This is a genomic window from Pseudomonas sp. P5_A12 (assembly GCF_056400685.1).
On sequence record NZ_JBFUKU010000017.1, the window covers coordinates 1 to 44,394 of the forward strand.

42 protein-coding genes and 2 pseudogenes are annotated in these 44,394 nt (G+C 59.5%); 18 read left to right on the forward strand and 26 right to left on the reverse strand.

All coding sequences use genetic code 11. The annotated features are described in order from the left end of the window. Positions 1-101: 101 nt before the first annotated feature. The 3 genes from phaZ to AC1DSG_RS04455 all read left to right on the forward strand — a co-directional run bounded on the left by phaZ (position 102) and on the right by AC1DSG_RS04455 (position 3,447). Positions 102-962, forward strand: coding sequence for a poly(3-hydroxyalkanoate) depolymerase (gene phaZ / locus AC1DSG_RS04445; RefSeq protein ID WP_477789768.1), 861 nt, complete (start codon positions 102-104; stop codon positions 960-962). Between the two features lie 122 nt (positions 963-1,084). Beyond that, a complete protein-coding gene (gene phaC, locus AC1DSG_RS04450) occupies positions 1,085-2,767 on the forward strand; it encodes a class II poly(R)-hydroxyalkanoic acid synthase (protein ID WP_477789769.1) in 1,683 nt (560 codons plus the stop codon). 59 nt (positions 2,768-2,826) lie between these two features. After that, positions 2,827-3,447, forward strand: coding sequence for a TetR/AcrR family transcriptional regulator (locus AC1DSG_RS04455; protein WP_007948962.1), 621 nt, complete (start codon positions 2,827-2,829; stop codon positions 3,445-3,447). A gap of 178 nt (positions 3,448-3,625) precedes the next feature. On the opposite strand, the gene AC1DSG_RS04460 is transcribed toward AC1DSG_RS04455, so the two are convergent. From AC1DSG_RS04460 to AC1DSG_RS04470, 3 genes are all read right to left on the reverse strand, one after another. Beyond that, entirely contained in the window at positions 3,626-4,411 is a 786-nt protein-coding gene (locus AC1DSG_RS04460; RefSeq protein WP_477789770.1) for a phasin family protein, read from the reverse strand. Between the two features lie 10 nt (positions 4,412-4,421). Next, positions 4,422-4,844 (reverse strand): phasin family protein, encoded by a 423-nt coding sequence (locus AC1DSG_RS04465; protein WP_477789771.1) that lies wholly within the window; start codon positions 4,842-4,844, stop codon positions 4,422-4,424. A gap of 249 nt (positions 4,845-5,093) precedes the next feature. Then, positions 5,094-5,369, reverse strand: a complete 276-nt coding sequence (locus AC1DSG_RS04470; RefSeq protein ID WP_477789772.1) for a polyhydroxyalkanoic acid system family protein — start codon at positions 5,367-5,369, stop codon at positions 5,094-5,096. Between the two features lie 155 nt (positions 5,370-5,524). On the opposite strand from AC1DSG_RS04470, the gene ubiE reads away from it, so the two are divergent. From ubiE to AC1DSG_RS04525, 11 genes and pseudogenes are all read left to right on the forward strand, one after another. Continuing rightward, positions 5,525-6,295: a bifunctional demethylmenaquinone methyltransferase/2-methoxy-6-polyprenyl-1,4-benzoquinol methylase UbiE gene (ubiE, locus tag AC1DSG_RS04475; protein WP_007989286.1), complete on the forward strand. Its 771-nt coding sequence runs from the start codon at positions 5,525-5,527 to the stop codon at positions 6,293-6,295. Next, the gene (locus AC1DSG_RS04480) at positions 6,295-6,918 is read left to right on the forward strand and encodes a ubiquinone biosynthesis accessory factor UbiJ (RefSeq protein ID WP_452624610.1); all 624 of its coding nucleotides are present in this window, start codon (positions 6,295-6,297) and stop codon (positions 6,916-6,918) included. Before ubiE ends, AC1DSG_RS04480 begins: the two co-directional genes overlap by 1 nt. After that, positions 6,915-8,519 carry a ubiquinone biosynthesis regulatory protein kinase UbiB gene (gene ubiB, locus AC1DSG_RS04485; protein WP_477789773.1) on the forward strand — a complete coding sequence of 535 codons (1,605 nt, stop codon included), beginning with the start codon at positions 6,915-6,917 and terminating at the stop codon, positions 8,517-8,519. Before AC1DSG_RS04480 ends, ubiB begins: the two co-directional genes overlap by 4 nt. Before the next feature lie 171 nt (positions 8,520-8,690). Next, complete coding sequence (gene hisI, locus AC1DSG_RS04490; RefSeq protein ID WP_477789774.1) at positions 8,691-9,092, forward strand: phosphoribosyl-AMP cyclohydrolase; 402 nt, start codon at positions 8,691-8,693, stop codon at positions 9,090-9,092. Then, the gene (locus tag AC1DSG_RS04495) at positions 9,085-9,417 is read left to right on the forward strand and encodes a phosphoribosyl-ATP diphosphatase (RefSeq protein ID WP_007899279.1); all 333 of its coding nucleotides are present in this window, start codon (positions 9,085-9,087) and stop codon (positions 9,415-9,417) included. Before hisI ends, AC1DSG_RS04495 begins: the two co-directional genes overlap by 8 nt. Positions 9,418-9,442: 25 nt before the next feature. After that, positions 9,443-9,715: a twin-arginine translocase TatA/TatE family subunit gene (locus tag AC1DSG_RS04500; protein ID WP_477789775.1), complete on the forward strand. Its 273-nt coding sequence runs from the start codon at positions 9,443-9,445 to the stop codon at positions 9,713-9,715. 10 nt (positions 9,716-9,725) lie between these two features. Then, complete coding sequence (gene tatB, locus AC1DSG_RS04505; protein WP_477789776.1) at positions 9,726-10,184, forward strand: Sec-independent protein translocase protein TatB; 459 nt, start codon at positions 9,726-9,728, stop codon at positions 10,182-10,184. Between the two features lie 256 nt (positions 10,185-10,440). After that, positions 10,441-11,241, forward strand: a complete 801-nt coding sequence (gene tatC / locus AC1DSG_RS04510; protein WP_477789777.1) for a twin-arginine translocase subunit TatC — start codon at positions 10,441-10,443, stop codon at positions 11,239-11,241. Continuing rightward, positions 11,238-11,945 (forward strand): 16S rRNA (uracil(1498)-N(3))-methyltransferase, encoded by a 708-nt coding sequence (locus AC1DSG_RS04515; RefSeq protein ID WP_477789778.1) that lies wholly within the window; start codon positions 11,238-11,240, stop codon positions 11,943-11,945. Before tatC ends, AC1DSG_RS04515 begins: the two co-directional genes overlap by 4 nt. A 252-nt stretch (positions 11,946-12,197) precedes the next feature. Further along, positions 12,198-13,256: pseudogene (locus tag AC1DSG_RS04520) on the forward strand (methyl-accepting chemotaxis protein); the annotation flags it as partial. A 144-nt stretch (positions 13,257-13,400) separates the two neighbouring features. Beyond that, positions 13,401-14,114 carry a methyl-accepting chemotaxis protein gene (locus AC1DSG_RS04525; RefSeq protein WP_477789801.1) on the forward strand — a complete coding sequence of 238 codons (714 nt, stop codon included), beginning with the start codon at positions 13,401-13,403 and terminating at the stop codon, positions 14,112-14,114. A 142-nt stretch (positions 14,115-14,256) separates the two neighbouring features. On the opposite strand, the gene AC1DSG_RS04530 is transcribed toward AC1DSG_RS04525, so the two are convergent. From AC1DSG_RS04530 to hutC, 17 genes are all read right to left on the reverse strand, one after another. Continuing rightward, positions 14,257-14,991: an amino acid ABC transporter ATP-binding protein gene (locus AC1DSG_RS04530; protein ID WP_477789779.1), complete on the reverse strand. Its 735-nt coding sequence runs from the start codon at positions 14,989-14,991 to the stop codon at positions 14,257-14,259. Further along, a complete protein-coding gene (locus AC1DSG_RS04535; protein WP_477789780.1) occupies positions 14,984-15,943 on the reverse strand; it encodes an amino acid ABC transporter permease in 960 nt (319 codons plus the stop codon). Before AC1DSG_RS04535 ends, AC1DSG_RS04530 begins: the two co-directional genes overlap by 8 nt. 154 nt (positions 15,944-16,097) lie before the next feature. Continuing rightward, positions 16,098-16,895, reverse strand: coding sequence for a transporter substrate-binding domain-containing protein (locus AC1DSG_RS04540; RefSeq protein WP_477789802.1), 798 nt, complete (start codon positions 16,893-16,895; stop codon positions 16,098-16,100). 195 nt (positions 16,896-17,090) lie between these two features. Continuing rightward, on the reverse strand, positions 17,091-19,661 hold the full coding sequence (gene mdoH / locus AC1DSG_RS04545; RefSeq protein ID WP_477789781.1) for a glucans biosynthesis glucosyltransferase MdoH: 2,571 nt from the start codon (positions 19,659-19,661) through the stop codon (positions 17,091-17,093). Then, entirely contained in the window at positions 19,654-21,468 is a 1,815-nt protein-coding gene (locus AC1DSG_RS04550; RefSeq protein WP_477789803.1) for a glucan biosynthesis protein G, read from the reverse strand. The genes mdoH and AC1DSG_RS04550 overlap by 8 nt, the downstream gene beginning before the upstream one ends. 321 nt (positions 21,469-21,789) lie before the next feature. Next, on the reverse strand, positions 21,790-22,227 hold the full coding sequence (gene dtd, locus AC1DSG_RS04555; RefSeq protein ID WP_477789782.1) for a D-aminoacyl-tRNA deacylase: 438 nt from the start codon (positions 22,225-22,227) through the stop codon (positions 21,790-21,792). After that, a complete protein-coding gene (gene pip, locus AC1DSG_RS04560) occupies positions 22,224-23,195 on the reverse strand; it encodes a prolyl aminopeptidase (RefSeq protein WP_477789783.1) in 972 nt (323 codons plus the stop codon). Before pip ends, dtd begins: the two co-directional genes overlap by 4 nt. Before the next feature lie 271 nt (positions 23,196-23,466). Beyond that, a complete protein-coding gene (gene hutG / locus AC1DSG_RS04565; RefSeq protein ID WP_477789784.1) occupies positions 23,467-24,270 on the reverse strand; it encodes an N-formylglutamate deformylase in 804 nt (267 codons plus the stop codon). 10 nt (positions 24,271-24,280) lie between these two features. After that, a complete protein-coding gene (gene hutI / locus AC1DSG_RS04570; protein ID WP_477789785.1) occupies positions 24,281-25,486 on the reverse strand; it encodes an imidazolonepropionase in 1,206 nt (401 codons plus the stop codon). 109 nt (positions 25,487-25,595) lie between these two features. Beyond that, positions 25,596-27,128: a histidine ammonia-lyase gene (gene hutH / locus AC1DSG_RS04575; RefSeq protein ID WP_477789786.1), complete on the reverse strand. Its 1,533-nt coding sequence runs from the start codon at positions 27,126-27,128 to the stop codon at positions 25,596-25,598. A 132-nt stretch (positions 27,129-27,260) separates the two neighbouring features. Continuing rightward, entirely contained in the window at positions 27,261-28,784 is a 1,524-nt protein-coding gene (gene hutH, locus AC1DSG_RS04580; RefSeq protein WP_477789787.1) for a histidine ammonia-lyase, read from the reverse strand. 141 nt (positions 28,785-28,925) lie between these two features. Beyond that, the gene (locus AC1DSG_RS04585) at positions 28,926-29,756 is read right to left on the reverse strand and encodes a quaternary amine ABC transporter ATP-binding protein (protein WP_477789788.1); all 831 of its coding nucleotides are present in this window, start codon (positions 29,754-29,756) and stop codon (positions 28,926-28,928) included. Continuing rightward, positions 29,753-30,604, reverse strand: coding sequence for an ABC transporter permease (locus AC1DSG_RS04590; protein ID WP_477789789.1), 852 nt, complete (start codon positions 30,602-30,604; stop codon positions 29,753-29,755). Before AC1DSG_RS04590 ends, AC1DSG_RS04585 begins: the two co-directional genes overlap by 4 nt. 70 nt (positions 30,605-30,674) lie before the next feature. Continuing rightward, the gene (locus AC1DSG_RS04595; RefSeq protein WP_477789790.1) at positions 30,675-31,643 is read right to left on the reverse strand and encodes an ABC transporter substrate-binding protein; all 969 of its coding nucleotides are present in this window, start codon (positions 31,641-31,643) and stop codon (positions 30,675-30,677) included. Positions 31,644-31,882: 239 nt separating this feature from the next. Continuing rightward, complete coding sequence (gene hutU, locus AC1DSG_RS04600) at positions 31,883-33,571, reverse strand: urocanate hydratase (protein WP_477789791.1); 1,689 nt, start codon at positions 33,569-33,571, stop codon at positions 31,883-31,885. 498 nt (positions 33,572-34,069) lie between these two features. Further along, on the reverse strand, positions 34,070-34,645 hold the full coding sequence (locus AC1DSG_RS04605) for a HutD/Ves family protein (protein ID WP_477789792.1): 576 nt from the start codon (positions 34,643-34,645) through the stop codon (positions 34,070-34,072). After that, positions 34,642-35,352, reverse strand: coding sequence for a histidine utilization repressor (gene hutC, locus AC1DSG_RS04610; protein ID WP_154505298.1), 711 nt, complete (start codon positions 35,350-35,352; stop codon positions 34,642-34,644). The genes AC1DSG_RS04605 and hutC overlap by 4 nt, the downstream gene beginning before the upstream one ends. A 146-nt stretch (positions 35,353-35,498) precedes the next feature. Between hutC and AC1DSG_RS04615 the strand changes: the two genes are divergently transcribed. Then, positions 35,499-36,863 (forward strand): formimidoylglutamate deiminase, encoded by a 1,365-nt coding sequence (locus tag AC1DSG_RS04615; RefSeq protein ID WP_477789793.1) that lies wholly within the window; start codon positions 35,499-35,501, stop codon positions 36,861-36,863. A gap of 124 nt (positions 36,864-36,987) precedes the next feature. Here the strand turns inward: AC1DSG_RS04615 and AC1DSG_RS04620 are convergent, their stop codons facing one another. Both AC1DSG_RS04620 and AC1DSG_RS04625 read right to left on the reverse strand, forming a co-directional pair. Beyond that, entirely contained in the window at positions 36,988-37,557 is a 570-nt protein-coding gene (locus AC1DSG_RS04620) for a lipocalin family protein (RefSeq protein ID WP_477789794.1), read from the reverse strand. 31 nt (positions 37,558-37,588) lie between these two features. Beyond that, complete coding sequence (locus tag AC1DSG_RS04625) at positions 37,589-37,843, reverse strand: hypothetical protein (protein WP_477789795.1); 255 nt, start codon at positions 37,841-37,843, stop codon at positions 37,589-37,591. Between the two features lie 29 nt (positions 37,844-37,872). Here AC1DSG_RS04625 and AC1DSG_RS04630 point away from each other — a divergent pair, with 29 nt between their 5' ends. The 3 genes and pseudogenes from AC1DSG_RS04630 (at position 37,873) to AC1DSG_RS04640 (ending at position 38,791) form a co-directional block, all read left to right on the forward strand. After that, the gene (locus AC1DSG_RS04630) at positions 37,873-38,112 is read left to right on the forward strand and encodes a hypothetical protein (RefSeq protein WP_477789796.1); all 240 of its coding nucleotides are present in this window, start codon (positions 37,873-37,875) and stop codon (positions 38,110-38,112) included. Positions 38,113-38,189: 77 nt separating this feature from the next. Next, a complete protein-coding gene (locus tag AC1DSG_RS04635) occupies positions 38,190-38,462 on the forward strand; it encodes a type II toxin-antitoxin system Phd/YefM family antitoxin (RefSeq protein WP_305424106.1) in 273 nt (90 codons plus the stop codon). Beyond that, positions 38,459-38,791: pseudogene (locus tag AC1DSG_RS04640) on the forward strand (type II toxin-antitoxin system RelE/ParE family toxin). The gene AC1DSG_RS04635 and the pseudogene AC1DSG_RS04640 overlap by 4 nt, the downstream one beginning before the upstream one ends. 18 nt (positions 38,792-38,809) lie before the next feature. Here the strand turns inward: AC1DSG_RS04640 and AC1DSG_RS04645 are convergent. The 4 genes from AC1DSG_RS04645 to AC1DSG_RS04660 form a co-directional block, all read right to left on the reverse strand. Beyond that, positions 38,810-39,412, reverse strand: a complete 603-nt coding sequence (locus AC1DSG_RS04645) for a DUF924 family protein (protein ID WP_477789797.1) — start codon at positions 39,410-39,412, stop codon at positions 38,810-38,812. A 3-nt stretch (positions 39,413-39,415) separates the two neighbouring features. After that, the gene (locus AC1DSG_RS04650; RefSeq protein ID WP_477789798.1) at positions 39,416-40,426 is read right to left on the reverse strand and encodes a class 1 fructose-bisphosphatase; all 1,011 of its coding nucleotides are present in this window, start codon (positions 40,424-40,426) and stop codon (positions 39,416-39,418) included. A gap of 237 nt (positions 40,427-40,663) precedes the next feature. Next, on the reverse strand, positions 40,664-42,034 hold the full coding sequence (locus AC1DSG_RS04655) for a DUF3999 domain-containing protein (protein WP_477789799.1): 1,371 nt from the start codon (positions 42,032-42,034) through the stop codon (positions 40,664-40,666). After that, positions 42,031-44,394 (reverse strand): DUF2339 domain-containing protein (locus AC1DSG_RS04660; RefSeq protein WP_477789800.1); only part of this gene is annotated, 2,364 nt, incomplete at its 5' end. The genes AC1DSG_RS04660 and AC1DSG_RS04655, both read right to left, overlap by 4 nt.

Genomic DNA, 44,394 nt, shown 5'->3' on the forward strand with positions numbered 1-44,394 from the left:
GGCGATCTATCAGTCACACCATTGTTGGATGTGCTACCGCCATCGCGAGCAGGCTCGCTCCCACAGGGATCAGGGATGAATTAACCCACAGGGCCTGAAGCATGCCGCAACCGTTTATTTTTCGTACCGTCGAACTGGATGGCCAGACCCTCCGCACGGCGGTACGCCCCGGCAAGCCTCATTTGACGCCCTTGCTGATATTCAACGGCATCGGCGCCAACCTGGAGCTGGTGTTTCCGTTCGTCGCGGCGTTGGACCCGGACCTGGAAGTGATTGCTTTCGACGTACCCGGTGTCGGCGGCTCGTCGACACCGCGTCGGCCTTATCGCTTTCCGGGCCTGGCGAAACTCACGGCGAGGATGCTCGACTACCTCGACTACGGACAAGTCAACGTGGTTGGCGTGTCCTGGGGCGGCGCCCTTGCGCAGCAGTTTGCGTATTCCTATCCCGAGCGTTGCAAAAAACTCGTGTTGGCGGCCACGGCGGCCGGTGCTGTGATGGTGCCGGGCAAACCGAAAGTGCTATGGATGATGGCCAGTCCACGGCGCTACATCCAGCCATCTCACGTGATACGCATTGCGCCGATGATCTATGGTGGCGCGTTTCGGCGCGATCCTACCCTGGCGGCCAACCACGCGGCGAAAGTCCGTTCGGCGGGCAAGCTCGGTTATTACTGGCAGCTGTTTGCCGGCTTTGGCTGGACCAGCATTCACTGGCTGCACAAAATCAATCAGCCAACCCTGGTACTGGCTGGCGACGACGATCCGCTGATCCCGCTGATCAACATGCGCCTACTGGCCTGGCGAATTCCCAACGCCCAGTTGCACATCATCGATGACGGGCATCTGTTCCTGATTACACGCGCCGAAGCGGTCGCACCGATCATCATGAAATTCCTCGAAGAAGAACGTCAGCGTGCCGTGATGCATCCGCATCCGCATCCATCGCCGTCACGCGGTTAGAGGACACAGGCTTTTGCCTGGAGGCCGGCAGGACGCCGCGCCGCGCAACAACCCACAACAGCGTCTATGGTGAACGGGTTCAGTGTGTTTGTTTTTGGCTTGAAACGAAGGAGTGTTGAGACATGCGCGACAAACCAGCGAGAGACCATTTACCCACTCCCGCCGCGTTCATCAACGCACAGAGTGCGATTACCGGCCTGCGTGGCCGGGATCTGTTTTCGACCCTGCGCAGTGTGGCGGCCCACGGCTTGCGCAATCCGGTGCACAGCGCCCGACACGCCTTGAAACTGGGCGGTCAGTTGGGCCGCGTTCTGTTGGGTGAAACCTTGCACCCGACCAATCCGCAGGACAGTCGTTTCAACGACCCCGCGTGGAGCCTCAACCCTTTTTATCGCCGCAGCCTGCAGGCTTACCTGAGCTGGCAAAAACAAATCAGAAGCTGGATCGACGACAGCGCGATGTCCCCCGATGATCGCGCTCGCGCTCACTTTGTGTTTGCCTTGCTCAATGACGCCGTAGCGCCGTCCAACACCCTGCTCAATCCACTGGCGATCAAGGAGATCTTCAATTCCGGCGGCAGCAGCGTGGTGCGGGGGATCAGCCACCTGCTCGACGACTTCTTGCACAACGATGGCCTGCCCCGGCAAGTCACCAAGCAAGCGTTCGAAGTGGGTAGAACCGTTGCCACCACGGCCGGTTCAGTGGTGTTTCGCAACGAACTGCTGGAACTGATCCAGTACAAGTCGATGAGCGAAAAACAGTATTCCAAACCGCTGCTGGTGGTGCCGCCGCAGATCAACAAGTACTACATTTTCGACCTGAGCCCGCATAACAGCTTCGTGCAGTACGCCCTGAAGAACGGCCTGCAAACCTTCATGATCAGTTGGCGCAATCCGGATGTGCGCCATCGCGAATGGGGACTTTCCACGTATGTTGAAGCCGTGGAAGAAGCGATGAACGTCTGCCGGGCGATCACTGGTGCGCGCGAGGTCAACCTGATGGGCGCGTGCGCCGGCGGACTGACCATCGCCGCGCTGCAAGGCCACTTGCAGGCCAAACGGCAACTGCGGCGAGTGTCCAGCGCGACCTACCTGGTGAGCTTGCTCGACAGTCAAATGGACTCGCCGGCGACGCTTTTCGCCGACGAACAAACCCTTGAGGCAGCCAAGCGCAAGTCCTATCAGAAAGGCGTGCTGGAAGGTCGCGACATGGCCAAGGTCTTCGCCTGGATGCGTCCCAACGACTTGATCTGGAGCTATTTCGTCAACAACTACCTGCTGGGCAAAGAACCCCCAGCGTTCGACATCCTCTACTGGAACAATGACAACACACGACTACCGGCAGCCTTTCATGGCGATCTGCTGGATTTCTTCAAACACAACCCGCTGAGCCATCCGGGCGGCCTTGAAGTGTGCGGTACGCCCATCGACTTGCAGAAAGTCACCGTCGACAGCTTCAGCGTCGCGGGCATCAACGACCACATCACGCCGTGGGATGCGGTGTACCGCTCGACGCTGCTGCTGGGCGGCGAGCGACGCTTCGTGCTGTCCAACAGCGGCCACGTGCAGAGCATTCTCAACCCGCCGGGCAACCCGAAAGCCAACTACGTCGAAGGCCCGAAATTGAGCAGCGATCCGCGGGCCTGGTACTACGACGCCAAGCAAGTCGACGGCAGTTGGTGGACGCAATGGCTGGAGTGGATTCAACAACGTTCGGGCGCGCTAAAAGAAACCCACACGACCCTTGGCAATCAGAACTATCCACCGCAGGAGGCAGCACCCGGTACTTACGTGCGTGTGCGCTGATGATCAACCCACCACGGCCGGCGCTGGCCGTGGCCTGACTCGAACCATAAGAAGACTGGATGAAAACCCGCGACCGGATTCTCGAATGTGCTTTGCAGTTGTTCAATGAGAAAGGCGAACCGAACGTCTCCACCATGGAAGTTGCCAATGAGATGGGCATCAGCCCTGGCAATCTCTACTACCACTTTCATGGCAAGGAGCCGCTGATTCTCGGGTTGTTCGAACGCTTCCAGTCTGAACTGGCACCGTTGCTCGACCCACCTTCCGATGTCGAACTGGCTCCGGACGATTACTGGCTGTTCCTGCACCTGATCGTCGAACGTCTGGCGCATTACCGGTTTCTGTTCCAGGACTTGTCGAACCTCGCCGGGCGCCTGCCAAAACTGGCCAAGGGCATACGCAACCTGCTCAATGCGCTGAAGCGCACACTGGCGTCGTTGCTGGCGCGGTTGAAGGCTCAGGGGCAGTTGGTCAGCGACACCCAGGCGTTGGGACAACTGGTGGAGCAGATCACCATGACGCTGCTGTTCTCGCTGGACTATCAGCGGATTCTGGATCGCGAGGGTGAAGTACGGCTGGTGGTGTATCAGATCATGATGCTGGTGGCGCCGCACTTGTTGCCGCCGATCAAGGTCGCTACCGAACAGATGGCACTTGAATACCTGGAAGCACACGAGTAACCACTGTAGGAGCCGAGCTTGCTCGCGATGACGCCGAGTCAGTCAATATTAGTGGCGGCTGACATGGCGCCATCGCGAGCAAGCTCGGCTCCTACAGAGGGCTGCGTCGTTCATTGAACCGTGCACAAACAAAAACGCCCGACCTTTGCAGGCCGGGCGTTTTTTTTGAGCCCTGAAATCAGGACTGACTGGTTGGCGTCGTTGCTGGCGCTACAGTCGGGGTTACAGCAGGGGTCGGCGCGGCAGCAGAGTTCGATGCGCTGACCGGGGCGGCCGGAGTTGCCGGTTTGGCAGCAGCCACTGCTGGTTTTGGTGCGGCGGCTTTCGGCGCTGCCGGTTTTTTCACCGCAGGCTTCTTCGCTGCAGCAGGTTTTGCTGCTGGCTTGGCTGCCGGTTTGGCGGCTGCGGTTTTGGCAGCAGGTTTAGCGGCAACTGGCTTGGCTGCTGGCTTCGCTGCTGCAGGTTTTGCTGCGGCAGTTTTGGCTGCTGGCTTGGCAGCGGTTTTAGCCGCTGGTTTTGCCGCTGCGGTTTTCGCCGCAACAGGCGCAACCTTGGCACCGGTGAGTTTTTCGATTTGCTTGGTCAGGGTGTCGACCTTGCTGTGCAGAGCTTTCACTTCGTTGCGGCTCGGTACACCGAGGCGCGAAATGGCGCTGTTCAGACGCTTGTCGAAAGCACCTTCCAGCTCATCCCACTTGCCCAGCGCACGATCTTTAACGCCAGTGATGCGCGACTTGGCCGAAGTAGCAGAATCCTTGGCAGCGTCGACTTTCTTGCCGACAACGCTCTTGGTGAGCTTCTCGGCTTTCTCGCCGTCTTTGACCAATGTATCGAAGAGCTTGCTGCCGTCAGTGTCGATCTTCGAGTACACGCCTAAACCAGCCAGCCAGATTTTGCGGGAGTAGTCTTCGACTTTCCCGATCCACGAGCTGCCTTCTTTTTCGGTGTTCTTTTTACCAGCCATCCCGTTCTCCTTAAGATTTACGCGCGACGCGTTCGAGCAATGCCGTCAGCTCATCGAGCTTAGCAGAGAGTGTCTCAACGTCATGTTTAGACGGAATGCCGATACGATTCAAGGCACTTGCGACACGCGAGTCAAAAGCCTTCTCGACCTTGTCGAGTTGAACTTCGACCTTGCCTTTGAAAGTACTCACTTCGCTCTTGACTTCAACGATCTCGGCATTGGCGGCTTCAAGTTTTTCGGCCACTACTTTTTTGCCTTTCTTTTCAACAGTTTGACCAGCCTTGATCAACTCTTGAAAGTACTCGCCACCCTCTTGACCGACCTTGGTGTAGGCACCCAGGCCTGCCAGCCAGATCTTGCGGGCATAGGATTTAACGTCGCCCAGAGCAGTGGTCGATGCGTCGATTTTTTTCTTCAAAATTACTTTGGCCATGGTGCACCTCACGCTCAGAAGGTTTGAGGAACTGCCCACACAAATGTCGGGCTCAGGCACAAAGTAGGGAGAAAAATTAGAAACGGCACCCTAACAACTGACATAAACCTTCGGACGCACCGCAATACAAAAGTGGGAGCGGGCTTGCTCGCGAATGCAGTCTGTCAGTTGACTGAGATGGTGACTGACATGACGCCTTCGCGAGCAAGCCCGCTCCCACATTGAACGCATTTCAAATACAAGAACGGATCAGACCAACGCTTTATCGAGGGCCTTTTCGATTTCCGCTTTGATCATGCCGCTCATGGCCGACATCATCAGCCCCAACTCCACATCGACGCGAATCGAATCTTCGCTGACATGCACCGCGCCTTTCACACCAGAGCGCTTGAGGTTCAATGTGTCGCCGGACCACTGCGGCTCCAGGCCATATTGATCGGACAGTTTCTGCGCCAGCATGTCGGCCTTCTCGCGAGCCGCTTCCTTGCCCAGGCCGTGGGCACGTTCAACACTAATACGGGCCATCGAATGACTCCTGCTTTATGAATACTTTCCTGAAGCATCTTGACCATTACTGCGTCAAAACGTCCCGGTGGTTGCCCATCTTACCTTCAGCCTTGCCAAGACAAAGCATGCCTTGGGGATTAGAATGTCCCGCATTCTCTTCTGGTGACAGCGATATGACTGATCAGCGCAAAGGCAGCGATGCCGAACCCACCACTCACTTCGGCTTCAAAAACGTTCCGGAAAGCCAAAAAGCGGAAAAAGTCGCTGAGGTTTTCCATTCGGTAGCCGCCAAGTACGACTTGATGAACGACCTCCTGTCGGGCGGCATGCACCGTTTGTGGAAGCGTTTTGCGATCGAGCTTTCGGGTGTGCGCACCGGCAATCGCGTGCTGGACATCGCTGGCGGTACAGGCGACCTGACCAGGAAATTCTCGCACCTCGTCGGCCCGACCGGCCAGGTGGTGTTGGCCGACATCAACGAATCCATGCTCAAGGTCGGTCGTGACCGCCTGCTGGACCTCGGTGTGGCCGGCAATGTCGAATTCGTTCAGGCCGACGCTGAAAAGCTGCCGTTCCCGGACAATCACTTCGACTGCGTGACCATCGCCTTCGGCCTGCGCAACGTGACGCACAAGGAAGACGCCCTGCGTTCGATGCTGCGCGTACTCAAGCCTGGCGGTCGTCTGCTGGTATTGGAGTTCTCCAAGCCGACCAACGCGCTGATGTCCAAAGCCTACGATGCCTATTCGTTCGCGTTCATGCCGCTGATGGGCAAGCTGATCACCAACGACTCGGAAAGCTATCGCTACCTGGCCGAATCGATCCGCATGCACCCGAATCAGGAAACCCTGAAGTCGATGATGGTCGAGGCCGGTTTCGACCGCGTGACCTACCACAACATGACGGCAGGCATCGTCGCCCTGCACCGTGGCATCAAACCCTGATGTTGCTGGCCGGTCTGCTCGCCAGCGTTGAACTCGGCCTTAACCGGGTGCTGCGTCTCGACAGCACGGCGCTGCCGCGGCTGGCGCATTTGAGCGGGCGGGTGATTGCCGTTGACTGCCGCAGCCCGGCGTTGCAGCTGTTCATCCTGCCCAGTGACGAAGGCCTGATGCTGGCCGCTCATTGGGAAACCGGCGCCGACTGCACCTTGCGTGCGCCGGCCTCCAGCCTGTTGAAACTGGCGATGAGCAAGGACAAGACCTCGGTCCTGCATGGCCCTGAAGTCGAACTCGACGGTGACAGCGGCGTGCTGCTGGAACTGGCGGCGATCCTTCAGGACCTGGAGCTGGACTGGGAGTACGAACTCTCACGCTGGCTCGGCCCGGTGGCCACGCAACTGGTCGGCGGCCACCTGCGCAGCCGCGCACGCTGGTATCAGCAAGGGTTTGCCAGCCTGGGCCAAAACCTGGGCGAATACCTTGCAGAAGAGTCGCGCACCCTCGTCGGTCAGCGCGAAGCCGAAGCCCGATTCAGTGAACTGGACCAGATCAAACTCGATCTGGAACGTCTCGAGGCGCGCTTCGAACGCCTTTCCCGATCCCTCGACCCAAGCGATAACGCATGAAGCTGCTTGCCGTCCGCCGTTTGTTGCGCATCCAGCGCGTTGTGATTCGTTACCGCCTCGATGACCTGCTGTTTGCCCTGCCGCTGCCGTGGTTTCTGCTGGCATTGCGTTACGCGCTGCCGTGGCGCTGGTTCCCGCGCAAGACGCTGGACCTGAGCCGTGGCGCGCGATTGCGCCTGGCATTGCAGGACCTTGGGCCGATCTTCATCAAATTCGGGCAGATTCTGTCGACCCGCCGCGACTTGTTGCCGGAAGACATCGCCGATGAACTGATGAAGCTGCAGGACCGCGTGCCGCCGTTCGACTCGCAGGTCTCGGTCAAGCTGATCGAAGACCAGCTCGGCAAAAAGATCAGTGAAGTGTTCAGCCGCTTCGACGTTGAGCCGCTGGCTTCCGCCTCGGTGGCGCAAGTGCATGCTGCACAGCTGAAGACCGGCGAAGAAGTAGTCGTCAAGGTGATCCGCCCGGGCCTCAAACCGATCATCGCTCAGGATCTGGCGTGGCTGTTCATTCTGGCCCGCGCCGCCGAAAAGCTCTCTGCCGACGCGCGCCTGCTGCACCCGGTGGACGTGGTCAGCGACTACGAAAAAACCATCTACGACGAACTCGACCTGCTGCGCGAAGCGGCCAACGCCAGCCAGTTGAAGCGTAACTTCGAAGGCTCGCCGCTGCTGTACGTGCCGCAAGTCTATTGGGACTGGTGCCGGCCAAAAGTGTTGGTGATGGAGCGCATCTACGGCATCCAGGTCACCGACCTGACGACGCTGGCCGACCAGCGCACGGACATGAAAATGCTCGCCGAACGGGGCGTGGAGATCTTCTTTACCCAGGTGTTCCGCGACAGTTTTTTCCACGCCGACATGCACCCCGGCAACATCTTCGTCAGCACCGTCAACCCGTGGAGCCCGCAGTACATTGCGATCGACTGCGGCATCGTCGGCAGCCTGACCCCGGAAGACCAGGACTACCTGGCGCGCAACCTGTTTGCCTTCTTCAAGCGTGACTACCGTCGCGTGGCGCAATTGCACATCGATTCGGGCTGGGTGCCGGCAGAAACCAAACTCAACGAATTCGAAGCCGCGATCCGCACCGTGTGCGAGCCGATTTTCGAAAAACCGTTAAAAGATATTTCCTTCGGTCAGGTCCTGATGCGCCTGTTCCAGACCGCTCGGCGCTTCAACATGGAGGTCCAACCTCAGCTGGTACTGCTGCAAAAAACCCTGTTGAACATCGAAGGCCTCGGCCGTCAGCTGTACCCGGACCTGGACTTGTGGAACACCGCGCAACCATTCCTTGAACGCTGGATGCGCGAGCGCGTCAGCCCCAAAGCCTTGCTCGGCAACGTGCAAAGCCAGTTCGAACAACTACCGCATCTGGCCAACATGGCCCGCGACCTGCTCGAACGCATGTCCCAACCCCATGCCTACGACCCGCCGCCCCCGTGGCACCGGCGTCGGGACGACTGGTTCCTGCGGCTGCTCGGTACGGCCCATCTGGCCGGGGGCGCGATACTGGCCGCCGGGGGGCCGCTGAACCAGCTGGCCTATTGGCCGGCCGGAATCATGATGGCCGTCGGTTTGTATCTGGTCGTTCGTCGATAGCACGAATCAGCTGCAAGTTATAAGCTGCAAGCTTCAAGCGATATTCGTAGTGCTCACTTTTGGTTTATGGCTGTAGATACGTACCGCTACACATTACGAAAGAACGATGCAGATTGGCTTTTACTTGTGGCTTGAAGCTCGAAGCTTGCTGCTGCTCCTCGGGAAATGAAGATGAAAAACTGGCTGGACGAGATCAAGTGGGGCGCTGATGGCCTGGTGCCCGCGATTGCCCAGGATCACAAGACCGGGCGCGTCCTGATGATGGCCTGGATGAACCGTGAAGCGCTGGAACTGACCGCTGCCGAGAATCGCGCCATTTACTGGTCACGGTCCCGTGGCAAGCTGTGGCGCAAGGGCGAAGAGTCCGGCCACGTGCAAACCCTGCATGAGATGCGCCTGGACTGCGACGCCGACGTGATCATCCTGATGGTCGAGCAAATGGGTGACATCGCTTGCCATACCGGACGTCAAAGCTGCTTCTATCGTGTCTTCGAGAACGGCGACTGGAAAACCGTCGACCCGGTGCTCAAAGACCCGCACGCCATCTACTCCGCAGGACACCCCCATGAGTGACACATTGACCCGTCTGGCCCAAGTGCTGGAAGAGCGCAAAGGCGCCGCCGCCGACAGCTCGTATGTCGCCAGCCTGTACCACAAGGGCTTGAACAAGATTCTGGAAAAAGTCGGCGAAGAGTCGGTCGAAACCATCATTGCCGCCAAGGATGCCGCCATCAGCGGCGACTGCAGCGATGTGATCTACGAGACCGCCGATTTGTGGTTCCACAGCATGGTCATGCTTGCCCAACTGGGGCAGCATCCACAGGCTGTACTCGATGAACTGGACCGTCGTTTCGGTCTGTCCGGACACGCCGAGAAAGCCTCGCGCCCGTCCGCCTGAATAACTATTAGAGAGGAGCAGCAACATGGGCATTTTTGACTGGAAGCACTGGATCGTCATCCTGGTTGTTGTCGTATTGGTCTTCGGCACCAAGAAACTGAAAAACCTCGGCACGGATGTGGGCGAGTCGATCAAGGGCTTCAAGAAAGCCATGAACGATGACGAAAAACCGGCCGATCCAACCGCGACGTCGTCCCAACCCGTACCGCCGGTTCAGCCACAAGCCACGGTGAACCAGCCGCACACCATCGACGTGCAGGCACAAAAAGTCGAAGAGCCGATCCGCAAAGACGTGTGAGCACTGACTAATGTTTGGTATCAGCTTCTCTGAACTGCTGCTCGTCGGCCTCGTAGCCCTGCTGGTATTGGGCCCCGAGCGCTTGCCGGGTGCTGCGCGCACCGCCGGCCTGTGGGTCGGACGCTTGAAGCGCAGCTTCAACGCGATCAAGCAGGAAGTTGAACGTGAAATCGGCGCTGACGAGATTCGTCGGCAGCTGCACAACGAGCACATTCTGTCGCTGGAGCAGGAGGCGCGGAAAATCTTCTCGCCGACCCAGCAGGAGCCAACGCCGGTGGAACACGTGGGGGCGCAGACGATTCACGCACCTGCCGCTGCCGCTGAGCCTGCACCTGCACCTGCACCTGTTTTTGCGACGGAGCAACCTGCGCCCGCTGTTCCAGCAACCCCGGTTGAACCGGTTGCGCCTGCCGCCGCGCCGACAGCGCCGACTCCTCATGACCCAACACTGCCGCCGCGAGCCCCATGACAAAGGCCTGTCATCGGTCATTTCCTGTGTCGCGTTGTCGCCTGAAAGCGGGCCAGGCAAGGCGTAGGCCGCAGGGAATGGTTGTTCCCTTTCCAAGGCCTACAACGCAGCCTGGCCCGCTTTCAGGCACAACCCGGAGGGCCGGCCTGTATTTGCGCAGGGCTGCGTTACTCGTCACTTATTTGAAACGCCAAACTACGCTCCTCGCGCCTTGCCCTGCGCAAATACAGGCTCGGCGCGACACAGGAAATGACCGATGACAGGCCCTACTCTCCCCGAAAACGACCAGCACATGCCGCTGGTTTCGCACCTCACCGAGTTGCGTACCCGCCTGCTGCGCTGTGTAGCGGCGGTCTTCATCATCTTTGCCGGGTTGTTTGCCTTTACCCAGCAGATCTACACCTTCGTCTCCACGCCACTGCGCGAGTACCTGCCAGCCGGCGCGACGATGATCGCCACCGACGTGTCGTCGCCGTTCCTGACGCCACTGAAGCTGACCATGATGGTTTCGTTGTTCCTGGCGATCCCGGTGATCCTGCATCAGATCTGGGGCTTCATCGCACCGGGTCTGTACAAGCATGAGAAGCGCATTGCAGTACCGTTGTTGATGTCCAGCATCGTGCTGTTCTACGCCGGCATGGCATTCGCCTATTACCTGGTGTTTCCGCTGATCTTCAAGTTCTTCGCCTCCGCCACCCCGGCCGGCGTGGAAATGATGACCGACATCACCAGCTACCTCGACTTCGTCATGACACTGTTCTTCGCCTTTGGCGTGGCGTTTGAAATTCCGGTGGCCGTGGTGCTACTGGTATGGATCGGCGTGGTCGACGTCAAATACCTGAAGAAAATCCGCCCCTACGTGATCATCGGTTGCTTCGTGGTCGGCATGATCCTGACGCCGCCAGACATCTTCTCGCAGACGCTGCTGGCTGTACCCATGTGGTTACTGTTCGAGATCGGCATCCTGTTTGGCAGCCTGATCAGCAAACGGGGCGAGCATCCGGACGATCAACCGGTCGACGATCACAACGACCAGCCGCCAGCGACCCAACCGTGAACCTGCTGCTCCTCGAAGAAGCCGATTTCATTGCGGCCGACCGGGTGATCCTGCGTGATCGCCGGTTGACGCACATGCAGGAAGTCCACCGCTGCGAAGTCGGTGACAGCATGCGCGTCGGAAGGATCGGCGGGTTGATGGGTTCGGCCGAGGTACTGCGCCTGGACGCCAGTGAAGCTGAACTGCGCGTTACCCTCGACCAACCGCCTCCGGCCAAGCTGCCATTGACCTTGGTGCTGGCCCTGCCACGCCCGAAAATGCTGCGCAGGGTGTTTCAGACCGTTGCCGCCATGGGTGTGCCGCGTATCGTGCTGGTGAACAGCTATCGCGTCGAGAAGAGCTTCTGGCAAACCCCGTTTCTGGAGCCCGAGGCGATTCGCGAGCAATTGATCCTCGGCCTCGAACAGGCCCGGGACAGCGTGCTGCCGGAGATCGTCATCGAGAAGCGCTTCAAACCGTTCGTTGAGGACCGTCTGCCGGCGATCACCGAAGGCACCCTCGGCCTGGTCGGCCATCCCGGTCAGTACCCGCCCTGCCCCCGAGGCCTGGACGAACCGGTGACCCTGGCCATCGGCCCTGAAGGTGGCTGGATCCCTTACGAAATCGACCTGCTGGGCAAATCCGGCCTGCAACCGGTGCAACTCGGAGAGCGCATTCTGCGCGTCGAAACCGCCGTCACCGCGCTGCTCGCCCGGCTCTTCTAACCCTGCACACATACACATGTAGCAGTTGGCGAAGCCTGCGTCCGGCTGCGCAGCAGTCGTCAATCCGGACAACTCGGATTACCTGAAACACCGTGGTGTCTGGTTTTACGACTGCTTCGCAGCCGAACGCAGGCTTCGCCAGCCGCTACAGGGGGTGTGAGCGTCGCAAATCTTTTATCCGCCCTACAGAACCCGTCTCTGCTGCCGATACAGCTCCCATAAAACCAAATCAGTGGTCCAGGGAGTTGCAGCATGTACCAATGGCTAGCCGAGAGTCTGGGAAACGTCAGCGTCAATCGCAAATTGGGGATCGGTTTCGGCTTGGTGCTGCTGCTTACCTTATTGATCACCTTCACCGGCTGGAGCGGTCTGGGCGAAGTAACCAGCCGTGGCGATAAGCTGGGCTTCATTTCCAGTATCAATGACCTGACCAGTGACCTGCGCATCGCCCGTCTGGACTACGAAATTCGTCGCGGCGAACAAGGCCCTGACGCTGTAAACGAGATGCTGGGCAAGCTCGAAACCGGCCTGCAAGCCGCCCGTCAAATGATCGAGCAACCTGCCGACGTGGCCATGATCGACCAGCAACTGACCGCCGTCAGCCAGTACAAGCAAGCCTTCATTGCCCTGACTCAGGCTGGTGCCAACCGCGAAAACGCTCGCAGCAAACTCGGCGCCACCGCTGACAACGCCGTGGCCAAGGTTGCTGAAGTCGAAAAATCAATGCTGCAGGGTGACAGCGTTACGCAATTCAACAGCGTGATCGAACTGAGCAAACTGATTCAGCAAGCGCGCTTCCAGGTTCGCGGCTACACCTACAGCGGTAAGACCGATGCCGAGCAACCCGCGCTGGATGCCATCGACAACGCCCTGAAAAACCTGGAAAGCCTGCCGTCCAACCTGCCTGAACAACACATCGCCAACCTGCATCAGGCCGCCGACTCGCTCAAAAATTACCGCGCGGCTGTCAGCCAGTTCCGCGACTCTCAGGTCGCCAGCGCCGACGCGATCAAACGCATGACCGTCCAAGGCGAAATTCTGCTCGGCACCAGCCAAAAACTCACGATTTCGCAAACCGTCGTCCGCGATACCGATGCTGCGCACGCCAAAAACATGCTGTTGATGGTCACCGCCCTGGCCCTGGTCTTTGGCATGATCGCTGCCGGGGCGATCACTCGTCAGATCGTAATCCCGCTGACCCAGACCCTTAAAGTAGCTGAACGCGTGGCAGCCGGTGACCTGACTCACAACCTGACCTCCAAACGTCGCGACGAACTCGGCCAACTCCAGCGCGCCATGCAAAGCATGACTCTGGGTCTGCGCGAATTGATCGGCGGTATCAGCGACGGCGTCACGCAAATCGCCAGCGCCGCCGAAGAGTTGTCGGCAGTCACCGAGCAAACCAGCGCCGGGGTCAACAGCCAGAAAGTCGAGACCGATCAGGTAGCGACCGCGATGAACGAAATGACCGCGACCGTGCAAGAAGTCGCGCGCAATGCCGAAGAAGCCTCCGAAGCCGCTGTCGCCGCCGATCAGCAAGCCCGTGAAGGTGACAAAGTAGTCGGCGAAGCCATCGTCCAGATAGAGCGCCTGGCCCTCGAAGTCGGCAACTCCACCGCCGCGATGGGCGATTTGAAACGCGAAAGCGACAAGATTGGCAGCGTGCTCGACGTGATCAAATCCGTCGCCCAACAAACCAACCTGTTGGCCCTCAACGCCGCCATCGAAGCCGCCCGTGCCGGTGAAGCGGGACGTGGTTTTGCGGTGGTTGCCGATGAAGTTCGCAGCCTGGCGCAACGCACCCAAAAGTCCACCGAGGAAATCGAAGAGCTGATTGTCGGTTTGCAAAACGGCACCCAACAAGTCGCAACCATCATGGACAACAGCCGCGCCCTGACTGACAGCAGCGTCGAACTGACCCGCCGCGCCGGGGGCTCACTGGAAAGCATCACCCGCACCGTGTCGGCGATTCAAACGATGAACCAGCAGATTGCCGCCGCAGCCGAACAGCAGTCGGCCGTGGCCGAGGAGATCAATCGCAGCGTGCTGAACGTGCGTGATGTGTCCGAGCAGACCTCGGCAGCCAGTGAAGAAACCGCGGCGTCCAGCATTGAGTTGGCGCGGCTGGGGACGAAACTGCAAACGCTGGTGGGCAGGTTCAGGGTTTGAGGTGATTCAATTGCCTCGGTTTGCTATGGACCGAGGTGATGCAATCGCCAGCAGGCTGGCTCCCACAGGGTTTGGTGTGAACACCACAAATCCACTGTGGGAGCCAGCCTGCTAGCGATTAGCGGCCTCAAGGCCGCTGCTTTTAGAGAACCTGACGAAGGAAGGCCTGAGCCCGCAGATCCTTCGGCGCATCAAAGAACTCGGCCGGCGAAGCATCTTCCAGCAACTTGCCGTGATCGAAAAACAGCACCCGATGCGCCACTTCCCGCGCAAAACCCATTTCGTGGGTAACGCAAACCATGGTCATGCCTTCCACGGCCAGGGTTTTCATCACGTCCAGCACCTCGCCCACCATTTCCGGATCAAGGGCCGAGGTCGGCTCATCGAACAGCATGACCTTCGGTTCCATGGCCAACGCCCTGGCAATCGCCACACGCTGTTGCTGGCCGCCGGACAAGCGCGAGGGAAACTCGTAGGCCTTCTGTGCAATGCCGACCTTTTCCAACAGTGCCAAGGCCTTGGCCTCGCGCTCTTTCTTGCCGCGCTTGCGCACCACTTTTTGCGCCAGGCAGAGGTTTTCCAGCACGGTCATGTGCGGGAACAGGTTGAAATGCTGGAACACCATGCCGACTTCGCGGCGGTAGGCGTTGACGTCGGTTTTCGGGTCGGCCAGTTGCAGGCCATCGATGCTCACCGAACCGGAATCGAATTCCTCCAGGCCATTGAGGCAGCGCAGGAAGGTCGACTTGCCGGAACCGGACGGGCCGATCACCACCAGCACTTCACCCTTGGCCACTTGCGTGGTGACGTTATCCACCGCACGAACCACTTGGCCACGGGTGTCGAAGACTTTTACCAGATCGCGGACTTCAATCACTTTGCGCGAGCCTCCGTTCAAGCCGACTGGCGATTTTCGACAGCGGCAGGTTGATCAACAGGTACAACCCGGCCACGCAGAACAGGATTTCGAACGGCGAGAACGAGGTGGTGATAACTTCGCGACCGCTTTTCAGCAGCTCGGTAATCGCGATCACCGAGACCAGCGACGTGTCCTTGACCAGGCTGATGAACTGCCCGGCCAAGGGCGGCAATACCCGTTTCAAGGCTTGCGGCATCACCACGTGGCGCATCGACTGGCCAGCGCTCAGCCCCAACGAGCGCGCGGCCTCATTCTGGCCTCGGGCAATGGACTGCACGCCGGAACGGATGATTTCCGCGACGTAGGCGCCGGTGAACAGCGACAACGCAGCGATCCCGGCGAATTCCCGGGACAGGTTCATAACGGTGCCAATGAAGAAGTAGAAAATGAAGATCTGCACCAGCAGCGGTGTGCCACGGACCAGCTCGACGTAAATCGTCGAAAGATCGCGCAGGGTCGGGTTGTTCGACAACCGACACAGCCCGGTGACGAGGCCGATCAACAGCCCGAGTACGCCGGAGACCACGGACAACCACAACGTCGTCCACAAGCCCCAAAGCAAGGGGCCCGCGGCCCAATGGCGGGTCACGCCAATCACATCACCTTCGGCCACATCATCGCCTTGGGCGACTTGCAGACTGTTGTCGTCGACGGTCACGCGCTGCTCATCGCCCGTGTCGTTGCGCAGAGTGACTTCAGCTTTATCACCTTTGCGCAGCAGTTCGCTGACGGTAGAGATGTCAGCGGCGCGCTGGGATTCTTCGGCGTGGTAGGCAAAGTACTGCGGCACGCGGTTCCAGCGCCATTCGTATGACATCAGCGAGGTGGCGTAATACAACGCGCCGGCCAGGCCGATCAGCACCAGCACGGTGAGTACGTGCCAGGGCCATTGGGATTTTTTTTGTTTCATTGAGTCTGAGAATTCCAAAATTTTTGTCGCCAATGAGGCCGCCTTCGCGAGCAAGCCCGCTCCCACAATTGATCGCGTAACCCGCTAGCGACGGGGTCGAATGTGGGAGCGGGCTTGCTCGCGAATGGCGCGACTCGGTCTGTCTGACCGAGCCTTATTCCATGTCTTTCTGCCAAGCGGTGTCTTTGAACCACTTGTCATGGATGCGATCGTAGGTGCCGTCTTCGTGGATCTGGTGCAGGAAGTTGTTGATGAAGTTGATGCTGTCGTAGTCACCTTTCTTCAGGCCGAAGGCCAGCGGTTCGTAGGTGAAAGGCTTGTCGAGAAACACCAGTTTGCCGGCGCCGACCTTGTTCACTGCCACGACGTTGTACGGCGCGTCATAGATGAAGGCGTCAGCCTTGCCGTTGACCACGTCCAGCACCGCTTCCTGCTCATTGTCATAGCCGTGGTACTGGGCTTTGGAGATCAGTTTCTTTGCGACCATCTCGCCGGTGGTGCCGAGCTTGGAGGTGATGCGGTAGTCGGCGGTGTTCAGGTCTTTATAGGACTTGATGGTGCCTTCCAACTCCTTGCGGATCAGCAGCGTCTGACCAACCACAATGAACGGTTCGCTGAAGTTCAAGCGCAGGTTGCGTTCCTGAGTCAGGGTCATGCCGCTGCCGATCATGTCGAACTTGTCGGTCATCAGGGCGGGGATGATGCCGTCATAGCCGGTGGACACCAACTCCAGCTTGACGCCCATGGCTTTGGTCATGGCTTTGAGGATATCGACTTCGAAACCGATGATCTCGCCGCGCTTGTTGGTCATCTCGAACGGCATGTAGGTCGGGTCCATGCCGACTTTCAGCGTGCCGCGCTTGACCGCGTCATCGATGGCACCGGCCTGCGCTGCGCTGACTGCAACCAACGCCGTGACGCCGACCAGCAGCATCGAGAGATACTTCTTCATCATCATGTCCCCAAAACCATTGCGGTGTGAGGCGCGCAAAAAACGGCGGTTTCCCTCAGGAAACGCACCCATACGGACAAAAATTATCCGGGCGCACCAATTCGGGGACGGATCCTAACGTACTCGCCCGTTTGCACAAGGGTTTGCCAACGATCAGACAAAAAAAAGCCCCGCTCAAATCAGCGGGGCTGTTTATCAGGCCGGTTGTGCTTGCGCACTCAGCGGCTTGAGTGGCAGCAGCGGCGCGTGGGGATCGGATTTCACCGATGTACGCCAGGCTTGCAGCCATTCGGGATGACCTTCGCTCCAGATCTGCTCATGCAGTCGACCCAATGCCACCGGGTCGCTCAGCAGTTGCACACGCTCATTGTTGTTCAAGCCTTGAGGCCCGACTTTCAAGGCGTGGCGAACCCGCTCTACCCGCAACCACTCGATCGGCTCGGCCTGACCGTGACGCGACGTCGCGAGTGAGCACGCCAGGGCGTTCTGCTGCGGGTCGACCACCGACCGGATGAAGCCGTCGTTCAGTGCGTGATAGCGATTTTCGTGGGTGTACTGGTCAGTGGCCAGCAACGCCTGTGGCGGATTGTATTCCTCGGGAATCAGGAACAGGCTCTCGTCCCGGGATTTCAGGCCCAGACCGACACGACTGGAGATCACCGACACCGGGATCGACAGCATCAACGAACCGACGATCGGCACCAGCCACCACAGGAAGCTCGGGTTCAGCCAAATCACCAGCAAGGCCCAGAAGAAGCCCAGCAAGGTCTGCGGACCGTGGCGTTTGACCGCTTCGCTCCATGGCGTGGAATCGTCGTCACGTTGTGGCGAGTTCCAGGTCGCGGCCCAGCCGAGGAACGCGGCCAGTACGAAACGGGTGTGGAAAATCATCCGCACCGGCGCCAGCAGCATGGAGAACAACACCTCCAGCAACATCGACAACGTCACCTTGAACTTGCCACCGAACTCTGTCGCGCCTTTGGCCCAGATCAGAAGGATGCTCAACAACTTCGGCAGGAACAGCAGCACGATGGTCGTGGAGAACAGCGCGACGGCCTTGTCCGGATGCCATTGCGGCCACAGCGGATACAACTGACGCGGCTCCATGAAGTATTGCGGCTCCATCAGCGTGTTGACCGCCAGCAGCGCCGTCGACAGCACGAGGAAGAAGAACCACAACGGCGCCGACAGGTAAGACATCACGCCGGTCAGGAACACCGCCCGGTGAACCGGGTGCATGCCTTTGACCAGGAACAGGCGGAAGTTCATCAGGTTACCGTGGCACCAGCGACGGTCACGCTTGAGTTCGTCCAGCAGGTTCGGCGGCAGTTCTTCGTAGCTGCCCGGCAAGTCATAGGCAATCCACACGCCCCAGCCGGCACGGCGCATCAGCGCGGCTTCAACGAAGTCATGGGACAGGATCGATCCGGAGAACGCGCCTTTACCGGGCAACGGCGCCAGGGCGCAGTGATCGATGAACGGCTTCATGCGGATGATCGCGTTGTGGCCCCAGTAGTGCGACTCGCCCAGTTGCCAGAAGTGCAGGCCGGCGGTGAACAGTGGGCCATACACGCGAGTGGCGAACTGCTGCATGCGTGCATACAGGGTGTCCATGCCCGACGCCCGTGGCGCGGTCTGGATGATCCCGGCGTCCGGCGTGGCTTCCATCAGGCGCACCAGACTGGTAAGGCACTCACCGCTCATTACTGAGTCGGCGTCGAGTACGACCATGTACTTGTAGTCACCGCCCCAGCGACGGCAGAAGTCGTCGAGGTTGCCGCTTTTACGCTTTACGCGACGACGACGGCGGCGATAGAAAATCTTGCCGAAGCCCCCGGCTTCGCGGCAGACATCCAGCCAGGCCTGTTGCTCGGCGACACAGATATCGGCGTCGTTACTGTCGCTGAGGACGAAGAAGTCGAAGCGGTCCAGGTCACCCGTGGCTGCAACCGACTCGAAGGTCGCCCGCAGGCCGGCGAATACCCGTGGCACGTCTTCGTTGCAGATCGGCATCACCAGGGCGGTGCGCGCATCCTTTGGAATCGGCTCGTTGCCGGCACTTTTACCGGAGATACGGTATTTATCGTGACCGGTCAGCAATTCGAGGAAGCCCATCAGCGCGGTCCAGAAACCGGCCGATACCCAGCAGAACAGAATCCCGAACAGGATCAGGATGCTGGTTTGCAGCGCATACGGCAGCACCTGCGTGGCGGTTTGCAGCAACGGTTGATGCAGCACTTCGTTCAGGTCAACGAATGACCAGCCCTGGTACGGCATGATGCCTTTCATGTACCAGCCGGCGACGATGGTCTGACCGAGCATCAGCACCAGCAAAATGTAGCGACGGATCGAACCCACGGTGCGCCAGCGAGCCGCCGGCAACACGCGCTCATCTTTCGGCGGAGCCGGCGGATTGGTGCGACCGGTCAGACGACGCCAGCCACGCACCAGAATGTTGGTGCGCCACGGCTCCGGCACGACTTTGGTCCGACGGATCGGCGGGGTCGCCTTGAGGCAAACCCGACCGCTGGCGTCGACCGCGAGCATTTCCGCTTCTTCCAGCTCTTGCGCCGTGTTCAGGGTCAAGCGACGGCCTACCGAGGCCTGGGCGGCCTCGGTCGGTGCGTCGAACGTAGAAGACGAAAGACGCTGGTGCAATTCGCTAAAGGACTGGCAGCCTGCAAGTTCCGCGCGCTGCTGGTCGGTCATCGGTAGATGCGCCAGATACTCGGCAAGTGTCTCTGGCTGTACTTGAGAATTACTCATCGGCAGGCAACTGGTAGCTCCAGGTCTCGGTCAGGACTTCTTCAGTCGGCGCCGATTCCGGTGTGGCTGGGGCCGCGTCGGCAGCAACAGGCGGCGTGGCGTCTTTGTTGGCCTTGTCCTTGGCATCTGCAACCGGCTTGGCATCGGCCTGCTTGGCCTCTGCTTGCTTGGCTTCCTTGTCGACTTTTTCCTGTTGCTTGGCGGCAACCTTGTCGGCTTTGGCGACAGACGAATTCGACGCTGGAAGCGTCGTCTTGGCGAGGTCGGCCGGCACGATGCTCTGTACCAGTGCCGCACGCATTTCGGTGGCTTTGCCCGCGTCCTTGATCTTCATGCGCAGCGTCAGGCGCCAGCCCTTGGTTTCAGGGTTGTAACGCACACTGTTCTCGACCAGCTCGGCATTGTCACCCACGCTGACCTGGCTGCGCACGTCCGCATCCGCCGGCAATGCCGCCAGGGACGGGCCTTCGAAGTCCACCAGATAAGCAACGCTACCGTCCGGCTGACGAATCAGGTTGGACTGTTTAACGTCACCAGTAGAACGCAGGGTCTGTTTGACCCAGGCGCTGTCGGGGGCGTGAAGCGAGGCTTCGTCCATGGTCCAGTGCAGGCGATAGGCAAAATCGAGCGGCTGACCAGGCTCTGGCAGTTTTTCCGGGTTCCAGAAAACGACGATATTATCGTTGGTTTCGTCGGCGGTCGGAATCTCGACCAGATCCACGGTACCTTTGCCCCAGTCACCCTTCGGCTCGATCCAGGCGCTTGGGCGTTTGTCGTAGCGGTCATCAAGGTCTTCGTAGTGGCTGAAGTCACGGCCACGTTGCAGCAAGCCGAAGCCTTGCGGGTTCTCGACCGAGAAGTTGCTCACCGACAGGTGTTTCGGGTTGTTCAATGGGCGCCAGATCCACTCGCCGTTGCCGGCATGGATCGCCAGGCCGCTGGAGTCGTGCAGTTCACGACGGTAGTTCAGCACTTTCGATGGCTGGTTGGCGCCGAACAGATACATGCTGGTCAACGGAGCGATACCCAGCTTGCCGACCTTGTCACGCAGGAATACCTGCGCCTTGACGTCGACAATGGTGTCGCTGCCCGGACGCAGGGTCAGCCGATAGGCACCGGTAGCACGCGGTGAATCCAGCAACGCAAAAATCACCAGATGTTTGTCGCCCGGCTTTGGCTGTTGGATCCAGAACTCGGTGAAACGCGGGAACTCTTCGCCTGATGGCAATGCGGTATCGATCGCCATGCCCCGAGCGGACAAACCATAGACGTGACCCTTGCCGACGACGCGGAAGTAGCTGGCGCCGAGCATGGTCATGATTTCGTCTTGCTTGTCAGCCTTGTTGATCGGGTAAAGCACCCGGAAGCCGGCATAACCCAGTTGTTCGGTGGCTTTAGGATCGAACTTCACGTCGCCGAAATCGAAACGAGTGGGGTCGTACTTGATCTCTTCGACGGAGTTAGCCGTGATTTCGTTGATTTTTACCGGCGTATCGAAATGCATACCCTGGTGATAGAACGACAGCTTGAATGGGGTTTTCTGATCTGCCCATTCAGCTTTTTCGGTCAGGAAACGAATTTTCTGATAGTCCGCGAATTTCATATCGCGGAACTCGTTCGGCAGGTTACTGCGCGGAGCTTCGTATTTTTGCCCGGCCAGCTCTTTTGCCTTGACCGACACATCCTCCAGATTGAATGCCCACAGCTGGCCGGCGCTGAACAGGCAGAGCAGAGCAGAGCCCGCTACCAGAGCGTTTCGGAACCGTTTGGCAGTCAATTTTGGTGCATTACAGGGACTAACAATCACGAGCAACCCTCGCCGAAAACAGATCAAAAAACCAACGGCCAGTTGAAGGATTTGCACGGTCAACGGCATGAAAAAACCGACCTTGCAAACCACTCTTGCCAAGTTGGCGAGCATTGTTCCGACTCCGATGGGGCGAAATGATTCCCCAAACGGTCCAGGACAAGTCTCTACCTAAGTCAAAATGGACCAACGAACGCCGATCCCCGTAGCGCGCGATTATCTAGTAGGTCGCGTTACAACGCATCATGCGCAACAAAGTATTTCTCGCGATAAACGTCTGTTTGCAGTCGAAAAGTCCTTAAAAAGTTGTTTCAAGGGCTTTCAGGTCTGTAACAGGAAGGTTACCGGGCCATCGTTGACCAGGTGCACCTGCATATCCGCGCCGAATCTACCTGATGCCACAGTGCCATGCACCTGTTTCGCTTTGCCTAATAGATAGTCGAAAAGCTCCTCACCCAAGGCCGGAGGCGCTGCAGTCGAAAAACTCGGACGCAGCCCGCTTTTGGTGTCGGCGGCCAAGGTGAACTGTGAGACCAGCAGCAAACCGCCGCCGACATCTGCCAAGGACAGATTCATCTTGCCCTCGGCGTCGCTGAATACCCGATAGTTAAGCAGCTTATTCAGAAGTTTGTCAGCGCTGGCCCGAGTATCCCCGGGCTCGACGGCTACCAGTACCAGCAACCCTTGGTCGACCGCCCCCACTACCTCCCCCGCTACCTCGACTCGCGCACCACGCACGCGCTGCAGCAGCCCCTTCATGCTTCTTCAGGCGGCAGGTCGAGCAAGCGGCGCGCCATTTGGCTGGCGGCGCGCACCAGCGCATCGGTGATACCCGGTTCGGAGGCAGCATGGCCGGCGTCACGGATGACCTGCAACTCACTGTTCGGCCAGTTCTGGTGCAATTCCCAGGCATTGTCCAACGGGCAAATCACGTCGTAGCGGCCGTGGACAATCACTCCCGGCAAATGGGCAATCTTGCCCATGTCGCGAATCAACTGGTTGGGCTCAAGGAAGGCATTATTGGTGAAGTAGTGACACTCGATGCGTGCAATCGACAGCGCACGCTGAGGTTCCGAGAAGCGATCGACCACCAGCGGATTCGGACGCAGGGTCGCGGTCCGGCCTTCCCAGAGCGACCAGGCCTTGGCCGCGTGCATCTGGGCAATCTGATCGTTACCAACCAGGCGTTTGTGGAAAGCGCCGAGCAAATCGTCGCGCTCGTCCATCGGGATCGGCGCAACGTAGTCCTGCCAGTAATCAGGGAACATGCGGCTGGCACCGGCCTGGTAGAACCACTCGATTTCCTGCGGACGGCAGAGAAAAATCCCGCGCAGGATCAGACCGTGCACGCGCTCCGGGTGGGTTTGCGCGTAGGCCAGCGCCAGGGTCGACCCCCAGGAACCGCCGAACAGCACCCATTTGTCGATGCCCAGGTGCTGGCGAATCCGCTCAAGGTCGGCGACCAGATCCCAGGTGGTGTTGTTTTCGAGACTGGCATGGGGGGTGGAGCGACCGCAACCGCGCTGGTCAAACGTGACGATGCGATACAGGTTGGGATCGAAATACCGACGGCTTTGAGCATCACACCCGGCGCCGGGGCCGCCGTGGATGAACACCACCGGCAAACCTTCCGGAGAACCGCTTTCGTCGACATACAGCGTGTGAGTCTCGTCGACGGCCAGATCGTGCCGGGCGTGGGGTTTGATCTGCGGGTACAAGGTCTGCATTGCGCGCTCCGTAAGGGGTCGAGGTCATCCCTGGGGGGACTTCTAATATTCTGCCGTCCGGCATCATAAACCCGAATTACGTCAATGAGCATGCCCGAAGAGTCGAATCAAAACCTGTGGCGAGGGAGCTTGCTCCCGCTGGGCTGCGAAGCAGCCGCAAACCCTGATAATCAGATACGCCTGGCACAACAGGGTTGTCCGTACTCAGGTCTGCTTCGCAGCCCAACGGGAGCAAGCTCCCTCACCACAATAGCTTCCTTCCCACAGTGGGTTAGCCGTTGTAATGCTTTTCGCCCCAGCCCAGCAGCCCTTGCAGCAATTCCTTGAGCACCACTTGGGTCGGCGCAGCCAGGTCCGGGCGATAGCGGAATGGCTCGAACTCTTCCATATAAGTGCACTGGCCCAACTCCAGTTGCACGGCATGTATATTTTCGGCCGGATTACCGTAATGCCGGGTGATGTGGCCACCCTTGAAGCGACCGTTCAGCACATGGCTGTACTCGGTATGGCGGGCGCAAATCGCTTCCAGTTGACTCGCAAGCTGCGGATCGCAACTGGCGCCATTGAAGGTGCCGAGGTTGAAGTCCGGCAGTTTGCCGTCGAACAGGTGCGGGATGATCGAGCGAATCGAGTGTGCATCGAACAGCAACGCATAACCGAACTCGGCTTTCATTCGCGCCAGCTCGTTCTGCAAGGTGCTGTGGTACGGCGTCCAGATCTGCTCCAGATAAGTTGCGCGTTCTTCTTTCGAAGGCTCCTGCCCTTCGCGGAACAACGGAATACCGTCAAACAGCGTGGCCGGATACAGACCGGTAGTGGCGCCGACATATAAAGGTTTGTCGTCGGACGGCCGATTCAGGTCGATGACGAACCGCGAATACTCGGCGGCCAAGGTGCTGGCGCCCAGTTCGGCGGCGAAATCGTAAAGCTGCGGGATGTGCCAGTCGGTGTCCGGCAAGCTGCGGGCATCGGGGATCAACCCGGCTTCGACCGCCGGGGTCAGGCGCAGGCCAGCGTGGGGCATGCTGATCAGCAGCGGCACACGGCCTTGTTTGAAGTTCAGAACCTTATCCACAACTGCTCTCCTAAACGCTTGTCTCGACGCCGTGACGCACGACGCGTTTTTCCAGGTCACCGCCCAGCCAGTACGACAGATCGGCAGGACGATCGATTTGCCAGGCGACAAAGTCCGCGACCTTGCCGGCCTCCAGCGAACCGTGGGTGTCAGCCATGCCCAACGCAGTGGCGGCATGAAGGGTCGCGCCGGCCAGGGCTTCTTCCGGGGTCATGCGGAAACAGGTGCAGGCCATGTTCAACATCAAGCGCAACGACAGCGCTGGCGAGGTGCCAGGGTTGAGGTCGCTGGCGATGGCGATTTTCACCCCGTGTTTGCGCAAGGCGTCCATTGGCGGCAACTGGGTTTCCCGCAGGAAGTAGAACGCGCCAGGCAGCAATACCGCGACGGTGCCGGACTCGGCCATCGCGATGGCGTCGTCCTCGGTCATGAACTCCAAGTGATCGGCCGACAGTGCGTGATAACGCGCCGCCAGGCTCGAACCGTGCAGCGACGACAATTGCTCGGCGTGCAGTTTCACCGGTAAACCGAGTTCCTGTGCGGTGATGAATACGCGCTCGACCTGCGCCGGCGAGAACGCCAGGTATTCGCAGAATGCATCCACCGCATCCACCAACCCTTCGGCGGCCAGGGCCGGGAGCATCTCGGCACAGATGTGATCGATGTAGTCGTCAGCGCGATCGGCGTATTCCGGCGGCAAGGCGTGGGCGGCCAGGCAGGTGCTGCGCACGCTCACCGGCAATTCGGCGCCGAGACGGCGGATCACGCGCAGGATTTTGCGTTCGCTGGCCAGGTCGAGGCCATAGCCGGATTTCATTTCGACCGTGGTCACGCCGTCGCGCATCAGGCTTTTCAGACGCTTGGCGGCGCTGGCGAACAGTTCGTCTTCGGTCGCCGCGCGCGTGGCGCGCACGGTACTGGCGATGCCGCCACCGGCTGCGGCGATTTCCGCGTAACTGACACCTTGCAGACGCTGTTCGAATTCGCCGCTGCGGTTACCGCCAAACACCGTGTGGGTGTGGCAATCGATCAGGCCCGGGGTGACCCAGGCCCCTTTCAAATCGTTGACGGCCGGGTACTCGCCCGCCGGCAGTTCAGCGCGAGGGCCAATCCACTCAATGTGCGCACCGGACGTCACGATGGCTGCATCCTCGATGATCGAGTAGACGCCTTGCGCCATGGTTGCGACGTGGCAGTGTTGCCAGAGAGTTTTCATCCCGAATTCCTCGTCTTGTTCAAATGATCGTTCCCACGCTCTGCGTGGGAATGCCTCAAGGGACGCGCTGCATTCCCACGCGGAGCGTGGGAACGATCGATGGGGGGGGTTAAATGCTAGGCAGCAACTTCACCGACAACAGTTCATTCAGGCAGCGGGTCGCCAACAACTCGGTCGCCGCATTGATGTCCGGCGCAAAGAAGCGGTCCTTCTCATAGAACGGCACTTCTTTACGCAGAATCGCCCGGGCTTTTTCCAGTTTTGCCGAGGTCTTCAGGCCATTGCGCAAGTCCAGGCCTTGAACCGCCGCCAGCCATTCCACCGCCAGCACACCGCGGGTGTTTTCCGCCATTTCCCACAGACGCTTGCCCGCCGCCGGGGCCATGGACACGTGGTCTTCCTGGTTCGCCGAGGTCGGCAGGCTGTCTACCGAATGCGGATGTGCCAGTGCCTTGTTCTCGCTCGCGAGTGCCGCGGCAGTCACCTGAGCGATCATGAAGCCGGAGTTCACGCCACCGTTAGCCACCAGGAACGGCGGTAGTTGCGACATGTGTTTGTCCATCATCAGCGAAATGCGGCGTTCGCTCAGGGAGCCGATTTCCGCGATGGCCAGTGCCATGTTGTCAGCGGCCATGGCCACCGGTTCGGCGTGGAAGTTACCGCCGGAAATGACGTCACCTTCCGCGGCGAACACCAGCGGGTTGTCGGAGACCGCGTTGGCTTCGACGGCCAACACTTCGGCAGCCTGACGGAACTGGGTCAGGCAGGCGCCCATGACTTGTGGCTGGCAACGCAGGGAGTACGGGTCCTGGACCTTTTCGCAATTCTCGTGCGAATCGGACACTTCACTGCGCTCGCCCAGCAGATCGCGGTAAGCAGCAGCGGCGTCGATCTGGCCTTTCTGACCGCGAGCAGCATGGATGCGCGCATCGAACGGCGAGCGCGAGCCCAATACCGCTTCAACGGTCAACGCACCCAGCGCCACCGCGCCAGCGAACAGGTCTTCGCCTTCGAACAGACCGCGCAGTGCATAAGCGGTCGACACCTGAGTGCCGTTGAGCAGCGCCAGGCCTTCTTTCGCCGCCAAAGTCAGCGGGGTCAGACCGGCGACTTTCAGCGCTTCGGTCGCTTCCATCCACTCACCCTTGTAGCGCGCCTTGCCCTCACCCAGCAGCACCAGCGACATGTGCGCCAATGGCGCCAAGTCACCGGACGCACCGACCGAGCCTTTCAATGGAATGTGCGGGTAGACCTCGGCGTTGATCAGCGCGATCAGCGCGTCGATGACCACGCGACGAATACCGGAGAAACCACGGCTCAGGCTGTTGACCTTGAGCACCATGACCAGGCGCACCAATGCGTCGCTGATCGGCTCGCCGACACCGGCAGCGTGAGACAGCACCAGGGAACGCTGTAGGTTTTCCAGGTCTTCGCTGGCGATACGGGTCGAGGCCAGCAGGCCGAAACCGGTGTTGATGCCGTAAGCGGTGCGGTTTTCGGCGAGGATCTGTTCCACGCAGGCGACGCTGGCTTCGATCTGGGCCGAGGCGCTGTTGTCGAGGGTCAGTTTCACTGGCTGCTGGTATACATCACGCAACTGGGCAAGGCTCAGTTGGCCGGGAATCAGGTTTAGCGCAGTCATTTTGTGCTCCTTTTGAGAGTTGTCTTCTTCTGAAATGAAGAGAACTACCAGACGCTCCGGAGATGTCCGTTGTCCGTCGCTTCCCCCTTTATGAGGGGGCTGGCGCCTTGGCACGCTGGTTTTTGTTGGAAGTCAGTTCAGGTTCGGTACAGCCTTGTGCAGCAAATTCTGTTCTTTCAATACAGCGGCAGCCGCGGCGATATCCGGCGCCAGCCAGCGGTCCTGATCATAAGCCGGAACACGCTCACGCAGCAGGCGCCACGCGGCATCGGTACCAGCGCCAAAGCGTTGCTCTTTGAGGAATTCGAACGCCTGGGCCGCCAGCAAGTACTCGATGGCGAGGATCTGCGTGCAGTTTTCCAAGGCGCGATGCAGCTTCAGCGCAGCGTTGGTGCCCATGCTCAAGTGGTCTTCCTGCAAGCCGGACGTGACGTAGTTGTCGAGCACAGCAGGTTGCGCCAACTGACGGTTTTCTGCACACAGTGAAGCGGCGACATATTGGACGATCATCATCCCGGAGTTGACGCCCGGGTTGGCCACCAGAAACGCCGGTAGACCGCTGACGTGCGGGTTGATCAGACGGTCCAGACGACGCTCGGCGATGGAGCCGATTTCCGCCATGGCGATGGCCAGCAGGTCCGCCGCCATCGCTACGGACTGGCCGTGCGGGTTGGCCTGGGAAACGACACGGTAGTTCTCCGGCGTACCCAGCACCAGCGGATTGTCCGAGACGCCATTGAGTTCGGTTTCGATCTGTTTGGTCGCGTGAACCAGCTGATCACGGGCAGCGCCGTGTACCTGCGGAATCGAACGTATGCTCAAGGCATCCTGAGTCCGAATGCCTTTGCTGCTGGCAATCACTTCACTGCCACTCAGCACTGCGCGCAAGTTGAGGCCGACTTGCTGCATGCCCGGGTGCGGCTTGAGCGCGATGATTTCGGCGTCGAACGCATCGATCTGACCGCGCTGGGCTTCGAAACTCATGGCGCCGATCACGTCGGCCCACTGCAGCAAATGCGCGGCGTCCGCAATCGCCAGGCAGCTGAGGCCGGTCATGCACGGCGTGCCGTTGACCAGGCACAAACCGTCCTTGGCGCCGAGCTTGACCGGTTGCAGGCCTTCTTCGGCCAGGGCTTGTTGGGCGGAAACAATCTGTCCGCGATAGCTGACGTTACCGACACCCAGTAGCGCAATGCCGATGTGCGCCATGTGCGTCAGGTAGCCTACGGACCCCTGGGACGGCACTTGCGGGGTGATGCCACGGTTGAGCAGCGCCAACAGGGCTTCGACCACCTGGCGGTGCAGGCCGGATTTGCCATGGCTGTAGTTGATGATGGCGGCACAGATGATTGCGCGAGTCTGCTCGTTGGTCAGCGGTGCGCCAACGCCACAGGCGTGACTGAGCAAGGTGTTGCGCGACAACTGGCTGAGTTGTTCATCTTGCAGGGAGACGTTGCACAACGCGCCCAGCCCGGTGTTGATGCCGTAGGCGCGCTCGCCGCTGGTGACGATGCGCTGGACGATGCCCTGGGCGTTTTCAATCCGCGCCCAGATCTGCGCCGACAGCTCAAGCTGCGCGCCATGACGGGCGACGGCCACCACATCCTGCCAACGCACGGGGGCATCGGCGATAACGATTTTTTCAGCCTGGGACATCTTGGACCTCGTGCGTATAACCTGAGTATTGATGCAGCTTTACCGCCGCCATCGCGGGCAAGCCCGCTCCTACAGGGGGACGCGTACACCTTGTAGGAGCTGGCTTGCCAGCGAAGGGGCCGGCAAATACGCCGCAAACCTTTAAACCACCGCAGCCCGACGCTGCACAAACCGGTCGACATACTCATCCGCCGGCGAATGCAGGATCTCTCTCGGGGTGCCGACCTGAATCAGGCGGCCGTCCTTGAGGATCGCAATGCGATTGCCGATGCGCACGGCCTCGTCGAGGTCGTGGGTGAAGAAGACGATGGTCTTGTGCAGGGTCTTTTGAAGTTCCAGCAACTGATCCTGCATTTCGGCGCGGATCAACGGGTCGAGGGCGCTGAACGCTTCATCCATGAGGATGATGTCAGTGTCCGCCGCCAGGGCACGGGCCAGGCCCACACGTTGACGCATGCCGCCCGAGAGCTGGTGCGGGTATTTGTTTTCGTAGCCCTTGAGGCCCACAGTGTTGATCCAGTGCAGCGCGCGCTCGGAGCACATTTGCTTGCTCTCGCCACGCACTTTCAGGCCATAGGCGACGTTATCCACCACGGTCTTGTGCGGCAGCAGGCCGAAGCTCTGGAACACCATACTGATCCGGTGCCGGCGAAATTCACGCAGGGCTTCCATGTCGTATTGCAGGATGTCCACGCCGTCCACCAGGATCGCGCCGCTGGTCGGATCGATCAGGCGATTGAAGTGACGCACCAGGGTCGATTTGCCGGAACCCGACAGGCCCATGATCACGAAGATCTCGCCAGTGCCGATGCTCAGGGACAAATCGTTCACGCCGACCACACAGCCGGTTTCGGACAGCACCTGGTCTTTGGTTTTGCCCTGGCCAATCATCGCCAGGGCATCCTTTGAACGGTTGCCGAAAATCTTGAAGACGTTTTTGACTTCGATCTTGCTTACGGTCGCGTTGTTCATTTGCTCACCTCATGCCGTGCCCGACCGTACGCCTGAGTAATGCGGTCGATCACCACAGCCAGAATCACGATCGCCAGACCGGCTTCCAGGCCACGTCCGACGTTGAGGGTCTGAATCCCCACCAGCACGTCTTCGCCCAAGCCACGAGCACCGATCATCGAGGCAATCACTACCATCGACAGCGCCATCATGGTGGTCTGGTTGATCCCGGCCATGATGCTCGGCAGGGCCAGCGGCAGTTGCACGCCAAACAGTTGCTGCCAGCGGTTGGCACCGAAGGCGTTGATCGCTTCCATCACTTCACCGTCAACCTGGCGAATGCCCAGATCGGTCAAGCGAATCAGCGGCGGTGCGGCGTAGATCACAGTGGCGAAAATCGCCGGGACCTTACCCAGACCGAACAGCATCAGCACCGGGATCAGGTACACGAAACTCGGCATGGTCTGCATGATGTCCAGCATCGGCATCAACACCGAACGCAGGCGATTGCTGCGTGCCGAGAGAATGCCCAGCGGAATGCCAATCAGCACCGAAATGATCGTCGCGACCATCATCAGCGCCAGGGTTTGCATCAACTTGTCCCAGAGGCCGACAGCACCCACCAGGAACAACAAGCCGACAATCACGGCCGTGGTCACGACTTTGCGGGTCGCATGCCAGGCAACGCCCGCGACGATGGCCAGCATCAGCCACCAGGGCGCCGCGCGCAGCAGCCCTTCAAGATTGACGATGGCCCACAACAGCGTGTCAGAGATCTGCCGGAATACGTCGCCGTAGTTGGTGACCAGCGAATCGACCCAAGTGTTGACCCAGTCGGCGATGGAAAAGGTAAAGCTTTCGGGAAACATAAGAGACTCTCAATCAAGGGGTTGTGATCAAGCCTCCGACTGCCGTCGCCGACAGTCGGAGAGGCTCAACCTACAAGGCCGCGTCGATTTTCTTGGCTGCGTCTTCACTCACCCAGGCGTGCCAGACTTCAGGATGTTCCTTCAAGAAGATCTTGGCCAGTTTTGGTGACTCGATTCGCTCTTTACTCATGCGACCAAGGTTCTGGTTGAGGAGCTCGATCGGCACGTTGACCTTTTCCAGCACGGCCACCAGTTCCGGGGCTTGGTCGTGGAAGACCTTGGACAGGCCGACCTTGATATCCACGGTCTTGTTCACGCCTGGTTTCTCTTCGAGCTTGATCAGGTCAACCTGGCCCATCAGCGGGGTTGGCGACCAGTAGTAGAACAGGATCGGCTCGCCACGCTTGTAGCTCGACAGCACGGCCGCATCCAGCGCCGGGCCGGTGCCTGGGCGGAAGTTGGTGTAAGTGCTTTCCAGGCCGTAGCTTTTCAGCATCTCGGTGTTATCCAGCTCGCAGGTCCAACCCGCCGGGCAGTTGTAAAAACGGCCCTTCGATGGTTCTTCCTGATCCTTGAACACGGAAGCGTACTTGCCCAGATCAGTAATGGCTTTCAAGTCGGGCGCCTTGGGTTCCAGCTTGCGCTTGGCATCGCCTTCGACCACGTAACGCGGCACGTACCAGCCTTCGGTTGCGCCCACGATCGGAGCGCCGATACCGACGACTTTGCCGGCCTTCTCGGCCTTGTTCCAGACTTCGCTGCGGCCGACCCACTCTTCAGCAAACACTTGAATGTCGTTGCTGCTCAGGGCGTTTTCCATGGTGATGGAGTTGCCTGGCAGACTGTCGGTCTTGCAGTCGTAGCCTTTCTCCAACACGACTTGCAGCACGTCGGTCAGCAGCATGGCGCTTTCCCAGTTCAGACCGGCAAATTTCACCGGTTTGCCCGATTCGCACCAACCGGCAGCCTGGGTGGCGCCGGCACTGGCGAGCAGGCCCATGGAAAGCAATGTGGTCAGCAGGGTCTTGTTCGTTTTCATTGTTGTGACGCTCCTAATCATGAATGGGCTTACGGCAGTCTAGAGGCATCCAGCCCTGTCCACGTCCAATCAGGCCTGCGCCGCAACGCGGCCGGCCCCGCTTGTTCCGAGTGCTACAACGTTTGACGTTGGCATTTTTGGGAGTGAGCCTGCTCGCGATAGCGGTTTTTCAGTCAACAGAGATGTTGAATGTGCTGACCCCATCGCGAGCAAGCTCGGCTCCTACAGGTATTTCTGTGTTATTTGCCGGTGATCATCGGCAGGTTCAGGCCCTGCTCTTTGGCGCAGTCGATGGCAATCTGGTAACCCGCATCGGCGTGACGCATAACGCCGGTCGCCGGGTCGTTGTGCAGCACGCGAGCAATACGCTCGGCCGCTTCGTCCGTACCGTCGCAGACAATCACCATGCCCGAGTGCTGGGAGAAGCCCATGCCGACGCCACCGCCGTGGTGCAGGGACACCCATGTCGCACCGCTCGCGGTGTTGAGCAGCGCGTTGAGCAGCGGCCAGTCGGACACGGCGTCGGAACCGTCCTGCATCGATTCGGTTTCGCGGTTCGGGCTGGCTACCGAACCGGAGTCCAGGTGGTCGCGACCGATCACGATCGGCGCAGACAGTTCGCCGCTACGCACCATTTCGTTGAACGCCAGACCGAGCTTGGCACGCAGGCCCAGACCGACCCAGCAGATACGCGCCGGCAGACCCTGGAAGCTGATGCGCTCGCGGGCCATGTCCAGCCAGTTGTGCAGGTGTGCGTCGTCCGGGATCAGTTCTTTGACCTTGGCGTCGGTTTTGTAGATGTCTTCGGCGTTGCCCGACAGTGCAGCCCAACGGAATGGACCGATGCCACGGCAGAACAGCGGACGGATGTAAGCCGGTACGAAGCCTGGGAAGTCGAATGCGTTTTCCACGCCTTCTTCCTGGGCCATCTGACGGATGTTGTTGCCGTAGTCGAAGGTCGGGATGCCCATTTTCTGGAAATCCAGCATCGCTTTAACGTGTACGGCCATCGATTGCTTGGCGGCTTTGACCACGGCAGCCGGCTCGGTCTTGGCGCGAGCGCGGTACTCGTCCCAGGTCCAGCCAGCCGGCAGGTAACCGTTGAGCGGGTCGTGGGCGCTGGTCTGGTCGGTGACCATGTCCGGGCGCACGCCACGACGAACCAGTTCCGGCAGGATTTCTGCCGCGTTGCCCAGCAGAGCGATGGAAATCGCCTTGCCTTCTTTGGTGTATTTTTCGATGCGGGCCAGCGCGTCGTCGAGGTCGGTGGCTTGTTCATCGACATAACGGCTGTTCAGGCGGAAATCGATGCTGACCTGCTGGCATTCGATGTTCAGCGAGCAAGCACCAGCCAGAGTTGCAGCCAGAGGCTGGGCGCCGCCCATGCCGCCGAGGCCGGCGGTCAGGACCCAACGACCTTTGAGGTCATCGTTGTAGTGTTGGCGACCGGCTTCGACGAAGGTTTCGTAGGTGCCCTGGACGATGCCCTGGCTGCCGATGTAGATCCAGCTGCCGGCGGTCATCTGGCCGTACATGGCCAGGCCTTTGGCGTCGAGTTCGTTGAAGTGTTCCCAGCTCGCCCAGTGCGGCACCAGGTTGGAGTTGGCGATCAGTACGCGCGGGGCGTTGCTGTGGGTCTTGAACACGCCGACCGGCTTGCCGGATTGCACCAGCAGGGTCTCGTCGTCGTTCAGGTTGGTCAGGCTTTCGACGATCTTGTCGTAGCATTCCCAGTTACGTGCCGCACGACCAATGCCACCGTAAACCACAAGTTCTTTAGGGTTCTCGGCGACTTCCGGGTCGAGGTTGTTCATCAGCATGCGCAGCGGCGCTTCGGTCAGCCAGCTTTTGGCGGTCAGCGTGTTACCGCGGGCGGCGCGGATTTCAACGTTGCGGTACTTGGTAGGTTTCTGGGTATTGTCAGTCACGAAAAAGACTCCTCAGCGATCAATTCAAACCAACCCGGGCAGTGGGCAAGCCAGCCTGTGCGCATCGTCGCGCAACAAGCGAATCAGTGGACGCTGCGGAGAGTCTCGGTTGACTCATACGCATACGTCTTTACTTGTACATACAAGCATATGCAATCAAGCGGCCAACTTGTTGGATGGGTGTTCAAGAAAAATTTTGGGGAGGCTGGAAAGCCTGTAAATCAGGGGCTTTGAGGGGGATGAAATTTTTTTGGGGGATTTTGCGTAAGGGGAAACGGTTGTTACTTGAGCGTGGTTTTGCGCCACACTGGGGCGTTCGGTAACAAGATGGTGCGCTTAAGGGAACAGGATGTGTGAGTGGTTTTGTGGCGAGGGAGCTTGCTCCCGCTGGGCTGCGAAGCAGACCCAAAACCGGGAGCATTCGTTGAATCAGATGAACAGAGATTTAGGATTGACGACTGCTACGCAGCCGAGCGGGAGCAAGCTCCCTCGCCACAGTTAATCGCGTGCAGTCAGTTCGATCACACAGCATGGGCCATTGACCGAGACTTCCAGCAAGCCGGTGTTACCGTCCAGTTGCAGACAATCATGGCGACCCAGTTGCGATACGCTGTTACTGACTTTCACTTCCAATGCCTCAGCGATGCTGAACACCAACACCGTGCCCGCCGAGCTGAAAAACCGCTGCTCACCCGTCAGCCACTGCAATCGTGCGTTATAACGCTGCGGCGCATAAATCAGGTTGAAATCGCGGATCGGCCCGCCGAGCAGGGTGCAGGACACATCGCTCTCACCGCTGAAAGCAAACGGGGTCAGCGTTAACAGTGGCTGCGTGTCCTGACCATCCACCCGCAAGGTCATGCCATCACCTTGCAGCACGGTGATGACCCGCTCATAACCGCTGAACGTCGAAAAGCCGCCCGACTCGCCGATGTCGGCAATCGACAGGCGCCAGCCGAAACCCTCTAGGCCAGTGCCCGCATCGCGGGTGATTTCTTCAGTGCTGCCGCCGCCGTTTTTCCACGGCATGCGTGGGTAATCGATGGCGCGTAAAACTTTCACTACTTGATTCATTTATGAAAGCGTCCTTCCAGACGATGACGGGAACCGGGGTGGATCAAACGGGCGGCGGTCACTGGCTGACGGCCGGACCAGGTGCGGCGGCGAATCAGCAAGCACGGCTCGCCCTTTTCAATCTGCAACAACTTGCACTCGGACGCCTCGGCAAGGATCGCCTCGACCACGTGCTCGCCTTCGGTCAGCGGCGCCACCTGGTTCAGGTAGGCGTAAGGCGTTTGCAGGGTGAAGTCTTGCTTGAGGTAGTCCGGGGCCACCAGCGCATTGACGAAACGGTCTTCGATTTGCACCGGGATATCGTTTTCGAAATGCACGATCAGCGAGTGGAAAACCCTCTGCCCTTCGCGCATATCCAGGGCCAGGGCGCGCTCGGAGCCGGCGGCCTCTTCTTCGAGGGTGATCACCTTGCAAGTGTGGCGATGGCCACGGGAGGCGATCTCGTCGGCGATGTTGTGCACTTCAAACAACGCGGACTGGCTTTTCGGCTCGGCGACGAACGTACCCACGCCTTGCATGCGCACCAACAGACCGTCGGCGGTCATTTCACGCAGGGCGCGGTTGATGGTCATGCGGCTGAAACCGAGCTGGCTGACCAACTCGCTTTCCGACGGCACGCGATAGTGCGGCGGCCAGTTTCCACTGTCGATTTGCTGGGTGATCATCTGTTTGACGCGGGCGTACAAGGGCGCCGGACTGTCGCCCATGTTCGCGGCCAACGGTGACACTGGGGGCGGAGTCGGCACGGTTAATCCTTGGTCGTTTGGATAGGGTTGCTAGCTTGCCGGAGTTTACCGGGCAGGCAAACGTCTGTATATGTATATACAAATAACACACGATGGGGTGCTGAACCATGTCCGCCTTCTTTGCCGAACGCGCGCTGCTGCCTAGTGGATGGGCCAACAATGTACGTCTTGAGGTCAGCGCCGAGGGCGTATTGACCCATCTCCAGGCCGATTCCCATGCAGATGGCGCCGAACGGCTAAGCGGTCCACTGCTACCAGGCATGCCGAACCTGCACTCCCACGCGTTCCAGCGGGCGATGGCCGGATTGGCGGAAGTCGCGGGTAATCCGAACGACAGTTTCTGGACCTGGCGCGATCTGATGTATCGCCTCGTCGGAAAAATCAGCCCGGACCAACTCGGCGTGATCGCCCGTCAGCTGTACATCGAAATGCTCAAGGCCGGGTACACCTCGGTCGCGGAATTTCATTACGTGCACCACGACACCAATGGCCAGGCCTATGCAGATCCGGCCGAGCTGGCGCTGCGCATCAGCCAGGCTGCCAGTTCCGCTGGTATCGGCCTGACCCTGCTGCCGGTGCTCTACAGCCATTCCGGTTTCGGCGGCCAGACGCCGAACGACGGCCAGCGCCGTTTTATCAACAGCACCGAAAACTACCTGACACTCCAGTCGCGTTTGCAGCCGATTCTGGCCCGGCAACCGGCGCAGTCGCTGGGCTTGTGCTTCCACTCGCTACGCGCGGTCACGCCACAGCAAATCAGCGAAGTGCTGGCCGCCAGCGACAAGCAATGCCCGGTGCACATCCACATTGCCGAACAGCAAAAGGAAGTCGATGACTGCCTGAGCTGGAGCGCTCGTCGTCCGCTGCAATGGCTGTACGAAAACACTGAGGTCGATCAGCGCTGGTGCCTGGTTCACGCCACTCACGCCAATGCGGAGGAAGTCACGCTGATGGCCAAGAGTCGCGCCATTGCCGGTCTGTGCCTGACCACCGAAGCCAACCTCGGCGACGGGATTTTCCCGGCCGTGGATTTCCTCGCTCAGGGCGGACGCATGGGCATCGGCTCCGACAGTCATGTGTCCTTGAGCGTGGTGGAAGAGTTGCGTTGGCTGGAATACGGTCAGCGTCTGCGCGATCAGAGGCGTAATCGCTTGTATGGCGCGGATCAACCGATGGTCGGCCGCACGCTTTACGACGCGGCACTGGATGGCGGCGCTCAGGCACTGGGTCAGCCGATTGGCGCGTTGGAAGTGGGCAAGCGTGCGGACTGGTTGGTACTGGACGGCAACGACCCGTACCTGGCAACGGCCAGTGGCGACGGGATTCTGAATCGTTGGTTGTTTGCCGGCGGCGATCGCCAGGTTCGTGATGTGCTGGTCAATGGCCAGTGGGTTGTGCGTGACGGACGCCATGCCGAGGAGGAAGAAAGCAATCGCGCGTTCACCCAGGTCCTGCGCGATCTCTTGGGCTAACACCGGAAACAATTGTGGGAGCGAGCCTGCCCGCGAAAGGGCCGTCACATTCAACAGAGATGTTGACTGACAGTCCGCCTTCGCGAGCAGGCTCGCTCCCACAGTTACTGTTCTTCGGTGATCGTTAGTTCGAGGTCTTGGCCATCTGCGACTCCGACGCTCGCCAGATCAGTCGCGAGGTGTCGTAACCCTGTTGACGCGCCTTGCTCAGCAGCTCTTCTCGCACGACACCATTGACGGTTGGGGTCCGCGCCAACAGCCACAGGTATTTGCGACTCGGGTCGCCAACAATGGCTGTCTTGTAGTCGTCGCTGACGTACAACACCCAGTATTGCCCCTTCGCCGTACCCGGAATCAGACGAGAAAACCAGGTATCGAACTCAACCCACAATTTGTCGGTTTTGCCCGGCACCTGTGGATAAGCCGTGCCCTTGACCTCTTCCCACTGCCACTGCGCCGTCAGGCAGCGGTTCAATATCGCCATGTTACCGTCAGGCTTGAGGAGGTAATGGGCTTCGGATTGGGCGCAATCGCGCTGGAAATACATGGGCATGCGCGCCAACTCGTACCAGGTTCCCTGATAACGCTTGAGGTTGACGCTGTTGACGGTTTTTGGCGCCAACTGATCCTGGCCAGAAGTGGCGCAGCCAGCCAATACCAGGCAGGCAAAAAGTACAAGTAACAACCGCTTCATTGTTTTTCTCCCGTGGGCGCAACGCCCCGGTTTACTTCAGGCCTTGGCCGGAAAACATCAATACTTTGTCACCGGCAAACTGCACGCTGATAAAGCTGTTTTTGTCGCCCCATGTGCAACTGGACATACCCAGTGCGCCCGAGCAATCAGCAGGCTTACCCAGCAACGTTTCAACCTCGGCCTTAGGCATACCGGACGAAAGCTTCGAGTAGTTTTCCTGATTGACCTTGCTGCATGCGGCCAACAACACGCAGAACGACAGCAAGGCGATAGATCGCAGCGACATGTGAAACTCCTGGGACGAAGGGGAATGGCATGGCTGCCAAGCAGAACCTTAGAAGAGAAAACCCCCATCTGGTTCCCTTACCGCCGCGCTATTTATCAGGCCGCTCGTCTGCCTTCTTTCGAAAAATCAGACACTTTCCTACGCCATTGAGTATTTCGTCAGTTTTTGCCTCGCGTACCAGCAGCACTGCCGCCGCCTTCAACGAACTGGGTGCAGGCGGCATAAGCCCCAATGACCAGGTAAACCCGAGACCAATGCCCGTTGAGTAAGCACCGGTCGGCAGCACCTGACGCAGGACTGAATTAAGACTAAACTCGGTCCTACTCAACCTGGCGAGGCTCACCCCATGAAGCTTTCATCTCAAATCAAGCCCATCAGCTACCTTAAAAGCCATACAGCAGAAATCGTCAAAACGATCACAGAAAGCCGTGAGCCCTTGGTCATCACCCAAAATGGTGAAGCAAAGCTCGTGGTGATGGACGTGAAAAGCTTCGAAGAGCAAGAAGACACGATGGCCCTTTTAAAACTCTTGGCAATGGGTAATCGTGAGATTGAAGAAGGCAAATTTCGCGATGCCGAAGACGTCTTCGCTGAACTGGACAAGGCTGACCATCAATGAGTTTAAAGGTCGTCATTCTTCAGTCCGCCGAAACAGACTTGAAAGAACTTCGTACCTATCTCATCAAACAGTTTTCCACCCAAACCTGGCAAAGCACCTACACCTCTTTGAAATCAGCCATTCGCCACTAGGAAGCGCAGCCTTATTCAGGATCAATCCCTGAAGAAATCGAGAAGCTCCACCTCAATCAGTACCGACAAATACTCTCAGGAATGAACAGGATCATTTATGAAGTCCGAGACCAAACGGTCTATGTCCACATCATTGCCGATACTCGGAAAAACCTGCCAACACTGCTGATGAAACGTCTGCTTCAAGGGAATCCGTAAGTTCGAGGCCCATCGCGTCTAAAAATGCGAGCCTGGCCTGCTGAGAAACTCCAGCTCCTCAGCCGTAGACTCCCGCCCCAACACCGCATTGCGATGCGGAAACCGCCCAAACCGTGCAATCACGTCCCGATGCCGCTCGGCATAATCCAGATTATCGGCAAACACAGCCCGATCCGCCTCCGGCTGCTGCGCCACCAATTCGATGAACCGCGAAACGGCTTCGTTCTGTACTGCCAGGTGCTCGCAATGCTCCATCACCAGGTAAATGAATACCCGCTGAACAGGCCTCAACTGCCGACCAAAATCCGCAGCAATGCCTTGCGCCACCAGTGCCTGAGCCCTGAGATCACCGGAAAAGGATTTGGAAGTGTTGCGATAGATCATTCGCGGGAGTTGATCGAGCAGTAGCACCAGTGCCAGCCAGCCTTCGGGGCGTTGCGCCCAGTCAGTCAATCCGCCAGCCAGTGCCTGCTCGACCCAGTCCCCGAAACGCGTCTGCGCTTCGAGGTCCTGGCTGTCGCGCTTGCCGAACCATACTTTGCCCTTGTCAGCCGCTGTTTCGTTCGCTGATTCGGAAGATCCGAACCACCAATCGAGCAACGGCTGCCAGGGCTCGGTCATGGTTTATTCCTTGTGGTAAGCCGTGACGCGTTCGACTTCTTCTTTCGAGCCCAGGAACACCGCGACACGCTGGTGCAGGCCGTCAGGCTTGATGTCGAGGATGCGCTGATGGCCATCGGTGGAGGCGCCGCCAGCCTGTTCAACCAGGAACGACATCGGGTTGGCTTCGTACATCAGACGCAGCTTGCCCGGCTTGGACGGCTCGCGGCTATCGCGTGGGTACATGAACAGACCGCCACGGGTCAGGATGCGGTGCACGTCTGCGACCATCGCGGCGACCCAGCGCATGTTGTAGTTCTTTTTCAGCGGGCCTTCTTCGCCAGACAGCAATTCGCTGACGTAGCGTTGTACCGGTGCTTCCCAGTGGCGCTGATTGGACGCGTTGATCGCGAATTCCTGAGTGGAGGTCGGGATCTTGATGTCTTCGTGGGTCAGCACGAAGCTGCCCATTTCACGGTCCAGGGTGAAGCCTTTAACGCCATCACCCAGGGTCAGGATCAACATGGTCTGTGGACCGTAGATCGCGTAACCGGCAGCCACTTGCTCGGTGCCTGGTTGCAGGAAAGCCTTTTCGTTCAAGGGCTCATTCTGGCTCAGGTATTCGTTCGGGCAACGCAGCACCGAGAAAATCGTACCGACCGGCGCGTTGATATCGATGTTCGACGAACCGTCCAGCGGGTCGAATACCAGCAGGTACGCGCCTTTCGGGTATTTGCCCGGGATCTGGTAGGCATTGTCCATTTCTTCGGACGCCATGCCGGCCAGGTGACCGCCCCATTCGTTGGCTTCGAGCAGAATCTCGTTGGAGATCACGTCGAGTTTCTTCTGCACTTCGCCTTGGACGTTTTCAGTGCCCATGCTGCCCAGAACACCACCGAGGGCGCCTTTCGACACGGCGTGGTTGATCTCTTTGCAAGCACGCGCCACCACTTCGATCAGGAAACGCAGATCGGCAGGAGTGTTGTTGCTACGGGTCTGCTCAATCAAATAGCGACTCAGGGTAACGCGGGACATGGAAGGCTCCGGTGGAATGGGGGGCTAAAAACCCGCGCAGTTTAACGCGAGTCGAGGCGCATTTCCTCCTATCAGACGTGATACGCCCAAGAGAGTTCATGCGCGGGGTTTAGCGTAGTTCGAAACGGGCATTTTTACCGACCGAAAAACCGCTTTCGCGAGCAGGCTCGCTCCCACATGGGTGCGCATTCAACTGTGGGAGCGAACCTGCTCGCGATGGGTGCGCAGCACCCGCTTTCAGGGTTTGACGGGGGGCTTGCGCAGCAAACTGAACGCCATCGCCGCCAGAACCAGCACGCCTAGCAACAACACCGCCCACAACCCGAATTTCTTCCAGTTCGTGCCAGCCGTCGCAGGTGCTACCGAGTTAGACACCGGCGTCACCACCCCGCCCTCCACCACGGCCTTGCCCAATGTCGCCAGCTTCTGCGCGCTGTAATCCGGAATCAGCGTCGACAACGGCAAGCTCGCCGCTTTCACCGTCGCATTCCCCAGCGCCAGCGTGTAAGGCCCTGGCCCACGCGCGAGGAATACCAGCTGCGTCGGACGCACGGCATACCTCACCGTCGGTGCTTCGGCACCCAGGCCTCCACCGCGATCGTCCACGACCAGCTTCAACTGCTGCACGGTTTGCCCCGATAGCTGCAATTCGTTCTGCACCACGTCCTCGCCATTCTGGGTCAGGCGATACAGCAAACCGATGCCCAGCGGCTGCCACGGCAAGCTGCTCTCGCGGCGACCGGACAAGGTGACCGGCGCCAGACTGTTGGGCTGACTCAGTTCGACCTGCACCCGCTCGACATTCAGCCCCATCGGCAATTGCCAGGTGTATTCACCGGTCTTCACGCTGCTGCCGGCCAACGGTTGCGACCAGACCAACGGCAGCGGCAGGCTGCGGCTGCTCGCACTTTCCAGCTGCGCCGACGTCAGCGTCGGCGCCGATTGTGGTGAACTCCATAACAAGCGCAAATAGCGCGCCGATTGCCCCGGCAGGCTGACTTCATGCTGCTCGACCTGTTCGTCGGCAAACGCCAGCCGTGCGACCTGCCCTTGGCCCCACGACTGCCAATGCTGCAAGTCGTCGCTGGCTTCGATGCTGAATTGCTGGAAGCCGTCGCGCTCGCTGGTCCAGTCGAGGACCAATTGCTGCAACGGCGCCTTGATAGCGCTGGCATCGAGCAACCAGCCGCGCAGCACTTCTTCACCCGCCTCCAGCTGGCTGGACGGTTGCACTTCGACCAGCGCGCCGCTGGCACTCGACTGCACTCGCACGCTGGGCGCGTGCTCGGTGGAATCTGCCGAGTTGTACAGCGGGAACCACTTCACGTCAGTCAGTGTGCGACTTTCGCGGGTTTGGGCCGGTTCTCTCGCCATGGCATACGCCTGAACCTGACCGGCGGCGTTGAAGACACGCACATCACTCAGGTCGGTTTGCCGCGCATTCAACTGCACGCTCAACGGCAAATCGAGGCGATACCACGGGCCTTCACCGCTCACGGACAACGGCACTTGAGTGGTGTAATCCGCCGGTTGCTCCTGGGCACTGACCGACAGTGTCACACCCAGTGCCACCACGCCCAACCAGCCCAGATTCAGCTTCTGACTCAAGATGACACTCCTTCGGTTTCCGGTGCCGGTTTTTCAGACTCCAGCGCAGCCTCGGCACGCTTGGGCGGCAGCGGCGCGAAATAGCCCACCACCAGCAGCAACACGCCAACGCCGATAAACGACACGATCCGCGCGAGCCCGCCGCGGTTACTCAATTCCACAAAGAACAGCTTGGCCACCACCACGCCAATCAACGCCGCACCGATCAGCCAGACCTCGCGACGATGACGCAAATGACCGCCGATCATCAGGCTCAGCGCCATCAGGGTCCAGATGATGGACAGGCCGGCCTGAACTAACGTTGATTCAAGCAACGCATCGAACTCGAACGGCACACCCCCCCAATGGTGCGCCGCACGCATCACCAGCACGGTAAAGAACATGAACAGTGAAATCCCGGCGAGCCATTGGGTGACGTGTTCGGCGTAGTCCTTGCGGATCGCCAGTTGCGTCACGGCGCTGCGCGACCAGTCGTAGACGCCGAACAGCGCAAACAGCAGGCCCAACTCCAAGGGGTTGATCAACAGTACATACGGCAGTGGTTCGGCAGTGCCGTCGCTGACCACATTCGCCAGCCAAAACCAACCGAGCATCAGCAACGCCAGCGGTGCCGCTGCATACAGTCGGTATTCGCGGGGATATGCCGACACCGGCCACGGCCAATTGCGCGGCGAAGCCATCAGCACCAGATACAGGCTTGGCAGAATCGCCCAGCCCAACCAGCGCCAGGCGTTGTATTGCTCGGACAACAGCAACAAGCCGTAGCGCAACTCCAACGCCAGCACGCCGATCAACAGCCAGCAGCCGAGCACATGCGCGGTGCTCACAGCGCGCGCCGGCAACACGGGCGCCAGTCTCCTAAGCGAGACGAAATGCACGAAGAACACCGCCGCCCACCCCAGCCAACCAAAACTGGCCGCCGGGTGATAACGCGATTGCCACGCCGCAAGCAACACCACGCCAGCGGCCGGCATCAGCAAGGTGCAGAGCAAACCCAGCGAGGACCATTTCAAGCGCAGCGCCAACAGCGTCCAGAGCGCCACGCTAATGGCCGCGATCACCAGCAACAGCGTCGCCTGCAGATTGACCGGCGCAAAACGCAGCACTTCACTGATCCAGGCCAGCGCCCACCAACCCGCGCCCCATACCAGCAGCACTTCGGATAAACGCTGCAAACTCAGCACATCGAACGCCGAAGCATGATTGCCAATCTGCAATCGCCAGGCACCGACCAGCGCCGCCGAGCCCAATGCCAACGGCGTCCAGAAACCGCTGTGCGCCAGCGGATTCAAACCCTCACTGGCCAACGGCCCGAGCAGAGCTGGCCCCGCCACCACAAACGCCGCGCCGCCAATCACCTGCAACAGTAAACCGAAGACAAAACTGACGCGTAACTTGAGAAACAGGCTCAACCAGATGATGAATAAACCACTGGCCGCCCACACCGCACTCGCGGTTTTCCACGGCAGGACGAACAGTACGGCCAGATTGATCAGCACCAGACCGGCCAACAACACCACCGACACGCCAAGCAACAGTCGCATGTCGCTGCGCACCATTTCATCGCGCGCCGCCAGCAGCATCCCGGCGATCAGCGCCAGACCGATCAGCGAGGCACTGAGCAAACCGCTCCAGCCAGCGCTGAACACCCCCGCAGACTCACCCCCGCCACTTTCCAACCGCAACAGGAACAACGCACCGCCGAGCAACTGCACGACAAACGCGGTGAACAGAAACGTGCGCGATTGCAGGCGCAGGCCGACAAACAACGTCGCCAAACCGGCCAGCGCCCAACTGATCGCAGTGCCTTGAGTAAAGAAAAACAAGGGCGCCAGCAGATAGAGAAACGTCAGAGCGAGGCACGCCAGCACCGCATTCCCTTTGCGCTCCCATTCCACCGTCTGTCCAGGTGCCGCGTTGCGCAATTGATAGAAGCTGAACAGCAACGCCATGCCGAGCATCAACGCACCCAACGGAGCGCCGTCGAGCAGGCTGCTTTCGCCGAGTCGTAGCTCGCGCAGAAACGCCACCGCCGAGCCCAGTTGCAGTAGCAAGGCAAAGGCTCGTGCCGTGGGTCGTTGCTGACGCAGGCAGAGCCAGAAGATCCCGGCGCCCTCAACGGCCCAGGCAGCAGATGTCCAGCGCGCATCGAGCCCCAAAGGAATCGCCAGACTGGTGAAGATCACGCCCAGTGCCAGACAGGTTTCTGCCAGCAGCAACGCGCGGCCGCCCATCAGAAATCGGGTCAGGCCCAGGTAAATCATGCCCAACGCCAATGCACTAAAAGCTGCGGCAAACTCAAGGTGCTGGACCAGCGTGTACTGCAAACCGAACCCCACCACCGGCGGGCCAAACAGCAG

Coding starts and splice junctions, on each gene's coding strand:
- tatB (WP_477789776.1), top strand. CDS start 9,726: ATGTTTGGTATCAGCTTCTCTGAACTGCTGCTCGTCGGCCTCGTAGCC.
- AC1DSG_RS04645 (WP_477789797.1), bottom strand. CDS start 39,412: ATGACCGAGCCCTGGCAGCCGTTGCTCGATTGGTGGTTCGGATCTTCC.
- AC1DSG_RS04605 (WP_477789792.1), bottom strand. CDS start 34,645: ATGAATCAAGTAGTGAAAGTTTTACGCGCCATCGATTACCCACGCATG.
- AC1DSG_RS04615 (WP_477789793.1), top strand. CDS start 35,499: ATGTCCGCCTTCTTTGCCGAACGCGCGCTGCTGCCTAGTGGATGGGCC.
- AC1DSG_RS04590 (WP_477789789.1), bottom strand. CDS start 30,604: ATGTTTCCCGAAAGCTTTACCTTTTCCATCGCCGACTGGGTCAACACT.
- AC1DSG_RS04525 (WP_477789801.1), top strand. CDS start 13,401: ATGAACGAAATGACCGCGACCGTGCAAGAAGTCGCGCGCAATGCCGAA.
- AC1DSG_RS04465 (WP_477789771.1), bottom strand. CDS start 4,844: ATGGCCAAAGTAATTTTGAAGAAAAAAATCGACGCATCGACCACTGCT.
- AC1DSG_RS04630 (WP_477789796.1), top strand. CDS start 37,873: ATGGCTGCCAAGCAGAACCTTAGAAGAGAAAACCCCCATCTGGTTCCC.
- pip (WP_477789783.1), bottom strand. CDS start 23,195: ATGCAGACCTTGTACCCGCAGATCAAACCCCACGCCCGGCACGATCTG.
- mdoH (WP_477789781.1), bottom strand. CDS start 19,661: ATGAGTAATTCTCAAGTACAGCCAGAGACACTTGCCGAGTATCTGGCG.
- AC1DSG_RS04495 (WP_007899279.1), top strand. CDS start 9,085: ATGAGTGACACATTGACCCGTCTGGCCCAAGTGCTGGAAGAGCGCAAA.
- hutH (WP_477789787.1), bottom strand. CDS start 28,784: ATGTCCCAGGCTGAAAAAATCGTTATCGCCGATGCCCCCGTGCGTTGG.
- phaZ (WP_477789768.1), top strand. CDS start 102: ATGCCGCAACCGTTTATTTTTCGTACCGTCGAACTGGATGGCCAGACC.
- AC1DSG_RS04585 (WP_477789788.1), bottom strand. CDS start 29,756: ATGAACAACGCGACCGTAAGCAAGATCGAAGTCAAAAACGTCTTCAAG.
- hutI (WP_477789785.1), bottom strand. CDS start 25,486: ATGAAAACTCTCTGGCAACACTGCCACGTCGCAACCATGGCGCAAGGC.
- AC1DSG_RS04480 (WP_452624610.1), top strand. CDS start 6,295: ATGTTGCTGGCCGGTCTGCTCGCCAGCGTTGAACTCGGCCTTAACCGG.
- AC1DSG_RS04470 (WP_477789772.1), bottom strand. CDS start 5,369: ATGGCCCGTATTAGTGTTGAACGTGCCCACGGCCTGGGCAAGGAAGCG.
- AC1DSG_RS04460 (WP_477789770.1), bottom strand. CDS start 4,411: ATGGCTGGTAAAAAGAACACCGAAAAAGAAGGCAGCTCGTGGATCGGG.
- ubiE (WP_007989286.1), top strand. CDS start 5,525: ATGACTGATCAGCGCAAAGGCAGCGATGCCGAACCCACCACTCACTTC.
- AC1DSG_RS04455 (WP_007948962.1), top strand. CDS start 2,827: ATGAAAACCCGCGACCGGATTCTCGAATGTGCTTTGCAGTTGTTCAAT.
- AC1DSG_RS04540 (WP_477789802.1), bottom strand. CDS start 16,895: ATGAAGAAGTATCTCTCGATGCTGCTGGTCGGCGTCACGGCGTTGGTT.
- tatC (WP_477789777.1), top strand. CDS start 10,441: ATGACAGGCCCTACTCTCCCCGAAAACGACCAGCACATGCCGCTGGTT.
- hutC (WP_154505298.1), bottom strand. CDS start 35,352: ATGGGCGACAGTCCGGCGCCCTTGTACGCCCGCGTCAAACAGATGATC.
- ubiB (WP_477789773.1), top strand. CDS start 6,915: ATGAAGCTGCTTGCCGTCCGCCGTTTGTTGCGCATCCAGCGCGTTGTG.
- AC1DSG_RS04650 (WP_477789798.1), bottom strand. CDS start 40,426: ATGTCCCGCGTTACCCTGAGTCGCTATTTGATTGAGCAGACCCGTAGC.
- AC1DSG_RS04620 (WP_477789794.1), bottom strand. CDS start 37,557: ATGAAGCGGTTGTTACTTGTACTTTTTGCCTGCCTGGTATTGGCTGGC.
- AC1DSG_RS04635 (WP_305424106.1), top strand. CDS start 38,190: ATGAAGCTTTCATCTCAAATCAAGCCCATCAGCTACCTTAAAAGCCAT.
- AC1DSG_RS04595 (WP_477789790.1), bottom strand. CDS start 31,643: ATGAAAACGAACAAGACCCTGCTGACCACATTGCTTTCCATGGGCCTG.
- hisI (WP_477789774.1), top strand. CDS start 8,691: ATGAAAAACTGGCTGGACGAGATCAAGTGGGGCGCTGATGGCCTGGTG.
- dtd (WP_477789782.1), bottom strand. CDS start 22,227: ATGAAGGGGCTGCTGCAGCGCGTGCGTGGTGCGCGAGTCGAGGTAGCG.
- hutH (WP_477789786.1), bottom strand. CDS start 27,128: ATGACTGCGCTAAACCTGATTCCCGGCCAACTGAGCCTTGCCCAGTTG.
- AC1DSG_RS04625 (WP_477789795.1), bottom strand. CDS start 37,843: ATGTCGCTGCGATCTATCGCCTTGCTGTCGTTCTGCGTGTTGTTGGCC.
- AC1DSG_RS04500 (WP_477789775.1), top strand. CDS start 9,443: ATGGGCATTTTTGACTGGAAGCACTGGATCGTCATCCTGGTTGTTGTC.
- AC1DSG_RS04535 (WP_477789780.1), bottom strand. CDS start 15,943: ATGAAACAAAAAAAATCCCAATGGCCCTGGCACGTACTCACCGTGCTG.
- phaC (WP_477789769.1), top strand. CDS start 1,085: ATGCGCGACAAACCAGCGAGAGACCATTTACCCACTCCCGCCGCGTTC.